This window comes from Agrobacterium sp., from assembly GCF_032092815.1.
Taxonomy (GTDB): Bacteria; Pseudomonadota; Alphaproteobacteria; order Rhizobiales; family Rhizobiaceae; genus Agrobacterium.
Genome location: NZ_DAMDBP010000001.1, coordinates 18,662 through 64,684 on the forward strand (window position 1 = coordinate 18,662; position 46,023 = coordinate 64,684).

Annotated in this window: 33 protein-coding genes and 1 tRNA gene; 21 read left to right on the forward strand and 13 right to left on the reverse strand. The window is 55.7% G+C overall.

Annotated elements, in window-relative coordinates; genetic code table 11:
- Positions 1 to 560, reverse strand: a 560-nt coding sequence (locus tag RT613_RS00105; protein ID WP_313611995.1) for an SIS domain-containing protein, incomplete at its 3' end; no start/stop codon positions are given.
- Between the two features lie 151 nt (positions 561 to 711).
- Between RT613_RS00105 and RT613_RS00110 the strand changes: the two genes are divergently transcribed.
- Positions 712 to 2,220, forward strand: a complete 1,509-nt coding sequence (locus tag RT613_RS00110) for an outer membrane beta-barrel protein (protein WP_313611997.1) — start codon at positions 712 to 714, stop codon at positions 2,218 to 2,220.
- A gap of 88 nt (positions 2,221 to 2,308) precedes the next feature.
- On the opposite strand, the gene galU is transcribed toward RT613_RS00110, so the two are convergent.
- On the reverse strand, positions 2,309 to 3,196 hold the full coding sequence (galU, locus tag RT613_RS00115) for a UTP--glucose-1-phosphate uridylyltransferase GalU (RefSeq protein WP_313611999.1): 888 nt from the start codon (positions 3,194 to 3,196) through the stop codon (positions 2,309 to 2,311).
- A 194-nt stretch (positions 3,197 to 3,390) separates the two neighbouring features.
- Between galU and RT613_RS00120 the strand changes: the two genes are divergently transcribed.
- Both RT613_RS00120 and RT613_RS00125 read left to right on the forward strand, forming a co-directional pair.
- On the forward strand, positions 3,391 to 4,614 hold the full coding sequence (locus RT613_RS00120; protein ID WP_313612001.1) for a lytic murein transglycosylase: 1,224 nt from the start codon (positions 3,391 to 3,393) through the stop codon (positions 4,612 to 4,614).
- A 66-nt stretch (positions 4,615 to 4,680) separates the two neighbouring features.
- The gene (locus RT613_RS00125) at positions 4,681 to 5,904 is read left to right on the forward strand and encodes a DUF459 domain-containing protein (RefSeq protein WP_313612003.1); all 1,224 of its coding nucleotides are present in this window, start codon (positions 4,681 to 4,683) and stop codon (positions 5,902 to 5,904) included.
- A 277-nt stretch (positions 5,905 to 6,181) separates the two neighbouring features.
- Here the strand turns inward: RT613_RS00125 and RT613_RS00130 are convergent, their stop codons facing one another.
- From RT613_RS00130 to gltB, 3 genes are read right to left on the reverse strand one after another with little or no spacing between them, the layout of a single operon-like run.
- Positions 6,182 to 7,639 (reverse strand): glutamate synthase subunit beta, encoded by a 1,458-nt coding sequence (locus RT613_RS00130; RefSeq protein ID WP_313612004.1) that lies wholly within the window; start codon positions 7,637 to 7,639, stop codon positions 6,182 to 6,184.
- Positions 7,640 to 7,653: 14 nt separating this feature from the next.
- Positions 7,654 to 7,812: a hypothetical protein gene (locus tag RT613_RS00135; RefSeq protein ID WP_313612006.1), complete on the reverse strand. Its 159-nt coding sequence runs from the start codon at positions 7,810 to 7,812 to the stop codon at positions 7,654 to 7,656.
- A gap of 8 nt (positions 7,813 to 7,820) precedes the next feature.
- Positions 7,821 to 12,566, reverse strand: coding sequence for a glutamate synthase large subunit (gene gltB, locus RT613_RS00140; protein WP_313612008.1), 4,746 nt, complete (start codon positions 12,564 to 12,566; stop codon positions 7,821 to 7,823).
- A 360-nt stretch (positions 12,567 to 12,926) separates the two neighbouring features.
- On the opposite strand from gltB, the gene RT613_RS00145 reads away from it, so the two are divergent.
- Positions 12,927 to 13,982, forward strand: coding sequence for a low specificity L-threonine aldolase (locus RT613_RS00145; RefSeq protein ID WP_313612010.1), 1,056 nt, complete (start codon positions 12,927 to 12,929; stop codon positions 13,980 to 13,982).
- Positions 13,983 to 14,017: 35 nt separating this feature from the next.
- Here the strand turns inward: RT613_RS00145 and RT613_RS00150 are convergent, their stop codons facing one another.
- Complete coding sequence (locus tag RT613_RS00150) at positions 14,018 to 14,878, reverse strand: LysR family transcriptional regulator (protein ID WP_313612011.1); 861 nt, start codon at positions 14,876 to 14,878, stop codon at positions 14,018 to 14,020.
- 89 nt (positions 14,879 to 14,967) lie between these two features.
- On the opposite strand from RT613_RS00150, the gene RT613_RS00155 reads away from it, so the two are divergent.
- Positions 14,968 to 15,972, forward strand: coding sequence for a bile acid:sodium symporter family protein (locus RT613_RS00155; protein WP_313612013.1), 1,005 nt, complete (start codon positions 14,968 to 14,970; stop codon positions 15,970 to 15,972).
- Between the two features lie 35 nt (positions 15,973 to 16,007).
- Here the strand turns inward: RT613_RS00155 and RT613_RS00160 are convergent, their stop codons facing one another.
- Complete coding sequence (locus RT613_RS00160; protein WP_313612014.1) at positions 16,008 to 16,490, reverse strand: Hsp20 family protein; 483 nt, start codon at positions 16,488 to 16,490, stop codon at positions 16,008 to 16,010.
- 375 nt (positions 16,491 to 16,865) lie between these two features.
- Here RT613_RS00160 and RT613_RS00165 point away from each other — a divergent pair, with 375 nt between their 5' ends.
- Positions 16,866 to 17,807 (forward strand): alpha/beta hydrolase, encoded by a 942-nt coding sequence (locus RT613_RS00165; RefSeq protein ID WP_313612015.1) that lies wholly within the window; start codon positions 16,866 to 16,868, stop codon positions 17,805 to 17,807.
- Positions 17,808 to 17,827: 20 nt separating this feature from the next.
- Here RT613_RS00165 and hisN read toward each other — a convergent pair whose 3' ends face one another.
- Positions 17,828 to 18,604: a histidinol-phosphatase gene (gene hisN / locus RT613_RS00170; protein WP_313612016.1), complete on the reverse strand. Its 777-nt coding sequence runs from the start codon at positions 18,602 to 18,604 to the stop codon at positions 17,828 to 17,830.
- A gap of 408 nt (positions 18,605 to 19,012) precedes the next feature.
- Positions 19,013 to 19,897, reverse strand: a complete 885-nt coding sequence (locus RT613_RS00175; protein WP_313612018.1) for an N-formylglutamate amidohydrolase — start codon at positions 19,895 to 19,897, stop codon at positions 19,013 to 19,015.
- Between the two features lie 184 nt (positions 19,898 to 20,081).
- On the opposite strand from RT613_RS00175, the gene cpdR reads away from it, so the two are divergent.
- Both cpdR and RT613_RS00185 read left to right on the forward strand, forming a co-directional pair.
- Complete coding sequence (cpdR, locus tag RT613_RS00180; RefSeq protein ID WP_192488083.1) at positions 20,082 to 20,444, forward strand: cell cycle two-component system response regulator CpdR; 363 nt, start codon at positions 20,082 to 20,084, stop codon at positions 20,442 to 20,444.
- Positions 20,445 to 20,526: 82 nt separating this feature from the next.
- Positions 20,527 to 20,601: transfer RNA gene (locus tag RT613_RS00185), tRNA-Val, on the forward strand.
- Positions 20,602 to 20,783: 182 nt separating this feature from the next.
- Here the strand turns inward: RT613_RS00185 and RT613_RS00190 are convergent.
- On the reverse strand, positions 20,784 to 21,188 hold the full coding sequence (locus RT613_RS00190; RefSeq protein ID WP_313612019.1) for an acyl-CoA thioesterase: 405 nt from the start codon (positions 21,186 to 21,188) through the stop codon (positions 20,784 to 20,786).
- A gap of 212 nt (positions 21,189 to 21,400) precedes the next feature.
- Here RT613_RS00190 and RT613_RS00195 point away from each other — a divergent pair, with 212 nt between their 5' ends.
- A complete protein-coding gene (locus RT613_RS00195) occupies positions 21,401 to 21,586 on the forward strand; it encodes a hypothetical protein (RefSeq protein ID WP_313612020.1) in 186 nt (61 codons plus the stop codon).
- A gap of 13 nt (positions 21,587 to 21,599) precedes the next feature.
- On the opposite strand, the gene RT613_RS00200 is transcribed toward RT613_RS00195, so the two are convergent.
- Complete coding sequence (locus RT613_RS00200) at positions 21,600 to 23,387, reverse strand: ABC transporter ATP-binding protein/permease (protein ID WP_313612022.1); 1,788 nt, start codon at positions 23,385 to 23,387, stop codon at positions 21,600 to 21,602.
- Between the two features lie 246 nt (positions 23,388 to 23,633).
- Between RT613_RS00200 and RT613_RS00205 the strand changes: the two genes are divergently transcribed.
- From RT613_RS00205 to RT613_RS00260, 12 genes are all read left to right on the forward strand, one after another.
- Positions 23,634 to 26,960 carry a transglutaminase family protein gene (locus tag RT613_RS00205; RefSeq protein WP_313612023.1) on the forward strand — a complete coding sequence of 1,109 codons (3,327 nt, stop codon included), beginning with the start codon at positions 23,634 to 23,636 and terminating at the stop codon, positions 26,958 to 26,960.
- 1 nt (position 26,961) lies between these two features.
- Positions 26,962 to 29,367, forward strand: coding sequence for a circularly permuted type 2 ATP-grasp protein (locus tag RT613_RS00210; protein ID WP_313612025.1), 2,406 nt, complete (start codon positions 26,962 to 26,964; stop codon positions 29,365 to 29,367).
- Between the two features lie 6 nt (positions 29,368 to 29,373).
- On the forward strand, positions 29,374 to 30,258 hold the full coding sequence (locus RT613_RS00215; protein WP_313612027.1) for a transglutaminase family protein: 885 nt from the start codon (positions 29,374 to 29,376) through the stop codon (positions 30,256 to 30,258).
- Between the two features lie 179 nt (positions 30,259 to 30,437).
- Entirely contained in the window at positions 30,438 to 31,667 is a 1,230-nt protein-coding gene (locus RT613_RS00220; protein WP_313612028.1) for a TadE/TadG family type IV pilus assembly protein, read from the forward strand.
- Positions 31,668 to 31,929: 262 nt separating this feature from the next.
- Complete coding sequence (locus RT613_RS00225) at positions 31,930 to 34,392, forward strand: glycogen/starch/alpha-glucan phosphorylase (protein ID WP_313612029.1); 2,463 nt, start codon at positions 31,930 to 31,932, stop codon at positions 34,390 to 34,392.
- The gene (glgB, locus tag RT613_RS00230) at positions 34,392 to 36,599 is read left to right on the forward strand and encodes a 1,4-alpha-glucan branching protein GlgB (protein ID WP_313612030.1); all 2,208 of its coding nucleotides are present in this window, start codon (positions 34,392 to 34,394) and stop codon (positions 36,597 to 36,599) included. The genes RT613_RS00225 and glgB overlap by 1 nt, the downstream gene beginning before the upstream one ends.
- Before the next feature lie 36 nt (positions 36,600 to 36,635).
- On the forward strand, positions 36,636 to 37,898 hold the full coding sequence (gene glgC / locus RT613_RS00235) for a glucose-1-phosphate adenylyltransferase (protein ID WP_313612031.1): 1,263 nt from the start codon (positions 36,636 to 36,638) through the stop codon (positions 37,896 to 37,898).
- Positions 37,899 to 37,903: 5 nt separating this feature from the next.
- On the forward strand, positions 37,904 to 39,343 hold the full coding sequence (gene glgA / locus RT613_RS00240) for a glycogen synthase GlgA (RefSeq protein ID WP_313612032.1): 1,440 nt from the start codon (positions 37,904 to 37,906) through the stop codon (positions 39,341 to 39,343).
- Between the two features lie 3 nt (positions 39,344 to 39,346).
- Entirely contained in the window at positions 39,347 to 40,975 is a 1,629-nt protein-coding gene (locus RT613_RS00245) for an alpha-D-glucose phosphate-specific phosphoglucomutase (protein ID WP_313612033.1), read from the forward strand.
- A gap of 109 nt (positions 40,976 to 41,084) precedes the next feature.
- A complete protein-coding gene (gene glgX / locus RT613_RS00250) occupies positions 41,085 to 43,067 on the forward strand; it encodes a glycogen debranching protein GlgX (protein WP_313612034.1) in 1,983 nt (660 codons plus the stop codon).
- 73 nt (positions 43,068 to 43,140) lie between these two features.
- Complete coding sequence (locus RT613_RS00255; RefSeq protein ID WP_313612036.1) at positions 43,141 to 43,629, forward strand: MaoC family dehydratase; 489 nt, start codon at positions 43,141 to 43,143, stop codon at positions 43,627 to 43,629.
- A gap of 4 nt (positions 43,630 to 43,633) precedes the next feature.
- Entirely contained in the window at positions 43,634 to 44,686 is a 1,053-nt protein-coding gene (locus RT613_RS00260; RefSeq protein ID WP_313612038.1) for a DUF2332 family protein, read from the forward strand.
- 50 nt (positions 44,687 to 44,736) lie between these two features.
- On the opposite strand, the gene RT613_RS00265 is transcribed toward RT613_RS00260, so the two are convergent.
- Both RT613_RS00265 and RT613_RS00270 read right to left on the reverse strand, forming a co-directional pair.
- On the reverse strand, positions 44,737 to 45,291 hold the full coding sequence (locus RT613_RS00265) for a sarcosine oxidase subunit gamma (RefSeq protein ID WP_409558728.1): 555 nt from the start codon (positions 45,289 to 45,291) through the stop codon (positions 44,737 to 44,739).
- A partial coding sequence (locus tag RT613_RS00270) for a glycine cleavage T C-terminal barrel domain-containing protein (RefSeq protein WP_313612040.1) occupies positions 45,284 to 46,023 on the reverse strand: 740 nt, incomplete at its 5' end. The genes RT613_RS00265 and RT613_RS00270, both read right to left, overlap by 8 nt.

Here is a 46,023-nt window from a genome sequence, read left to right on the forward strand (position 1 = left end):
CGAGCCTCAAGCAGCGCAACCGCAAGCGCGTCACCCAGCGCCAGTTGCATCAGCGTCGACGTGGTTGGCGCAAGACCGTGCGGGCAGGCCTCCTGCTCATTCGGCACCAGCAGCACTATGTCAGCGGCTTTGGCGAGAGATGAATTTTCCGAGCAGGTCAGCGCGATCAACGGAATGGAAAAACGTCGCGTATAATCAATGGTGCTGCGAAGCTCTGCGCTCTCGCCACCCTTGGAAATCGCCAGCACCACATCATTGCCAGCAATCATGCCAAGATCGCCGTGGTTGGCTTCGGCCGCATGCACGAAGAAAGCCGGCGTGCCGGTTGAGGCAAATGTTGCGGCCAGCTTGCTGCCGATATGCCCGCTTTTGCCAACGCCTGTGATGATCACACGCCCGTCAATCGAACCAATGGTCTCGATGGCAGCGTTAAAAGGCTCGGCAAGACCGTTTTGCAGCGCCAGTTCCAGTGCCTCCAGGCCCTTTCGCTCGATATTGATCGTGCGCAGAGCCGAGTCGATGGCGAGATTATCGGTGAGTTTCACAGATCTTTTAATCATGCCGGACTGTTACTCCTTTCGAAAAAAACTGTCCAGCATTCAAAGCCGCCTCCGTTGCCCATTATATAAGGGCTATCGGTAGCGGCTGAAACCAGATGTTAACCACATGGCTTTACCTTTGGGTAATATTTGGAATTTTGCCGGAAAAGCCATGCCGAAACCCACAGACAGCGCCGCCAGACGCCATAACGCGTGGCGCAATGCAGCCGCCGTGCTGGTGGCCTGCACGTGTCTGTATGAGCCGGCCATTGCCTTTGCCCAGAGCACCGCAACAACGCCCGTTCTGCAGCGCCGCACCGATAGTCGCGTTGCTACTGCCCTTCGTCAGAACCAGGCCGAGACGGAAGCCGTTGCTGGAACGGATGATGCCGCCACGACAGATCAGGACGGCGTGACCACGCAAACGGTAACGCCACCGGTGTTTAATGCCGGTGACGCAATCACCGATGAGCCGGATGAGGCAAGCTCACCCTACGAACAGCAGCTGAACCCGTACGAACCAACCATTGATGGTGGTGATGTTGATCCGAGCGCTGCCACAAATCTGACACCTGGTATTCGTCTGGGCACAATGGTTCTGCGCCCGACCATCAGCCAGACCCTCAACACCGAAAAGCAGAACTCGTCCGGCAACTCCGATCGTCGCAACTACATGACAACGGGCATTCGTGGCACGCTGAACAGCGACTGGTCGCGGCATTCGCTGACCGTCACGGGTGATGGTGCCTGGGAGCGCAATTTCGGTGGAGATAAAAGCGGCGAAGAGCCTCGCGCCTCCATCGATGCCGACCTGCAGCTTGATCTGGCAAAAGACACCACGGTCAACATTACAGGCGGCTATAATTTCAGCCGCGAAGACACTGACGATCCAAACGCATTGAATGATGCCTCGGTCCAATCGGGCGTGCATGAATTTTCCGGCGGCGTTGCCGTTGCCCGTGACCTCGGCCGTATCCGCGGACTGGCGGCCATCGAACTGCAGCGCAATGTCTATTCCGCCGCCAAGGCGGTTGATGGCAGCTCGATTGATCTGAGCGCCCGCGACCGGACAGGCGGCGATGTTCGCCTGCGCGCAGGATATGAGCTTTCCCCTGCTCTCATTCCGTTTCTTGAGGTCTCATCCGGGCTGACCCGTTACGACCAGAAATTTGATGATACCGGTTATCAGCGCTCGTCCAGAACCTACGGAGCCAAGATCGGCACTGAGCTTGATCTGGGTGAGAAGATGCGTGGTGAACTGGCCCTTGGTTATTTGCGCAAGAGTTATGACGATCAACGGCTGGATGCCATCAACGGCCTTAGCGTTGATGGTGATCTGTCATGGTCGCCGCAGCGCGGCACCGATGTCAGCCTCGGATTGCGGACAACGATTGAAGATTTCGCTGGCGGTTCACAAGGTGGCTGGGTTTCCCACCGCCTGACTGCCGGCCTGACACATCAGTTGCGCAACAATCTCGTTGCACGTCTGACCGGGCAGATTACCCGTCGCAACTTCCCATCGGGCGACACGCGGGATGTGACGGAATATTTCACTGCCGCAGGGCTGACATGGAGCCTCAACCGTTATCTCGATGTGACCGGCGATATCAGCTACCAGACCACACCTGTCTACGATACCGGCACATGGCGGATCGGCGCAGGCATCGCCTTCAAGCGATAACTGTCCTTCAAGCACCAATCTGCTTCAATTCAGGACATAAAAAATCCCGGCTCTCACCGGGATTTCTGTTTTCTGACTGTGCCGTTGCTTACTTAAGCTTGGCAACCAGCTGCTTCAATGGACCTTCGATGGACGGACGAATGTCGCCACGCTCCAGCGCGAATGCCAGGTTAGCCAGAATGAAGCCGTCCTTTGCGCCGCAGTCATAGGTGTCGCCCTGGAAATGGTAACCGAAGAAATCCTGGTTCTTGGCAAGCGTCAGCATGCCGTCGGTCAGCTGGATTTCATTGCCGGCACCACGTTCCTGCGTTTCCAGAATGTTGAAAACTTCCGGCTGCAGAATGTAACGACCGTTGATGTAGAAGTTGGACGGTGCAGTGCCCTTGGCTGGCTTTTCGACCATTTCGGTGATCTTGAAACCGTCACCTGCCTTGTCGCCAACGCCGACGATGCCGTATTTATGCGCCTGATCCGGGTCGCATTCCTGAACGGCGATCACGTTACCGCCGGTCTGGTTGTAGACGTCGACCATGCCCTTGAGGCAGCCCTTTTCGGAATGCATGATCATGTCAGGCAGAAGCACGGCAAATGGTTCGTCACCGACGATGTCACGTGCGCACCATACCGCATGGCCAAGACCGAGCGGTGCCTGCTGGCGCGTAAAGCTTGCGGTACCGGCCTTTGGAAGAAGATCTTCCAGCAGCGTCAGTTCAGCCTTCTTGTTGCGCTCGCGCAGCAGCTGTTCGAGTTCGAATTGAATGTCGAAATAGTCTTCAATAACGGCCTTACCGCGGCCGGTAACAAATACAAAATGTTCAATGCCAGCTTCAATGGCCTCATCGACCACGTACTGAATGACAGGCTTATCAACTACAGTAAGCATTTCTTTCGGAACTGCCTTTGTTGCTGGCAAGAAACGAGTTCCCATACCTGCGACCGGAAAAACGGCCTTCCGAATTTTTGTCTTTTCTACCACGCATCCCTCCTGAGAGACTAACTGGATAATATTCCCCGCGCAGCGTTATATTCCAAATCTTTTTAAGATTTGCAAAGGGTGACGCTACGAACGGTTAATGGTAAAGAATTTGTTGACATTAATTTGTTATCCCATCGTGAAGCCCGATGCGTATCTCGCCATCGAAATGAAATTCGAGAGACGAAAGACTGACGATGAAAAAGATGATCCTTTCAGATGTCCGTAAATTTGGCTGCATGGTTTTTGCAGGCTTGGCAATAACTTTGACACCAGTTTCCGCCAGCGCGGATGCTGGCTTTAGAAAATGGATCAACGACTTTTATACCACTGCTGCTAAAAGTGGTATTACAAAGGCAACGTATCAAAAGGCTTTTTCAGGCGTTTCTGAACCAGACCCGGAAGCGCTACGTAAAGCAAACTTCCAGCCGGAGTTCAGCAGCCAAATCTGGGATTATCTCGACTCGCGCGTCAATCCCTATACGGTTCGTATTGGTCGAGAAATGAAGGCGAAACACGCCTCGACCCTCAATGCCATTGAGCGCCACTTCAACGTCGACAAACATATTCTGCTCGCCATCTGGTCGATGGAATCGAATTACGGTGCGGTTCTCGAAAAACCGGAACGCCTGCACCACATTCCAACCACGCTGGCCACACTGGCCTATGCCGATCCGAAGCGCGCAAAATTCGCCAGAACGCAGCTGATTGCAGCGCTGAAAATTTTGCAGAACGGTGATGTTTCGCCGAAGAACCTCACCGGTTCATGGGCTGGTGCCATGGGTCACACGCAGTTCATTCCAACCAGCTACCTGCTTTATGCGGTTGACGCTGATGGAAACGGCAAGCGCGACATCTGGCACTCCATTCCCGATGCGCTGGCAACCGCTGCCAATCTTCTGGCCAAGAACGGCTGGCAGCCGGGCAAGACCTGGGGTTATGAAGCCGCTGTTCCGGCCGGTGCCGCGCGTTACGAAGGCCAGACCAAAACACTGGCTGAATGGGCAAAACTTGGTTTTGTCCGCCCGAATGGCAAAGCCTTCCCGCGTGGTTCTGACCGGGCACAGCTTGTCATGCAGGGCGGCAAGTCCGGCCCTGGCTTCCTGATGATGAAAAACTTCTTCACCATCAAGAAATACAATGCGTCCAACAGCTATGCCCTTGCCGTTGGCCTTCTGGCCGATGAGATCGCCGGTTACGGCGGCATGCAACAGCGTTGGCCGCGCCCAGATGGAACGCTCGACATTCGTGAAAAGTTCGAGTTGCAAACCCGCATGAAAGAGCTTGGCTATTATGATGGCGAGATCGATGGCAATTTTGGTTCCGGCTCAAAAGCTGCCATCAGCGCCATTCAACAGCGGCTGGGCATGAACAATGACGGCGAGCCATCGCAGCGGCTTCTGCGTGCGCTGAGAAACTGACAATCCTGGAGCAGGCTTCCGGTTATAGGCACGCCTGTGATAGGATTTGTCACGTGAGGATGCATAATGATCAAGCAGGCAAGAAATAGCAGGCCAGCCCGTGTTCGCGCAGGTGCGAGCGCTCTTTGTCTGCTTGTCATTTTGCCGCTTGTGCCAGCGCCTGTTCTGGCGCAGGAAACCGGCCGCCCTCGCACCTTGATGGACATGCTGTTTGGCGGACCGCGTGAACGGGAAATCCGCGATCGCCGCCGTATGCAGGATGAACAGCAGCGTGTAAGACGTCCGCCTCAGCGCGAACGGTCCGTTTCCCAGCCACGGGCACCACGCCGCACACCATCCGTTACCCAGATGCGCACCACGGCACCGCCAGCACCGGTTACCAAGCTCGAAAATGCCCGCCGTGTACTTGTGGTGGGTGACTTTCTGGCCAGCGGCATGGGTGACGAACTTGTCAAGACCTTTGCCACCTCACCGGCCATCGCCGTTGATGTCCGATCGAATGGTTCGTCAGGCCTTGTGCGCACTGATTATTACGACTGGCTGTCCAACCTGCCGAATTTCATTCAGGAGGTTAAACCGGCTGCCGTCGTCATCATGATCGGTTCCAACGACCGCCAGTTGATGATGATCGGTGATCTCAGGGAAAAATACGGCACCGACCTCTGGTTCAAGGAATATGAGCGGCGCATCGATGCCTTGGCAACGATTGTCTCACGGCAGAAAATACCGCTGTTGTGGGTCGGCCTTCCCGCGTTCCAGTCGCCGTCGCTGACCACCGATTTTGTTGGTTTCAATCGTCTGTATCGTAGCCACACCGAAAAACACGGCGGCGAGTTTGTTGATGTCTGGGATGGATTTGTCGATGAAGGCGGCAAGTTCATCATCACCGGTTATGACGTCAACGGGCAGCAGGCCCGCCTGCGTGAAGCCGATGGCATTGGCATGACGCAGGCGGGAAAACGCAAGCTCGCCTTTTATGTCGAAAAATTCCTGCGTCGCCACGTCGATACAGCAGCGCCAGAACAGGATTTGAACGCCGGCAATCTCCCGGCCCTCACCTCGCTGCCAGCGCTTGGCATTGACGCGGGGCAGGTCAGAACCCAACCGATCAGCCTGACGGACCCCGAGCTTGATGGTGGCAAGGTATTGTTGGGTGACAAACCACCTGCCGTGACCATCCGCGAAACACCGCGCGAATTGTTGATCAAACGGGGCGAGATGGCTGATGCACCTCAGGGACGTGTGGATGATTATCGCATGCCTGCAGCCGACACAGCATCCACCGAATAGTTGCTGAAATCGACGCCTTGGGCAGGCCATCGCAATACATTAAAGCTGCAACGATCCTCAGACGCCATGGTTCAGCTTCCGTAGAGCAGCAGTCGCTCTGCCAATATGATGGGATATGAGCAAACATAATGGCCCACAAAGGTGGCATCCACGAACAGCATATCAAGTCTGGTCAGCAGAACGCTAAAAACAAGCACTGTCACAGATATAGGATAATCCCCGCGTGATGCGGGGATCATTTATGAAAAAAGGCGACCAACTGGTCGCCTTTTGGTTATCAGCGCGGCAGAACCGTTGCGCCCATCAGTTCCTCGTCGATGGCGCGCGCCGCCTGACGGCCCTCACGGATTGCCCAGACAACAAGCGACTGACCACGACGCACGTCGCCGGCCGCCCACAGCTTGTCCACCGAGGTCTTGTAGTCGGTTTCATTGGCAACAACGTTTGTCGAGCCACGACGGTCCGTATTGAGCGTCAGCTTACCGTCCATTTCCTTCAAAACGCTGTCGGTGAACGGGCCAGAAAATCCGATCGCAATAAAGGCCAGGTCAGCCTTGATGATGAACTCCGTGCCGGCAATCGGCTTACGTCTGTCATCGACCTGGCAGCACTTCACCCCGGTCAGAACGCCATCTTCGTCGCCAACAAATTCAAGTGTTGCCACCTGGAATTCGCGGACAGCCCCCTCGGCCTGCGACGACGACGTGCGCATTTTTGTTGCCCAATAAGGCCATACGGCGAGCTTGTCTTCCTTTTCAGGCGGCATCGGGCGGATGTCGAGCTGCGTTACCTTCACAGCACCCTGACGGAACGCAGTACCGACGCAGTCAGACGCCGTGTCACCACCGCCAACAACAACGACATGTTTGCCGCCGGCCAGGATCGGATCAGAAGGCCAACCGACACTGTCGATGTTTTCACGGCCGACGCGACGGTTCTGCTGCACCAGATATGGCATGGCATCATAAACGCCGTGGAAATCCGTCCCGCCAATGCCGGCTGGACGTGGTGTTTCAGAACCACCGCAGTAGAGAACGGCATCGTGATCGGCGATCAATTTTTCAACGGTCAGGTCAACACCAATATTGACACCGTAATGGAAGGTAACGCCTTCACCCTTGATCTGCTCAACGCGGCGATCGATGAAGTTCTTCTCCATCTTGAAGTCAGGAATACCGTACCGCAGCAGACCACCTGCCTTGGACTCGCGCTCATAGACGTGAACCTCATGACCGGCACGGCCAAGCTGCTGGGCAGCGGCCAGACCGGAAGGACCGGAACCGATGATCGCAACCTTCTTGCCAGTGTGGATTGTTGCCGGCTTCGGCACAATGAAACCAAGCTCGTAGGCCTTGTCGGCAATTGCCTGCTCAACGGTCTTGATGGCAACCGGTGTGTCTTCAAGGTTCAGCGTGCACGCCTCCTCACAAGGCGCGGGACAGACGCGACCGGTGAATTCCGGGAAGTTGTTGGTGGAGTGAAGATTGCGGATCGCCTCTTCCCAACCGCCATTATACACCAGATCGTTCCAGTCTGGGATCTGGTTGTGCACGGGACAGCCTGTCGGCCCATGACAGTACGGAATGCCACAGTCCATGCAACGCGCAGCTTGCTTTTGTACTTCGGCATCCGACATCGGGATCGTAAATTCACGAAAATGGCGAATACGATCAGATGCAGGCTGATACTTGCCTACCTGACGGTCGATTTCCAGAAAGCCTGTAACCTTACCCACTTTATATCCTCACATCAAAGCAGGGTGCCTCTTGGGCCCCAATACCAGTAAGCGAAACCCATGCCCGCTCCCAGTATGATAAACTCAATCCTGATTTCACCACTTGCGAGATAGGTTGCCGCAGCTGCGGCAACCGCAATGATCAGCGAAATCAGCCGGTGTAGTACCTTCATGCGGCGGATTATTCCGCCGCGACGCCCATCCGCATCCGTTCCATGTCCTCAAGCGCACGCCGGTATTCAACCGGCATGACCTTGCGGAACTTCGGACGGAACTCTGTCCAGCGATCAAGGATATCCTTGGCGCGGGTGGAGTTGGTGTAATGGAAGTGATTGGAGATCAGCTGGTAAAGGCGCTCCTCATCGTGGCGCGTCATGTCCTCGGAAACGTCTACACGTCCCTTGTGCATGAGGTCGCCGCCGTGATGGTGCAGCTTTTCCAGCATGTCGTCTTCTTCCGGCACCGGCTCAAGCTCAACCATGGCCATGTTGCAGCGGGTCGCAAAGTCACCTTTTTCATCCAGCACGTAAGCAACACCGCCCGACATGCCGGCAGCAAAGTTGCGACCGGTCTCACCCAGCACGACAACGATACCACCTGTCATGTATTCGCAGCCATGGTCACCCACGCCTTCGACAACGGCAACCGCACCGGAGTTGCGAACGGCAAAACGTTCACCGGCCACGCCGCGGAAATAGCACTCGCCGGTGATCGCACCGTAAAGAACGGTGTTGCCGACGATGATGGAGTTTTCCGCAACGATGCGGGCATTTTCCGGCGGACGAACGATGATGCGTCCACCCGACAGGCCCTTGCCGACATAGTCGTTACCGTCACCAACCAGATCGAAGGTGATGCCACGTGCCAGGAATGCGCCGAAGGACTGACCCGCCGTACCCTTGAGGGTAACGTGGATGGTGTCGTCCTTGAGACCCTTGTGACCCCAGCGCTTGGCAAGCGCGCCCGACAGCATGGCGCCTGCAGAACGGTCAACGTTCTTGATCGGCACTTCAAAGACAACCGGCTCGCGGTTTTCCAGCGAAGGTGCAGACTTCTCAATCAGCTTGCGGTCGAGAATGTCGTCAATCGGGTGGTGCTGGCGCGACGTCCAGAATGTCTCTGCCTTCGGTGCATCGACCTTGTGGAAGATACGGCTGAAGTCAAGACCCTTGGCTTTCCAGTGTGCCAGCATCTCATCCTTCTCGAGCAATTCGGAAGCGCCGATGATCTCATCCAGCTTGGCAACGCCGAGCGAAGCGAGAATTTCGCGCACTTCTTCGGCCACGAAGAAGAAGTAGTTGATGACGTGCTCAGGCGTACCCTTGAAACGCTTGCGCAGCACCGGATCCTGCGTCGCAACGCCGACCGGGCAGGTGTTGAGATGGCATTTGCGCATCATGATGCACCCAGCGGCAATCAACGGTGCCGTCGCAAAACCGAATTCGTCAGCACCAAGCATCGCACCGATGATGACGTCACGGCCAGTCTTCAGGCCACCATCGACCTGCAGGGCGATGCGCGAACGAAGGCCGTTCAGCACCAGCGTCTGCTGGGTTTCGGCAAGGCCGATTTCCCATGGCGAACCGGCATGCTTGAGCGATGTCAGCGGCGATGCACCGGTACCACCGTCAAAACCGGAAACGGTAATATGGTCAGCACGCGCCTTGGCAACACCGGCAGCAACCGTACCAACGCCGACTTCTGACACCAGCTTGACGGAAACATCGGCTTCCGGGTTGACGTTCTTCAGGTCGTAGATCAGCTGTGCCAGATCTTCGATCGAATAGATGTCATGGTGTGGCGGCGGCGAAATCAGACCAACGCCTGGCGTGGAATGACGGGTCTTGGCAACCGTTGCATCTACCTTGTGACCAGGCAGCTGACCACCTTCACCGGGCTTGGCACCCTGTGCGACCTTGATCTGCAGCATGTCGGCATTGACGAGATATTCCGTCGTCACGCCAAAGCGGCCAGAGGCGATCTGCTTGATGGCAGAACGTTCCGGGTTCGGCTGGCCGTTGAGCAGCGGCGTGTAACGATCCGCCTCTTCACCACCTTCACCGGTGTTCGACTTACCGCCGATCTTGTTCATGGCAATGGCAAGTGTGGTATGTGCTTCACGGCTGATCGAGCCGAAGGACATCGCGCCTGTCGAGAAACGCTTGACGATTTCGACGGCAGGCTCAACCTCGTCAACCGAGATCGGCTTGCGGCCCAGCGCTTCGGCCGTCTTGACCTTGAACAGACCACGAATGGTGTTCATGCGCAGCGCCGTGTCATTCACCATCTCGGCAAATTCACGGTAACGGTCCTGGCTGTTGCCACGAACGGCGTGCTGCAGAGTTGCAACCGCATCCGGGCTCCAGGCATGGCTTTCACCACGCATACGGAAGGCATATTCACCGCCGATGTCGAGCGTGTTGGCGAGGATCGGGTCCTTGCCGAACGCCGCTGCGTGACGCGAAACGGTTTCCTGTGCAATTTCCGTAAGGCCAACACCTTCGATGGTGGTTGCCGTACCGAAGAAATATTGCTCGACAAATTCCGAGGACAGACCGATGGCGTCAAAGATCTGCGCGCCGCAATAGGACTGGTAAGTGGAAATGCCCATCTTGGACATGACCTTGAGAATGCCCTTACCAACCGCCTTGATGTAGCGATAAACCACTTCATCTTCCGACACTTCCTTCGGAAACGCGCCATGCTTGTGCATGTCGAGCAGCGTATCGAAAGCGAGATATGGATTGATGGCTTCTGCGCCGTAACCGGCCAGAAGGCAGAAGTGGTGGATTTCACGTGGCTCACCGGTCTCAACAACGAGACCCACCGAAGTACGCAGCCCCTTGCGGATCAGGTGATGGTGAACGGCAGCCGTTGCCAGAAGCGCCGGGATCGCAACACGGTCCGGTCCAAGCTGACGGTCGGACAGAACGATGATGTTGTAACCACCACGCACGGCAGATTCTGCACGCTCGCACAGGCGATCAAGCATCTCCGGCATGCCTTCGGCACCGCGCTCCACATCATAGGTGAAGTCGAGTGTCTTGGTGTCGAAACGATCTTCCGTGTGACCGATCGAGCGGATCTTTTCCAGATCGCCATTGGTCAGGATCGGTTGGCGCACTTCCAGGCGCTTGGCGCGGGCAGCGCCGGCGTGGTCGAGAATGTTCGGGCGCGGGCCGATGAAGGACACCAGGCTCATCACCAGCTCTTCGCGGATCGGGTCGATCGGCGGGTTGGTAACCTGCGCAAAGTTCTGCTTGAAATAGGTGTAAAGCAGCTTTGCCTTTTCCGACATGGCCGAGATCGGCGTATCGGTGCCCATGGAGCCGACTGCTTCCTGACCAGTTGTCGCCATGGGCGACATCAACAGCTTGGTGTCTTCAGTCGTGTAACCAAAGGCCTGCTGGCGATCGAGCAGCGACACGTCACGACGCAGCGCGCGTGGCTCAACCGGCTTCAAATCTTCAAGGATCAGCTGCGTGCGATCCAGCCATGTGCGGTAAGGATGCTTGGCGGCTAGCTCGTGCTTCACTTCCTCGTCGGAAATGATGCGACCCTTTTCCATGTCGATCAGTAGCATCTTGCCGGGCTGCAAACGCCACTTCTTGACGATGCGCTCTTCCGGAACCGGCAGTGTACCAGCTTCCGATGCCATGATGATACGGTCGTCATCGGTGACGAGATAACGGGCCGGACGCAAACCGTTACGGTCAAGCGTTGCACCGATCTGCTTGCCATCGGTAAAGGCAACGGCAGCCGGACCATCCCATGGCTCCATCAGGGCAGCGTGATATTCGTAAAATGCCTTGCGCTCCGGCGACATCGACTGGTTGCCAGCCCAGGCTTCGGGGATCAGCATCATCACGGCATGCGCCATGGAGTAACCACCGCGCACCAAGAATTCCAGCGCATTGTCAAAGCAAGCGGTGTCCGACTGGCCTTCATAGGAAATCGGCCACAGCTTGGAGATGTGCTCACCAAACAGTTCGGACGAAACCGAAGCCTGACGCGCTGCCATCCAGTTGACGTTGCCACGCAGCGTGTTGATTTCACCGTTATGTGCCACCATGCGATATGGGTGCGCCAGCTTCCAGGATGGGAAGGTGTTGGTCGAGAAGCGCTGGTGAACCAGCGCAACAGCCGATTCAAACCGCGGGTCGGATAGATCCTTGTAATAGGCGCCAACCTGATAGGCCAGGAACATTCCCTTGTAGACAATGGTCGAGGACGACAGTGACACCGGATAGAAATCCTGCGCTTCCTTGCCGCCGCGCTCATCATAGATGCGGTTGGAAATAACCTTACGGATCAGGAAAAGCTGGCGTTCAAACTCGGCATTGGTCGCGGCGTCGCGCCCTGCACCGATGAAAACCTGCACATGGTAAGGTTCGGTCGCAGCAATATCCGGCGCCTTGGACAGCGAGGAATTATCAACCGGCACGTCGCGGAAACCAAGGAACTGCTGCCCCTCTTCCCCGATAACATCGATGATCACCTGCTTGTAGTGCTCGATGCGTTCAGCATCGGATGGCATGAAGATGTGACCCACGGCATATTCGCCAGCCTTTGGCAGCGTAACGCCCTGCTTTGCCATCTCCTCACGGAAGAAACGGTCCGGGATCTGTACGAGAATGCCAGCACCATCGCCCATCAGCGGGTCGGCACCAACGGCACCACGGTGCGTCAGGTTTTCGAGAATGAACAGACCATCCTTGACGATCTGGTGAGACTTCTGCCCCTTCATATGCGCCACAAAGCCGACGCCGCAGGCATCATGCTCATTGCGAGGATCATAGAGACCCTGACGCTCGGGAATACCACGCACAAAGCTCTTCTGAGCGACGACGGACGCGGCCCCGGCCGCGGTGGGACAGTCTGTCGTCAGATTTGCGGCAGCAAATTCGCTTTCCGGCTTGTTGGTCATTTTGGTCCCTCCTGCAAAATATTGCATAACACGGCAGCAAAAGCCGGATTGACGAAATCCCTTTTGACTGGAACTTCACAAACCGGCTCATTCAATTTAGGACAGCAAGACTGTCTCAATTCTTGCTAATTTTGACAGAAAGCCCCGCCTTTCGCAAGTGCGTGCTAACAAAATATAAACATGAGTTTGGCAGTGAAATTACGACAACATGCGAGACCGAGAAATTTTCTTACGCCACACACCGCTTGTCCGTTGCTTTCATTGCCCGATTTGCCAACGCGGTTCTGACGCCATAAAAGATTCACACAGATCATTTCTTCTGGCCCCAATCCGCATCATCTCATCTGAAAGCGTAGACACATGTTTTTTGCTTCCGATAACTGGGCTGGCGCTCACCCCGCCATCAATGAACGCCTCATGAAAGAATCGACCCGCTTTGCGGCCGCTTACGGCACCAGCGAGCTCGACAAAGCCATTGAGCAAAAGTTCAACGAAATCTTCGAACGGGAAGTTGCCGTATTTTTTGTCGGCACCGGCACGGCCGCCAATTCTCTGGCGCTGGCCAGCGTCGCCCGTCCTGGAGGCATTGCCTTCTGTCATTCCGAAGCGCACGTCATTGAAGACGAATGTGGCGCGCCGGTCTATTTCTCCAACGCTTCGCGTTTGATGCCGGTTGCTGGCCCCAATGGCAAAATGCTGCCGGAAAACTTGAGCGCTGCCATTCGTCGTTTTCCGCCCGGCTCCATCCATCAGGGCCAGCCGATGGCCGTCACCGTGACCCAGGCAACCGAAGTCGGTACGGTCTATTCGCTCGATGAAATTGATGCGATTTCGGCAATTGCCAAACAGCATAACCTGCCGCTGCACATGGATGGCGCGCGTTTTGCCAATGCGCTGATGACACTTGGCACCAATCCGGCTGAGATGACCTGGAAACGCGGCGTTGATATTCTGTCGTTCGGCGCCACCAAAAATGGCTGCTGGTGTGCGGAAGCCATCGTTTATATGGACCCGAAAATGGCAAAGGATTTGCCATTCATGCGCAAACGTTCCGCGCAGCTGTTTTCGAAAACCCGCTTCATTGCCGCACAATTCGAGGCCTATTTCCATGACGGCCTTTGGCTGGCTCTGGCTGGCCACGCCAATGCGATGGCAAGCCGTCTGCGTGCCGGGGTCGAGACTTCCAACAGTGCCCGCCTCGCCTGGCCAACCCAGTCCAACGAACTCTTCGTGGTCTTGCAAAAGGAAACCGCCATTGCTGCAAAACAGCAGGGCGCGCATTTCTATGACTGGGTTGCACCGCATGACATGGCAGAGCCGCTACAGGAGAATGAAACGCTGGTTCGACTTGTTACCAGCTTTGCCACCAGCGAAGCCGACGTCGACAGCTTCCTGGCGATTTGCGGCGCCGCCTGATTATCCCAGGCTTCGATAAACATCACCCCATGCGCTTAGGCCGCATGGGGTGCGATCGCCACCTTTGCAACAACACGTGCGGCCAGCGCCTCGACCAATTCTGGTGACGCACCTTTTCTCGGCACCAGCACAAACTCCACATCTTCCAGCGCCGGCAAACTGCCCTGCGTGATTTCCCGCAAGGCGGCCGGCGTCATGCTGCGCGGCTGCACCAGCACGCCCATTCCAGCTTGCGCCGCCGCAACCAACCCACTCAAGCTGCCGCAGGTGCAGACAATGCGCCAAGCAATGCCGTTACGGTCCAACGCCTCTTGCGCGACCTTGCGGGTGATACTGGGTTGCGGGAACGCAATCAGCGGCACAACACCGTCATGAGCTTTCAAAATTTCCGGGTCACGTGCCAGCCACACCAGCGGTTCACGATAGAGGAACCGGCCAAGACGATCGCCGAGCCGACGCTTGGCCAAAACCACATCCAGGTCGCCATTATCCTGCATCTGATAGAGCACACCACTCAAGGCGACCGTCAATTCAAGGTCAACCAGCGGGTAAAGCCGGATGAAGTCCTCCAGAATGACGGTCAGGCGATTGGCGACAAAATCCTCGGAGACACCAAGCCGCAACCGTCCACGCAGTCGGTTCGCGGTAAAAAGCGACGACACCTTGCCATTGATATCCAGCATGGAGCGCGCATAACCAAGCAGCGCCTCGCCTTCTGCCGTCAATCGGACCTGATGGGTATTCCGCTCAATCAGTCTTTGACCGAGAAAGGTCTCAAGCCTTTGAATATGCTGGCTGACTGTTGATTGCCCAATGCCGAGCTGTTCGCCGGCCAGCGTGAAACTGCCGGTTTGTTCAAGAGTTACAAAACTTGTGAGATGATGAAGATTGAGCATTGTTATCACAGATCATAATAACTGTTAGTCTTTGCATCCTGCTTCACAATAAGCGATATGTAAACGGAATTTCCAAAGAGACAAAGACCATGAGCCGTTTTCTGCCCGACCGTTTCACCCTGATGCTGATCTGCACGGTCATTCTGGCAAGTGTGCTGCCGATCAGTGGTGAGCCAGCCGAATATTTTGGCCTGGCGACTAAGCTGGCTATTGCATTGCTGTTTTTCCTGCATGGCGCACGTTTGGCCCGTGATGTGGTGATTGCCGGCATCCTGCACTGGCGCCTGCATCTGGCCATCCTTCTGGTCACCTTCGGGCTTTTCCCGCTGATTGGCGTCTCACTCGGCTACATCCCTGAAAGCATTCTACCGGCACCGCTTTATATGGGCGTGCTGTTCCTTTGCGTTCTGCCCTCCACCGTGCAATCATCCATAGCCTTCACATCCATGGCTGGCGGCAATGTTCCCGCAGCAATCTGCTCAGCATCCGCCTCCAACATATTCGGCATGTTCTTGACGCCACTGCTGGTCGGATTGCTGTTTACGGTTGGCGGTCACGGCGGTGGATTTTCGCTTGATGCTTTCGGGCAGATTTTCCTGCAATTGCTTTTGCCCTTCATTGCAGGTCAGGCCCTGCAGCCATGGATCGGCGACTGGATCCGTTCGCGCAAGAAGCTGCTGGCACCTGTCGATCGCGGTTCAATCCTGATGGTTGTCTATCTCGCCTTCAGTGAGGCGGTCATCGAGGGCATCTGGCAGCAGTTTACCCTGCGCGACATCGGCGTCGTGGTTGCCATCAACATCGTTCTGCTGGCCGTGGTCCTGTGCGTCACAATGTTTGGCAGCCGTCTTCTCGGCTTCAACAAACAGGATGAGATCACCATCACTTTCTGCGGGTCGAAAAAGAGCCTGGCAAGCGGTGTGCCAATGGCAGGCGCAATTTTTGCAGGCCAGAGCATTGGCGCCATCGTGCTGCCAATCATGTTGTTCCACCAGATCCAGCTGATGGCCTGTGCGGTGATTGCCCAGCGTTACGCAAGAGCGGCAAAGGCAAAAGAACTGGAAACAGCCAATATAAAAACGGCCCTCACGTGAGGGCCGTCCATCATTCTTAATCCGACTGCTTGGCCTTAGTTGACCTGCGCTGGCGTAATCTGCGCCTCGATGGTCTTTGCACCTTCAGCAGCATCAGAGACAATCGCGATACGACGCGGTTTCATTGTTTCTGGAAGGTTACGCAGGAGGTCGATGTGGAGCAAACCGTTCTTCAAGGACGCAGACTGGACTTCCACATAATCGGCCAACTGGAAGCGGCGCTCAAAAGCGCGCTTGGCAATGCCACGATAGAGGAACTCACCTTCGTTCGCCTTGTCCTGCTCCGACTTTTCAGCCTTGATGGTCAGCACATGGGCACGCGCCTCAATGCTCAACTCGTCTTCATCAAAGCCGGCAACAGCCATCGTTATACGATAGGTGTTATCACCGGTCCGTTCGATGTTGTATGGCGGATAACTCTGCGCCTGTTCCGGCTGCCCGACATTATCAAGCAGGTTGAAAAGGCGGTCAAAACCGACAGTGGAGCGGTAGAGTGGCGAAAAATCCAAATGACGCATGGTGTCCTCCTTGAGAAGCGACTGTTTGCGGTTAAGGCTTTCATCCCGTATTGGCGATGAGGAAGCCGGGTCACGGCCCCGTTCTGGCGACCGTGCAGTTGAGATGGGAATGCCAAACCCACTCGTCAAGGGCAGGCCGAAAACTGAACTTCAAATGAACAGCCAGTTCCAAACCCGTTCATCTTCTGCCGGTTAGTAAACTGCCATCGGAGACAAACTCCGCTGACTGAAGAGTACAACGTCCCTTCTTCTTCAGTCCTGTTGGCCGGGACCGTGACTGCGCACAACCGACGGTTCCGGCATTTTTTTCTTTGACCTGCAAACGCACTCGACCTATCCCATTCTTATCCACCAAGGAATCGGCCGGAAAAGGTAATGGACGACGTTATTCTGCACGCCACCCCCGGCAATCCGCTGCCCGAGAACTTTACGGCCGGATACTTTACCGGACATCGCAACAAGAAACTGCGCTACGCTGTTTTCCGCAGCCCCCATTCCGTGGCCAAAGGTACGATCGTTCTTCTGCAGGGCAGAAATGAATGTATCGAGAAATACTACGAAACCATCATCAACCTGACTGCCATGGGTTTCTGGGTTGCAACATTCGATCTGCGCGGTCAGGGCGGCTCGGACCGGCTCGTGAAAAACCCGGAAGCTGGCCACGTTCAGCGGTTCAGGGATTATGAGCATGACGTATCGCTGTTCATGGAACAGATCGTTCTGCCGGATACGAGGTTGCCATTTTACCTGGTCGCGCATTCAACCGGCGCGCTGGTTGCCCTGTCCATGGCACCCAATCTCGCCAACCGTATCGAGCGCATGGCGCTGTGCTCACCCTTTATCCAGCTTGCTGGGCAAGCACTGCCCCGGCCGGCAGTTTTTGCCATTGCCGCAACGCTCAGCCTCATAGGCCTTGGCCGTATGCGATTGGGGAAGGATCAGCGGGAACGCAGCTTCATCGGCAATCCGCTGACCTCAGATGAAATCCGTTTTGCCCGCAATCTCGCACTCATGCAGACACGGCCAGAGCTCTTTATCGGCTCACCGACCGCCAGATGGCTTTATGAAACCCTGAAAACGGCAAGCCGCGTTACCAAGCAGGAACACCTCACCAATATTCATGTGCCGACCCTGCTGCTGGCACCGGTGCTGGACCCGATCACGCCCTTTGGCGCGCAGGAAGAACTGTCGCGCAATTTCCGTGCAGCGCAGCTTATTCCGGTCACCGGCGCGCGCCATGAACTGTTGCATGAGCGCGATATTTTCAGAAGTCAGGCGCTTGCCGCCATTGAGGCATTTTTCGCGCCCGAGGAATAAACGCTGAGGACGATCCGGCCTTAACGGCCGGACAGGATTTCCAGTGCCTGCGCGTGAACCGCCTTGCTGCCGGCTGCAATAATGCGTCCAGCCGCTTCCGGTCTGCCACCATCCCACGTGGTGATCACGCCGCCAGCCTGCTCGATGATTGGAATAAGCGCACCAACATCATAGGGCTTCAGCGAGCTTTCGACCACCAGATCGATATGGCCAGCAGCCAGCAATGCATAGGCGTAGCAATCAACGCCGTAGCGGAATAATCGCACCTTGTCCTGTACCTGCTTGTAACGCGGCGCTTCCTCAGCATCGAAAATATGCGGCGAGGTCGTGAACAGTGTCGCTGCGGAAATATCCTTGCAGTCGCGGGTCTTGATCTGGCGGCTGCCATCCGGTCCGCTGTACCAGGAAGCCTTGCCATCGGCAAAATAACGCTCGCCGGTAAATGGCTGATCCATGACGCCCATGACGGAGCGGCCATTGGTCTGCAGGCCAATCAGCGTGCCCCAGACAGGAACTCCTGATATGAACGCGCGAGTGCCATCGATCGGATCGATCACCCAGACATGTTCCCGGTCCAGACCGACGCTGCCATGCTCTTCCCCCAGAATGCCGTGGTCCGGATAGGTCTTGCCGATCAGCGCACGGATGGCCTGCTCTGCTGCCTGATCGCCCTCGGTCACCGGGTCATATCCACCGGCCTCCTTGTTTGCCACATCAATGCCGGTGCGAAACCGCGGCAAAGTCTCTGCTTTGGCAGCATCCGCGAGAGAAAAGAAAAAATCCCGGTCCGGCAGCATGGCATCTCCACTTGGCAAAACAAAAACTTCAGGCGTTGTAAAAGCACTGCTGCCAAAGAGGAACTGCTTTTGCAACTTTTTTGGGAAAAATCATGCGCCTGACCGTCATCATCGCGGATAGCGGTGACCAACCCCTGCAATGCTCTCAAGGCATGAGATTGGTGTGAGGTGCTGCATTTTACGCCAGCAATCACGCCACACTGCCCACGGCAAAGCAATGAGCACATTTATTAAGCAAAAATAAAATTGATTGACATTTGTGCATTCTGGCGTATGTTTCTTATACAGTCTTTGACTGTAAATACCCTCCTTGGGTGTTTCCTCCCTAGACTTAACCGCGCCACGAGCGCGGTTTTTTTTGCCCGCACGCAGGCAAACACCACGCAAACATCAGCAATAAATAGAGAATTATTCGGCGGCCAAAGCCAGGTCACTGCAATAGTCGGTCACGAATTCGCCCATCTGGCGCATGAACACCGACAAAACGGCAGACAGCGCTGCAAAGTCACTTCTTTTGAGAAGCGTCTTCTCATCGACATAGAGCGCGCGGTTGATTTCAATCTGCAAGGCATGCAGTGAACGCACGGGCCGCCCGTAATGCTCGGTGATGAAACCACCCGCATACGGCTTGTTGCAAACCGCAACGAACCCCAATTCCTCCAGGAAATGCAAGGCAGCGCGCGATATCTCAGGTGAAGCGCTTGTGCCGTAGCGATCACCGATAATCACATCCGGCCTGACATTGGAGCCAGTCACACGGATATTGCCCGGCATCGAATGGCAATCAATCAGCACCGCCATACCAAATTGCGAATGGGTGCGGGAAATAAGCCGACGCAAACAGGTATGATACGGTTTGTAGATGGCCTCTACGCGCTGCAAACCTTCTTCGACGGGAATACGGTGATTATAAATCTCCATATTCTCCGCCACGATCCGCGGCACGGTCCCCAAACCACCGGACACACGCATCGAACCGATATTGGCATAGGGCGGCAAAGGCCCCTCGAACATGCGCGGATCCAGCTCGTAAGGCTCCCGGTTGACATCGAGATAGGCGCGCGGAAAGTTGGCGATCAGGAATGGCGCACCCAATTCTGGTGCTGCAGCAAACAACTCATCGACGAAATGGTCTTCAGATCGCCTGATTTCTGACGAATCAAGGCGAGACAATTCGAGAAACGAAACAGGATAACAACGGCCACTATGGGGTGAATTGAAGACGAACGGGATTCTGTGCGTGTCCGGCTCGCGGACTTCGAACAGCTCATATTCACCCGTTATCCAGTCCATCCGATGATATTTACCATGTCACAAATATGCCGATGAACATATGTTGCCAGTTGCATGGCCACAAGTCCATACTGGCACCACCATTACCGGATTCCCTCAAACGCCATTCACGGGATATTTACCCGAGGAAGCTTATAATTGGGGTACGGTATTCTCAATTTTACAGGCAGTTACGGTCACCTAAATGAGTCAGAAAATTCTTCTCGCAGAAGACGACAACGATATGCGCCGCTTTCTGGTAAAAGCGCTTGAGAAAGCCGGTTACCAGGTTTCTTCTTTTGACAACGGCGCAAGCGCATATGACCGGCTTCGTGAAGAGCCTTTCTCGCTGCTGCTGACCGATATTGTCATGCCGGAAATGGACGGCATCGAGTTAGCGCGCCGCGCCACCGAACTCGACCCGGACCTCAAGGTCATGTTCATCACCGGCTTTGCAGCTGTCGCACTCAACGCCGATTCGAAGGCTCCGAAGGATGCAAAGGTACTTTCCAAGCCTTTCCACCTGCGTGACCTTGTGGATGAAGTCAACAAACTCCTTGTGGCGTAAGGCTTTCAAAAAACCTTTCACAAAACCGAAAAAAAGCAGTTGACGCATCAATCGGTTTTGTGGTCTATGCGCCTCATCGGATGGGCGTGTAGCTCAGCGGGAGAGCACTACGTTGACATCGTAGGGGTCACAGGTTCAATCCCTGTCACGCCCACCATCCAAATTCCTTAAATATCAAGGCCTTGCAGAACGCTGCGAGGCCTTTTTATTTAGTGCCCTTTGGGTTCATTGAACCTGGAAACACACCTTTCAACAGTCCCCAATACAGCGCCATTTCAATGCACATACACCCGCCACAAAATGCAGCGGGCGCCAGTTCGATTTCCTGTCACAATTTCATCAGGCCGAGGCTTCAGTCGCACGCGGTGGCACAGGGCGCGGATTGCCATCATCATCGACGGACACCATTACGAAAACCGCCTCAGTGACCTTCTCGCGCGAGTCCTGATAATGCCTGCGCGTCCAGGCCTCGATCTTGAGTGTGATGGAAGTACGACCCACCTTGACGATATCGGTGTAGACACAGAGCGTGTCACCAATCTTGACCGGCTTCTTGAAGACAATCTCATGAACCGCGACCGTCACGGTTCGCCCACCAGCCACATCATTGGCGCGAACAAAGGCAGCAAGGTCCATTTGCGACATCACCCAGCCACCGAAAATATCGCCGGCCGGATTGGCATCGGCCGGCATGGCAAGAGTGCGCAATGTCATTTCCATATTGTGAGGAGGATTACCGTCCATTGATGCATACCTTCATTCAAGAGCCTCCCGCCCCATGCTTAACAAAAGCAAAGTGCCGCCGCCAAGGGCCAGTTACCCCACAGCTGTGCAACCCTGTTATGCACGGAAACAGAATGCCCAAATTTTGGTATAATCCCCCCGGATTTCAGCATGCACCATAGACGGATCATTAACCATGATCAGCCAGTATCCGCTCACATATGAGGTGCTAAATGACGTACGACTGGACTGGCAATAACGTCATGCAAAAGCGTGACGACAGGTTTCTTGCAGCATGCATCGTTTCTGCATTGTTTTTAACCGCGATCAGCGTCGCTGCGCTTCTGGCGGAAACAGCGCCTCCGAAACATGACAATCCCTACATGCTGACCACCGACAAGTGGCAGTTGCGCCTGTAACCTTTACCGGCCTTTATTGGTTGTTTACCGCGTTCGGCAGCGCTTCCAGATGCACCACCGTCGGCGCGAATTTGCTCAGGAAGGTTTCGGAGCGTCCGAAATACACAACAGCGCTGTCTTTCAGTCCAAGCAGGGCATCAGCCAGCCGGTTCTGAGTGCTCGGCTCCAACCCCTCCAGAATATCGTCCAGAATAAGCCAGCGAGGCTGGAGCAGAATGGCATTCGCTACCCGCAGGCACATTTGGGTATCGGTATCGAGCTGCTTGTCCCAGCGGGCATTTTCATCCAGCCGCGACACCAGATCGTCCAGCCCGCACAAAGCCAAAACCTCGGCATATTCCTCGTCGTTGAACACAACAGGCGAATGTGGATATGACAGGATTTCGCGCAGTGGTGCGATTGGAATATAACCCCGCTGCGGCATCAACAGCGCCTCTTCAAGCGGCGGCACGACAATGCGCCCCTGCCCCCACATCCACAGCCCGCCCATCGCCGCAAACAGCAATCTGCGGTTCACGCCCTGATCACCATTGACCAGCAAGTGTTCACCTGCCTGCAGCTCGACAAATTCCTCTTTGAGACGAAAACCGCGCGTTACTTGCTTGGCTCCAGCTTCTGCACAGACCATCACATTGGACATGACAATCGACTTGGCGGCAGGGTCAATCTCGAAATCGATTGTCGCGCCCTGCTTTTCGACACTATCCATTTGCAGCAGGGCATGCCGGAACGCCGAAACACGCAGCAACGTCGCTTTCCAGCTGGCAATGGCGCCAAAATTATCGATGTACCAACGCAGGGCATTGTTGACCTGGTTGAACGCACCAACCGCCATCATCAATCCGCCAAAAGTCAGATTACCGGAGAAATAGACCGGTGCAGCAATCAGGATTGGCGCAACAATGGCAAGCCAGCCGTAGCCTGAGGATACCCAGGTCAGATGTGTCAAACCCATGGCAAGGCCACGAATAACCCTGAGCACCGAATTGATGTCCGCACCAATCCTGGCCCTTTCATTGCGCTCGCCACGCGCCAGCGTGATCGCCGTCATGTTCTCATTGGCACGCATCAGAGAAAAGCGCAGTTCTGCCTCTTTTGAATAACGCTCGGCATTCAACCCAACCAGACGGTGACCGACCAGATTGCTGAGAAGCGAAGCCGACCCGGCATAGAACATGGCGGCCCACACCATATAGCCCGGAATAGCAACCTGCGAGCCACCAATAGTGAGGTAGAACCCGGTCGACAGCCCCCACAAAACGCCGATGAAACTGAACAGCAGGATGGTGGAGTTAACCAGCCCAATGGCCAGACCTGTGGTGCTTTCGGCCAGATTGCGGGAATCTTCGTGCAGTCGCTGATCGGGGTTGATCGCAATGGCACCGAAGCCGGCAAGTTTCGCCGCACGTCCCGGTTTGAGCCACTGATTGACCATATCCTTGCTCAAGCCTTCGCGCATATAGAGCGCCGTTGTCTGGTTCAGCCAGGTCTGGAAAACATTCAGCGCCAGCAGGGTGCCGGCAATGATCATGAATATCTTGAGTTGGTGGACGAATTCCCCCATGTCGCGCCGCTCAAGCGAATTGTAAAACGGCGCATACCACTCATTCAGGCGGACCTGCCCGTAAGCGGTCACCAGAATGATGAACAGAAGCGCAAAGATCAGGGCCAGAAGTCTGTTTCGGACCGGCGAAATCCAGAACGCATTTCCCATCATTCTCAACTGGTCCATAAAACCAAGTTCAAAATTCAAAGGCGCTGCTGGATCAGGTTTCAAATCAACCTGGCGGGTATTTTCCATGCGGTTCGTCCAAACAGTAAAGCGCAGCAGCAGCCAAATCGTCGAGACTCGGGAACGCAAGCTGCCCAACCTGTTTACCGCAAGCCCAAAGCATAAGGAACTGCCTCCTCTGCAACATAGGGCAAAATCCCTGATAAACCCTGTATAATCCGCCTTGCTTTATTTGCGTGCATTGCACAAAATCCCTTCAATAACAGAGGGGGCGGCAAAGTCCGCAGTAACCGGCGTGGCCGGAAAAAGGATAATATGTCTATAAAGGCAAGTATTTATCATCTCACCCATTACACCTATGACAAACCGGTCCGGCTCGGACCCCAGATTATCCGGCTAAAACCGGCAGCACATTCTCGAACCAAGGTCATCAGCCACGCATTGAAGGTGACGCCGGCAAATCACTTCGTGAATTTGCAGCAGGACCCCTATGGAAATTACCTTGCCCGGTTCGTGTTTCCTGAGCCCGTGAGCGAATTCAAGATCGAGGTCGATCTAGTCGCAGACATGACCGTCTACAATCCCTTCGACTTCTTCGTTGAGGAAGAATCCACCGAGTGGCCGTTTGATTATCCGGAAACGCTGCGTGACGACCTGTCAATTTACATGAAGCCGGAACCGGCAGGGCCATACCTCTCGGCCTTCATGCAAACCGTGGATCAGTCGCCCGGTCAGCCCTCGGTTGATATGGTCGTGGGCCTCAACGCCCGTCTGCAGCAAGAAACCGGCTACGTCATTCGCATGGAACCGGGTGTTCAGACACCGGAAGAGACCCTGGCAAGCAAGATGGGGTCCTGCCGCGACACAAGCTGGCTGCTGGTGCAGATATTGCGTCATCTCGGCTTTGCCGCCCGCTTTGTGTCGGGTTATCTCATTCAGTTGACACCGGATCTCAAGGCACTGGATGGTCCCTCCGGCACTGAGGTCGATTTTACCGACCTTCACGCCTGGGCCGAGGTTTATCTGCCGGGCGCTGGCTGGGTGGGTCTGGATCCCACATCCGGACTGTTGACCGGCGAAAGCCACATACCGCTGGCAGCGACACCGCACTATCGCAACGCGGCTCCAATTTCCGGCGGCTATTACGGTCAGGCCAACACGGAATTCGCCTTTGACATGCAGGTGCGTCGCGTTGCTGAGCACCCACGCATTACCAAACCCTTTTCCGATGAAAGCTGGGACCGGCTGAACGCGGTTGGAGAAGAGGTTGACCGGCTCTTGAAAGCACAGGACGTGCGCCTGACGATGGGCGGCGAACCGACCTTTGTTTCCATCGACGATTTCGAATCGGAAGAATGGAACACCGGAGCGGTTGGGCCGACCAAACGCGAAAAAGCAGATATCCTGATCCGCAAATTGCGAGAGCGTTTTGCGCCCGGCGGCTTTCTGCATTATGGCCAGGGCAAATGGTATCCCGGTGAAAGCCTGCCACGCTGGACATTTTCGCTCTACTGGCGACGGGACGGCAAACCCATCTGGCAGAATCCAGCGCTGGTTGCGCAAGAAGGCGCCGATACCGGCGTTACCACAGCAGATGCCGAACATCTCTTGAGCAGCATCGCCACCAATCTTGGCATTGCCAATGACATGGTTTTGCCAGCCTATGAGGACCCGGCCGAATGGCTCGTCAAGGAAGGCAATCTGCCCGACAATGTCGATCCATCAAATTCAAAGCTGAAGGATCCGGAAGAGCGCAATCGTATCGCCCGCGTATTCGAGCGTGGACTGACAACCCCAACCGGCTACATTCTGCCAGTACAGGCATGGAACGCCAAGGCATCCGGCAAACGCTGGGTCAGTGAAAAATGGAAAACGCGGCGCGGTCGCATCTTCCTTGTGCCCGGTGACAGCCCGGTTGGTTATCGTCTGCCGCTCGGCACCCTGCCCTATGTGCCTCCAGCCGCCTACCCCTATATTCACGAAGCAGATCCTTCTATCGAAAGAGGACCGCTGCCGGATATTGCCGCAACTGCTGGTCGCGTCATGCCTGAAGCATCTTTCAATGCGGATGAAACCACCGCACAGGAACGGGTCGAACAAACCATTGGTGAGCTGGGTGGCGCAGTGCGCACCGCAATGTCCGTCGAACCGCGTGATGGCCGTCTTTGCATCTTCATGCCGCCGGTTGAACGCATCGAAGACTATCTGGAACTGATTACAGCGGCTGAAAATGCCGCAGCCGAACTCAAGCTGCCGGTCCATATTGAAGGGTATGCCCCGCCGCATGATGAGCGCATCAACGTTATTCGCGTGGCACCCGACCCCGGCGTGATCGAAGTCAACATTCATCCCGCGTCAAGCTGGCAAGAATGCGTCGACATTACCTCGGCCATTTATGAGGATGCACGCCAGTCGCGTCTGGGTGCGGACAAGTTCATGATCGACGGCCGTCATACCGGCACCGGTGGTGGAAACCATGTGGTCGTTGGTGGCGCAAACCCCAATGACAGCCCGTTCCTGCGTCGCCCGGACCTTTTGAAAAGCCTCGTTCTGCACTGGCAGCGTCACCCGTCGCTATCCTATCTGTTTTCCGGTCTGTTCATTGGCCCGACAAGTCAGGCGCCGCGTATTGATGAAGCGCGGCATGACAGCCTCTACGAGCTGGAAATTGCGCTGGCGCAGGTTCCTGCACCCGGCGAAGGGGTGCCACCGCTGCCATGGCTGGTTGACAGGCTTTTCCGCAATCTGCTTACCGACGTGACGGGCAACACCCACCGCGCTGAAATTTGTATCGACAAGCTGTTTTCACCGGATGGGCCAACTGGACGCCTTGGACTTGTGGAATTCCGTGGTTTCGAAATGCCGCCGAATTCCCGCATGTCGCTGGCACAGCAACTTCTTGTAAGGGCACTCATTGCCCGTTTCTGGAAATATCCGGCCAGTGGCAAGTTCGTGCGCTGGGGTACGGCGCTTGCCGACCGTTTCATGCTGCCGCACTTCATCTGGCAGGATTTCATGGATGTTCTGGCCGATCTCAAGGCCAATGGTTTTGACATCGAGCCAGACTGGTTCAAGGCACAATTGGAGTTTCGTTTTCCCTTCTTTGGGGAAGTGGAATATGAGGGCGCCAAGCTGGAACTGCGCCAGGCGCTGGAACCCTGGCATGTCATGGGTGAACAGGGCGCAATCGGCGGCACCGTGCGTTACGTTGATTCTTCTGTGGAACGTCTGCAGGTCCGTCTGGAAACAGCAAACCCTGAACGTTACACCGTTGCCTGCAATGGCCGGGCCGTTCCGTTGAGGCAAACCGAAACATCCGGCGTTGCCGTGGCGGGTGTTCGCTTCAAGGCGTGGCAACCGGCGTCAGGCCTGCATCCGGTCTTGCCCGTCAACGCACCGTTGACCTTTGACATTTATGATACATGGTCTGGCAGATCGGTTGGTGGTTGCATCTATCATGTTGCCCATCCCGGTGGCCGAAACTATGACACATTTCCTGTCAATGGCAACGAAGCGGAAGCACGCAGGCTTGCACGTTTTGAGCCATGGGGACATACCGCCGGAAATTATCCGCTGCGACCGGAAACGGTTTCACCGGAATTTCCGCTAACACTCGATCTACGTCGCCCTCTGGGAGTTTGAATTGGCTAGAACGCCGGCATCGCAACGCAAAAAACAGACAGACAAGCGTTCCTTGTTTGCCTATAGCGCCTTGCCCGGCATTGCCGATGAAATGCTGGACACCAATGGCCAGATCCGCCCGGTCTGGCAAAACATGGTGGCTGCCCTTTCCCGCATGCCAGACAGGGAATTGCACGACCGTTTTGCCAGGACCGACCGATATCTGCGCGATGCTGGCGTGTTTTATCGTGACTATGGGTCTGGTGCCAATATCGAGCGCAGCTGGCCGATCTCCCATATTCCAGTCCTCATTGACGGTCAGGAATGGGAAAACGTGTCACGCGGCCTTATCCAGCGCGCCAATCTGTTGGAAGCCATCGTTGCCGATATTTACGGTGAGAACCGGCTGGTACAGGAAGGTTATATCCCGCCTGCCCTGATTGCCGCCAATCCTGAATTCCTGCGGCCTTTGGTTGGCACGAAACCGGAAGGCGGTCATTACCTGCATTTCTGTTCCTTCGAGATCGGCCGCGGACCGGATGGCAACTGGTGGGTGCTGGCAGACCGTACACAGGCCCCATCAGGTGCAGGTTTTGCACTGGAAAACCGCGTGGCAACGACCCGCGCCTTTTCGGACATCTATGCCGAAACCCATGTACACCGGCTTGCCTCTTTCTTCGGTGCGTTCCGCGATACGTTGCAGGCACGCCGCAAACATCCGGAAGAACGTATTGCAGTTCTGACCCCGGGCCCCGCCAATGAAACCTATTTCGAGCACGCCTATATCGCGCGCTATCTCGGCTTCATGCTGCTGGAAGGTGAAGACCTGACCGTTGTCAATGGCCGGGTCATGGTGCGCACTGTGGCTGGCCTCAAACCGATCGGTGTACTGTGGCGCCGTCTGGATGCCTCCTATTCCGACCCGTTGGAACTGGATCACAATTCCCGCATCGGCACGCCGGGTCTTGTGCAGGCGTTGCGCGACGGATCGGTCACCATCGTCAATGCACTGGGTTCAGGCATTCTCGAAACCCGCGCACTTTTGTCTTTCCTGCCAACCATCAGCCGACACATGCTTGGCGAAGACCTGCTGTTGCCCTCGATTGCCACATGGTGGTGCGGCCAGAAGCAGGAACGCGAACACGTAGCGCGCAACATCGAAAAAATGGTCATTGGTCCGGCCTATTCGCGCATGCCGTTCTTTGACGATAACGGCCAGTCGGTGCTGGGCGCCACCTTACGCGAAACGGCAAAGGAATCGATCGGCGAATGGCTTGCCAGCGATGGCAACAAATTGGTCGGCCAGGAAGTTGTGACCTTGTCCACCACACCAGCTTATGTCGACGGCAAGCTGGTACCGCGTCCAATGAGCTTGCGTGTTTTTGCCGCGCGCACCCAAAATGGGTGGCAGATCATGCCGGGTGGCTTTGCGCGTATCGGCAGCAGCCATGATGTAACAGCCATCGCCATGCAAAATGGCGGGACAGCGGCCGATGTGTGGATCGTTAGTGACAAGCCGGTAGAGCGCACCACGCTCTTGCCCGCCGAGGAGACATTCAGCCGAAACATGCCCGGCAGCCTGCCAAGCCGCGCGGCCGACAACCTGTTCTGGCTCGGCCGTTACATTGAAAGGGCCGAAGGTGCACTGCGCATTTTGCGTGCCTGGAATGCCCGCTACGCTGAATCGGCCGATCCGCGCCAGCCGCTTCTCGCCCATGTCACCAAATACCTTGCCACCATCGATATCGAAATGAACGAGGCGGTACCTGCAAGTCTGATAGCCAACATCAACAGCGCGATCTATTCGGCGAGCAACATTCGCGACCGGTTTTCACCGGATGGATGGCTGGCACTGAACGACCTTGCCAAGACGGCACGCCGCTTCCACGACAATATTTCGGCCGGTGATGACGCCACCCACGCCATGACCATTCTTCTGCGCAAACTGGCAGGGTTCGCCGGTCTTGTGCATGAAAACATGTATCGGTTTACTGGCTGGCGTTTCCTGACCATTGGCCGTTACCTTGAACGCGGCCTGCACATGACCCGGCTACTCGGCCACATGACCGGCCCGGATGCACCTGATGGCAGTTTCGACATGTTGCTTGAAATCGGCGACAGCGTCATGACCCACCGTCGCCGTTACAATGTCAACACGGCAGGCCTGACCGTGACCGATCTTCTGGCGCTGGACCCGCTCAACCCACGTTCGATCCTGTTCCAGTTGAACGAAATCCGCACAGAGGTCGAGCAATTGCCGAATGCTCTCGTCAACAGCCAGATGTCGCCATTCTACCGTGAAGCCATGCGCATCCATTCCGGCCTTGCGGTCATGACGCCGGAAAAGCTCGACGTGGCGCTTTACCGGCAGCTTGAAAAAGATCTTGAGCGCCTGTCTGACCTTCTTGCTCAAACCTACCTTGGTTGATGCGCCATGCTTTATGACCTCTCCATGCATATGGGCTATGTCTACGATGCACCGGCAAGCGGTGCACGCCACATCATTCGCGTCATGCCGCTGTCGCTTCCCAATCGCCAACGGCTGATTGCCGGTTCGCTTGCGGTCAGCCCGACACCGGATGAAAGAACCTCTTTCACCGACTTTTTTCAGCAGACGGCCACATCGGTGTTTCTGCGCGCTGCCCACGAAAAATTCGACATTCGCATGCAGGCCCGGGTGCAAGTGGATACACAACCGCAACAGGCTGACTTGTCGCCTGTGCTGTCTCGCCTGCCGGAAGAAATTGCCAATCACTGGTCTCTCGATGCAGGCTCGCCGCACCACCTCATCGGCACCAGCCCGCGCATTCCCCAGGACGAAGCAATCCATGCCTATGCGCTTGACACAATCATGGCCGACATGACGGTGCAAGAGATCGCCCGGGCACTCTGCAAACGCATCCACACCGACTTTACCTATGACCCGAAGGCAACAACGGTCGACACCACGCCAAGCGAAGCATTCAAACTGAAGCGTGGTGTGTGCCAGGACTTCTCTCACGTCTTCATCATGGCGCTGCGCAGTCTCGGCATTCCGGCCGGTTACGTCAGCGGTTTCCTCAGAACCATTCCGCCACCCGGCAAGGAGCGGCTTGAGGGCGCTGATGCCATGCATGCCTGGGTGCGTGTCTGGTGCGGGCAAATTACCGGTTATGTCGAGCTAGACCCGACCAACAATATTTACGCTGGCAATGACCATATCGTGGTTGGATACGGGCGCGATTACTCTGACGTATCACCCGTTATTGGTGTACTCAAAAGCTACGGCAATCAACAGACTGTACAAGCTGTTGACGTTATTCCGATCGCATCGGTTTAAGTGTGCATTTGCAGGTCACACCTGCATAATTTTATGTCGGTCACACAGTATTTCTGCACCAAAATGAGTATCGCTAAAATTTGAGCGAAGAGTTTAAGCCTTCAAGAAGACAGTCTGGATTATTTGTGGCTCACTAATTAAGGGGCTGAGCCATGACGGTGTTCTCGAAGAAAATGCGGATGCTAACCAACCTTGTTGCCAACAAAGACGGCAACTTCGGTATTTTGACGGCCATTCTCATTCCGGTGACGATTGCAACGGCCGGCGTAGCCCTTGAAATGACCAACGCCATGCAGGCCAAGGCGAATTTGCAAAACGCGCTGGACGCGGCGACCTTGTCTTCGGCCACCGCCTTCATGCATGAGAACGAAAACGTCTCGGCAGACCAGGCGGCACGTCAGGCACAGGCCTTCATCGTTGAAGAAACGTCCAAGAGAATGGGCGACAGTGCCGGATACACCGAAGAGCAGAAGAAAAAGCTCCAAGAAGACATGATGAAGAATACCAATGTCACGGCGTCGATTGACGACAACGTGGCTGGCAAAAACTACAAGATCACGGCAGACTTGAACTACAACATGCAGCTTAACCCGCTGATTTCGCTAATCACTTCGCGCACTGTGACGATCGGCGTGACCAGCACGGCAGTAAGCAGCATCAGCAAGGGTTCACCACTGTCCATGTATCTGGTGCTCGACCGTTCCGGTTCCATGTCGTTCAAGACGGACACGATCGATACGACAAAGTCGTCTTGCGCCAATTATACCGAAAGCAACTGGGGACAGAGCCAGTCGAAGGTGACCTCAAGCCCATGCTACATCAACAAGAGCGCGTCGCTGAAAACCGCCGTCAACTATCTCGTCGACACGCTGAACAAGGCCGACTACAGCTACGTCAAGAAGGGCAATCCTGAATCGAAACTGATCCGCACTGGCGCCATCGGTTATAGCGATGTCACCTACAGCGCGCAGGCAACGAACTGGGGCACCACAAAGGTCAATGATTACGTCAAGGCAATCCCGGCCTATCCGGAAGGCGGCACCAACGCTTACACGGCCCTGAATAACGCCTATGCCGCCTTGAGAAAGTCGAACACGACAGAGGCCACAGCCCATAAGGGTAATGGCAGCTCGTCCTACGAACGTTACATCGTCTTCATGACCGATGGCGAAATGTCCAGCACATCGATCGACACCAATGTGCGGACCATGTGCCAGACCATAAAGAATGACGGCATCAAGATCTTCTCGGTCGCCTTCATGGCGCCGACCAATGGCAAGTCGCTTCTACAATATTGCGCATCAAGTGCGGAAAACTACTATGCACCTGAAAACATGTCAGAAATTGTTGAGGCATTCGGTGAAATCGCTCGCAAGATGAACGACGAGACCAGCCGCCTCACCAACTGATAAAACAAAATCCATGACAGCATTTTGACGGCAGCGTAACCACGCTGCCGTTTTTCATTTTGCCTATTTGTCAAAACGCAAAAGACAGAGCGCGACAATGCGACTGATAATTTTCGATAGAATAAAATAATCATCGGGAACATCATTCTTGCAAAAACGATTATTGCAACGTCTCCGTATCGGTGCATAAATTGGACGGACTAAGTGCAAGCCAGATCGACAGAATCAGACCCTCCCTCCCTCTCAAGGTGCTGACCAGACAATGATCAATAACCTCTCTCCGGCCGATCTTCCTCTCCCCACTCCGCGCAGTTCCGATCCGGAAATTCTCGCCTCGGAAATCATCGAACGCCTGACATACAGAATCGGCAAGGACGTCAAGGTTGCAAAGCCCCATGATTGGCTGACCGCAACCATCCTTGTTATCCGCGACCGTGTTATCGACAAGTGGATGGATTCCACCCGCAAGGTTTATCAGACCGGGGCCAAGCGCGTTTATTATCTGTCCCTCGAGTTCTTGATTGGGCGCCTCATGCGTGATGCCGTCTCGAACCTGGGCCTGATGCATGAAATTCGCGATGCATTGACATCGCTTGGCGTCGAAATGGACGTCATTGCCGGACTTGAGCCGGATGCCGCCCTTGGCAATGGTGGCCTTGGTCGTCTTGCCGCCTGTTTCATGGAATCCATGGCAACGGTTGATATCCCGGCCTATGGTTACGGCATCCGCTACGTGCACGGCCTGTTCCGCCAGCAGATGGCCGATGGCTGGCAGGTTGAACTGCCCGAGACATGGCTTGCGCACGGTAACCCCTGGGAATTCGAACGCCGCGAAAGCTCCTATGAAATCGGCTTTGGCGGTTCGGTTGAAACGATCGGCGGTTATGAGGACGCGCAACGCTTCGTCTGGAAACCGGCTGAACGTGTTATCGCCATGGCTTATGACACACCGGTGGTTGGCTGGCGCGGCAAACGCGTCAACACGCTGCGCCTGTGGTCTGCCCAGCCGATTGACCCCATTCTTCTTGATGCCTTTAATGCCGGCGATCATATCGGTGCTCTGCGTGAAAGCAACAAGGCAGAAAGCCTGACGCGCGTCCTTTATCCTGCCGATGCCAACCCGGCCGGTCAGGAGCTTCGCCTGCGACAGGAGTTCTTCTTCTCGTCGGCATCTTTGCAGGACATTCTGCGTCGCCATCTCCAGCAGTATCCGGATTTTACCAGCCTGCCGGACAAGGTTTCCATTCAACTCAATGATACGCACCCAGCCATTTCGATTGCCGAAATGATGCGTCTTCTGACCGATATCCACGGTCTAGAGTTTGATGAAGCGTGGGAACTGACCCGCAAAACCTTCTCCTACACCAACCACACGCTGTTGCCGGAAGCGCTCGAAAGCTGGCCCGTTCCTCTGCTGGAACGTCTGCTGCCACGCCATATGCAGATCGTCTATGCGATCAATGCCAAAATCCTGTTTGCCGCACGCAAGGAAAAGAAGGTCGAAGACCAGCAGATCCGTTCGATTTCGCTGATCGACGAAAATGGCGAGCGGCGTGTGCGCATGGGCAATCTTGCCTTTATCGGTTCGCATTCGGTGAACGGCGTTTCGGCCCTGCATACCGACCTGATGAAGGAAACGGTGTTTGCCGATCTGCACAAGCTTTACCCTGATCGCATCAACAACAAGACCAACGGCATCACACCACGCCGCTGGCTGATGCAGTGCAATCCCGGTCTGACCGGCCTGCTGCGCGAAACCATTGGCGACGAGTTCCTGGATGATGCGGAAAAGCTGAAGGCACTGGATGGCTTTGCACAGGACAGCGCCTTCCGTGACAAGTTTGCCGAGGTCAAACGCCTGAACAAGATACGGCTTGCCAATCTTGTTGCGCAGCGCATGGGCATTCGTGTCGATCCGTCGGCAATGTTCGACATCCAGATCAAACGTATTCACGAATACAAGCGCCAGCTTCTCAACCTGATTGAGGCGGTGGCCCTCTATGATCAGATACGCTCCCACCCTGAGCTGGACTGGGCCCCTCGCGTCAAGTTTTTCGCGGGCAAGGCAGCACCGAGCTATCACAATGCCAAGCTCATCATCAAACTGGCCAATGACATTGCCCGCGTCATCAACAATGACCCATCGGTACGCGGCCTGTTGAAGGTTGTTTTCATTCCGAATTACAACGTTTCGCTGGCCGAAATCATGGTGCCAGCCGCTGACCTGTCGGAACAGATTTCAACCGCTGGCATGGAAGCCTCCGGTACCGGCAACATGAAATTTGCTCTCAACGGCGCTCTCACCATCGGCACGCTCGATGGCGCGAATGTCGAAATGCTCGAACATGTCGGTGAAGACAACATCATCATCTTTGGCAAGACGGCGGAAGAAGTGGCGCAGGCTCGCACCGATGGACACAATCCACGTGCCATCATCGAAAGCTCACGCGAGTTGTCGCAGGCGCTTTCGGCCATTGCATCCGGTGTGTTCTCGCCCGATGACCGTTCGCGGTTTGCAGGGCTGATGGATGGCATCTACAACAATGACTGGTTCATGGTGGCGGCGGACTTCGATTCCTACGCCAAGGCCCAGCGTGATGTGGATGCAATCTGGAGCGATCCATCCTCCTGGTATTCCAAAACAATCTACAACACTGCGCGTATGGGCTGGTTCTCTTCCGACAGAACCATACGGCAATATGCATCTGAAATCTGGAGGGCTTGATGAAAAAACCGCTCGATACGCCTGATCAAAAACAGACGAGTGAAATATCTCAAGCAGAAATCGAGGCGATAACGGGCGGTCTGCATTCCAACCCATTTGCGGTACTTGGTGTGCATGAGACCCCGAATGGTTTTGTGGCGCGCTGCTTCATTCCCGGCGCGGAAGAGGTCACCGCGCTGACGATTGACGGCACCGTGGTCGGTGAATTGACGTGCCGTGATACGGCCGGGTTCTTTGAAGGCCCAATCACCGTCACCGCCCGCAAGGCGCTGAGATACCGCGCCCAGCGTGGTGATGCCGAATGGGCCGTGACCGATCCTTACAGCTTCGGGCCGGTGCTCGGCCCGATGGACGATTATTTCGTGCGGGAAGGATCGCATCTTCGCCTTTTCGACCGAATGGGCGCACATCCCCTCAAACTCGAAGGCGTCGAAGGTTTCCACTTTGCCGTCTGGGCACCCAATGCCAAACGTGTCTCCGTCGTCGGCGATTTCAACAATTGGGATGGCCGCCGCCATGTCATGCGCAACCGCGCCGATACCGGCATCTGGGAAATCTTCGCGCCGGATGTTTATGCCGGCTGTATCTACAAGTTCGAAATCATTGGTGTTGACGGCAACCGTCTGCCCCTGAAGGCAGACCCCTATGCCCGCCGCGCCGAACTTCGCCCCAAGAACGGTTCGATGACCACACCTGAACTGATCCAGAAATGGGAAGATCAGGAACATATGGAACATTGGGCCAAGGTCGACCAGCGCCGCCAGCCCATCAGCATTTATGAAGTGCATGCAGGCTCATGGCGCCGCCACAAAGACGGCGGCATGTTGAGCTGGGACGAACTGGCCGCAGAGCTCATTCCATACTGTATCGACATGGGTTTTACCCATATCGAATTCCTGCCGATTACCGAACACCCCTATGACCCGTCCTGGGGTTACCAGACGACCGGCCTGTTTGCGCCGTCGGCCCGCTTCGGTGAACCGGAAGGTTTTGCCCGCTTCGTGAATGGCGCGCACAAGGTTGGCCTTGGCGTCATTCTGGACTGGGTTCCCGCCCATTTTCCGACCGACGAACATGGCCTTCGCCAGTTCGATGGCACAGCCCTTTACGAACATGCCGACCCGCGTCAGGGCATGCATCCGGACTGGAACACCGCCATCTACAATTTTGGCCGCGTTGAGGTGATGTCCTACCTCATCAACAACGCTCTCTACTGGGCGGAAAAATTCCATCTGGATGGTTTGCGTGTCGATGCCGTTGCTTCGATGCTGTACCTCGACTACTCGCGCAAGGAAGGCGAGTGGATCCCCAACGAATATGGCGGGCGTGAAAACCTCGATTCCGTGCGCTTCCTGCAAAAGATGAACGAGCTGACCTATGGTGCCAATCCGGGCATCATGACCATTGCCGAAGAATCCACGTCCTGGCCCAAGGTCTCGCATCCGGTACATGAAGGTGGCCTTGGTTTCGGTTTCAAGTGGAACATGGGCTTCATGCACGACACGCTAAGCTATTTCTCGCGTGAACCGGTGCACCGCAAATTCCACCATCAGGAACTGACCTTCGGCCTGCTCTACGCGTTTACAGAAAACTTCGTGCTGCCGCTGTCTCACGACGAAGTGGTACATGGCAAAGGGTCGCTGATTGCCAAGATGTCCGGCGATGACTGGCAGAAATTTGCCAATCTGCGCGCCTATTACGCCTTCATGTGGGGTTACCCCGGCAAGAAGCTGCTGTTCATGGGTCAGGAATTTGCCCAGTGGAGCGAGTGGAGCGAAAGCAAGTCTCTCGACTGGAACCTGTTGCAATACCACATGCATGAGGGCATCCGCCGGTTGGTCCGTGACCTCAACCTGACCTATCGCTCAAAGGCTGCGCTGCACGCCCGCGATTGCGAGCCGGAAGGGTTCCGCTGGCTGGTTGTCGAAGATCAGGAAAATTCGGTTTTTGCCTGGCTTCGCTCGGCACCGGGTGAAAAACCTGTCGCGGTCATCTGTAATCTCACGCCCGTTTACCGGGAAAATTACTACGTGCCCCTGCCAAGCGCTGGCCGCTGGCGCGAAATACTCAATACCGATGCCGAGATTTACGGCGGCAGCGGCAAAGGAAATGGCGGCAAGGTACAAGCCGTGGATGCGGGAGGGGCCATCGGTGCGGTGCTGACATTGCCGCCCTTGGCAACAATCATGCTGGAACCAGAAAACTGACAGCACATACATAAAGGCCCATGAGGGAGGACGAACATGAGCGAGAAAAGAATACAGCCTCTGGCGCGTGATGCCATGGCCTATGTGCTTGCCGGTGGACGTGGCAGCCGTTTGAAGGAACTGACAGACCGGCGCGCCAAACCCGCCGTCTATTTCGGCGGCAAGGCCCGTATCATCGATTTTGCGCTTTCCAATGCGCTGAATTCCGGTATCCGCCGTATCGGCGTTGCCACCCAATACAAGGCGCATTCACTCATCCGCCACCTGCAGCGTGGTTGGGACTTCCTGCGTCCGGAGCGAAATGAAAGTTTCGATATTCTGCCCGCCAGCCAGCGCGTGTCGGAAACGCAGTGGTATGAAGGCACGGCCGACGCCGTTTTCCAGAACATCGACATTATCGAACCCTACGCGCCTGAATATATGGTCATCCTGGCCGGCGACCATATCTACAAGATGGACTATGAATTGATGTTGCAGCAGCACGTCGATTCAGGTGCAGATGTCACCATCGGCTGCATGGAAGTGCCACGCATGGAAGCGACCGGCTTTGGTGTCATGCATGTCAACGACAAGGACGAAATCAGCGCCTTCATCGAAAAACCGGCTGATCCGCCTGGCATTCCAGGCAATGAGGATTTTGCGCTGGCCTCGATGGGCATCTATGTCTTCCATACGAAGTTCCTGATGGAATGCCTGCGTCGCGATGCCGAAGACCCCAATTCCAGCCGCGATTTCGGTAAGGATATCATTCCCTACATCGTGGAAAACGGCAAAGCCGTTGCCCACCGTTTTGCCCAGTCCTGCGTGCGCTCCGATTTCGAGCGCACACCATACTGGCGTGATGTCGGCACCATCGATGCCTATTGGCAGGCCAATATCGACCTGACCGATATCGAACCGGAACTGGATATTTACGACAAGTCATGGCCGATCTGGACCTATGCGGAGATCAATCCGCCAGCCAAATTCGTGCATGATGATGAGGGTCGTCGTGGCTCGGCGATTTCCTCGCTGGTCTCGGGTGACTGCATCATCTCCGGCTCGTCACTCTACCGCAGCCTTTTGTTCACCGGTGTTCGCGCCAACTCCTATTCCCGTCTGGAAGGCGCAATCATCCTGCCCAAGGTCACGATTGGCCGTCACGCACGGCTGACCAACGTGGTGATCGACCACGGCGTGACAATTCCCGAAGGGCTGATTGTCGGTGAAGACCCGGAAATGGATGCAAAACGTTTCCGCCGCTCTGAAAATGGCATCTGCCTCATCACCCAATCCATGATCGACAAGCTGGACGTGTAAAACCCATGAAAGTTCTTTCGGTTTCATCCGAAGTCTACCCGCTCATCAAGACCGGCGGCCTCGCGGATGTTGCAGGCGCCCTACCCCTTGCGATCGAAGCGCAAGGGGTGGAAACCAAGACCCTCATTCCGGGTTATCCGCCCGTCATGTCGGCCATCAAGGATGCGCGCAAGATTGCGACCTTCGACAATCTGCTTGGTGAAACAGGCGATCTGCTCGAGGTGAAGCATGAGGGGCTGGACCTGCTGGTTCTGGATGCGCCAAGCCTTTTTGCGCGGTCGGGTGGGCCGTACCTCGATGCAACCGGCAAGGACTATCAGGATAACTGGAAGCGTTTTGCCGCCCTGTCGCTGGCGGCGGCGCAAATCGCCACCGGAAAACTGCCCGGCTGGCAACCGGACATTCTGCACGCCCATGACTGGCAGGCAGCTATGGCGCCGATCTACATGCGGTATGCTGAGGCACCGGAAATTCCAAGCCTTCTGACCATCCATAACATCGCGTTCCAGGGCCAGTTTGACGCCACTATTTTCAGTCAGCTGGGTCTGCCAGCCCATGCCTTCATGGAGGCCGTCGAATATTATGGTTCTGTCAGTTTCCTGAAGGGTGGTCTGCAAACCGCAACTGCGCTCAGCACTGTCAGCCCGTCCTATGCCGAGGAAATTCTGACGCCGGAATTTGGCATGGGCCTTGAAGGGGTCATTGCCAGCCGCGCCGACGCACTGTTCGGCATCGTCAATGGCATTGACACAGCGGTCTGGAACCCGGCCAAGGATACGTTGATTGCCGATAATTTCAGCCAGGCCAACATCAAGCCACGTGCGGCCAACAAGGCTGCCGTTGCATCGCACTTCCGCATTGATGAAGACGACACCCCGCTTTTGTGCATCATTTCCCGCCTGACATGGCAAAAAGGCATCGACCTGATGGCCGAAGTGGCCGATGAGATTGTCGGCATGGGTGCGCGCCTCGTGGTGCTTGGCGCTGGTGATATCGCGCTTGAAGGCGCATTGCTTGCGGCATCTTCCCGCCACAATGGCCGCCTAGGCGTCGCCATAGGCTACAATGAACCACTTTCACATCTCATGCAGGCAGGTTGCGACAGTATCATCATCCCTTCCCGTTTTGAGCCTTGTGGCCTCACCCAACTTTATGCCCTGCGTTACGGTTGCGTGCCCGTTGTCGCCCGCACCGGTGGCCTGAATGACACGGTTATCGATGCCAATCCGGCAGCCCTTGCCGCCAAGGCAGCAACCGGTATTCAGTTCTCTCCGGTCTCAGCCAACGGTCTTCGCCAGGCATTGCGCAAGACATTGCGTTTTTACAATGAACCCAAACTCTGGACGCAAATCCAGAAACAGGGCATGAAATCAGACGTATCGTGGGAGAAAAGTGCTGGCCTTTATGCCGACCTTTATTCCCGTCTTGCTTCGAAAGGCAATTGAACAATGATCAAGACCGTCTCAACGACGCCATTTCAGGATCAGAAACCCGGCACGTCCGGTCTGCGCAAGAAGGTGAAAGTCTTCGCGCAACCCAATTATGCAGAAAACTTTATTCAGTCCATTTTTGACTCACTTGAAAACTTCCAAGGCAAGACACTGGTGATTGGCGGCGACGGCCGTTACTACAACCGCGAAGTCATCCAGAAGGCCATCAAGATGGCCGCAGCCGCCGGTTTTGGCAAGGTTCTGGTTGGCCAGGGTGGCATTCTGTCCACGCCAGCCGCGTCCAACATCATTCGCAAATATGGTGCCTTCGGTGGCATCGTGCTGTCCGCCAGCCATAATCCCGGCGGCCCGGATGAAGATTTTGGCATCAAGTACAATGTCGACAATGGCGGCCCGGCACCGGAAAAAATCACCGATGCCATCTTTGCCCGCACGAAGGTTATCGACAGCTACAAGATTGCCGATATTGCCGATATCGATCTTGATGCCGTTGGCTCGGTCGATGCAGGCGGCATGACCGTCGACGTGATTGATCCGGTTGCCGATTATGCCGAACTGATGGAAAGCCTGTTTGATTTTGGCGCCATCAAGGCGCTGATCTCAGGTGGTTTCGGTGTGGTTATCGACAGTATGAGCGCCGTGACCGGCCCCTATGCCGTTGAAATTCTGGAAAAGCGCCTCGGCGCGCCAAAGGGTTCGGTGCGCAATGCCGTGCCTCTGCCAGATTTCGGTGGTCATCACCCTGACCCGAACCTCGTGCACGCCAAGGAACTTTATGTCGATGTGATGAGTGCGGAAGGCCCGGATTTCGGTGCTGCATCCGATGGTGACGGCGACCGCAACATGGTTGTCGGCAAGGGCATGTTCGTGACCCCGTCCGACAGCCTTGCCATCATTGCCGCCAATGCCAAACTGGCGCCCGGTTATGCAGCTGGCATCTCAGGCATTGCCCGCTCCATGCCAACCAGTGCCGCAGCAGACCGTGTTGCCGAAAAGCTTGGCCTTGGCATGTATGAAACACCAACCGGCTGGAAGTTCTTCGGCAACCTGCTGGATGCCGGCAAAGTGACCGTCTGCGGTGAAGAAAGCTTCGGCACCGGTTCCAACCACGTGCGTGAAAAGGATGGCCTTTGGGCCGTGCTGTTCTGGCTCAACATCATCGCGGCCCGCAAGGAAAGCGTCAAAGACATCGTGACGAAACACTGGGCCGAATATGGCCGCAATTACTATTCACGTCACGACTATGAAGAGGTTGATGCAACGGCCGCCAACACCCTTGTTGCAACGCTGCGCGAAAAGCTCGCAACCCTTCCCGGCACCACCTACGGCAACCTCAAGGTCGCCTCTGCCGATGATTTTGCCTACCACGATCCAATCGATCAGTCGGTGCGCAAAAATCAGGGCATCCGCATCCTGTTTGAAGGCGGCTCGCGCATTGTGCTGCGCCTGTCGGGCACCGGCACGGCAGGTGCAACGCTTCGTCTCTATGTCGAACGTTACGAGCCGGATTCGGCCCGTCACGCCATCGACACGCAGGAAGCCCTGGCTGACCTGATTTCCGTGGCCGACACCATTGCCGGCATCAAGTCGCATACCGGCCGTTCCGAGCCAACCGTTATTACCTGATAATATCAACGGTGCCGCACATCGAGTGGTGTGCGGCACCGTAACCATGCGCGCCGGTCGAAACCTTCCTGTCGAACCCGCACAGGAAAAGCTCTGGAAGTCCCCTCCAATGGCCAATGACACCGCATTGACAGATACCGGCGGTACTTTACACGGCGGTGTACAGCTTTTTCAGGATAGCGCAGAATTTGCCGTCCGTTCGCAATATGCCTCGAAACTCGAGCTTTGCCTGTTTGACGATACCGGCAACAAGGAAATCGCCCGCCTGCCAATGGAGCGTGGCGACGATCATGTGCATCACCTGTTCGTAGACGGCGTCAAACCCGGTGCGCGTTATGGCTACAGGGCACATGGTGTCTATGCCCCCGATCATGGCCTTTGGTTTGACCCGACAAAGCTGCTCGTCGACCCCTATGCGACCATACTCGACCGCCCATTTGCCAACCATCCAAGCCTGTTCACCTTTGGTCTGGACACTGGTGCAGTCACCCCCAAATCGGTTGTGACACGGCACAAGCCCGTCACGCTGGAAAAACCGCGGTTCAATACGGGCGGTTTCATCTACGAAGTAGCCGTCAAACCCTTCACCATGTTGCATCCTGATGTGCCTGAACATCAGCGTGGTACGATTGCAGCGCTTGCCCACCCTTCCGTGATCGACCACCTTAAACATATCGGCGTTGATGCCATCGAACTGATGCCGATTACCGCATGGATCGATGAACGCCATCTGCCGCCTCTCGGCCTGACCAATGGCTGGGGCTACAACCCCGTTGCCTTCATGGCGCTTGATCCGAGGCTTGCGCCCGGTGGCGTCAACGAGCTGCGCGACACCGTCGCCGCACTCCATGCACAGGATATCGGCATCATCCTCGATCTGGTGTTCAACCACACCGGTGAAAGTGATCGATACGGAACAACACTGTCACTGCGCGGGCTCGACAATCTCAATTATTATCGCCACGCGGCAGACAATCCCGGTGTTCTCGTCAATGACACCGGCACCGGCAACACCGTTGCCTGCGACAGCGAGCCAGTGCGTCGACTTATTGTCGATAGCCTGCGTCACTTCGTTCAATATGCTGGCATCGACGGATTTCGTTTTGATCTGGCCCCTATCCTGGGCCGAACGGCGCGTGGTTTTGACCGCCAGTCACAGACACTGGCGGCCATTCACAACGACCCTCTGCTGAAAGATCGCATCCTGATTGCCGAACCATGGGACATCGGCCCGGACGGTTACCAGCTCGGCAATTTCCCGGATAGATATCTGGAATGGAATGACCGGGCGCGTGATGATCTGCGCCGATACTGGCGTGGTGATCCATGGACAACCGGCGCGCTCGCCGATGCATTGGCCGGTTCCTCGGGCATTTTTTCTCGACATGGCGGCACCAGCACCCGCAGCGTCAACTTTCTGGCCGCCCATGATGGTCTCACCCTGATGGACATCGTCTCCTATGCCGGCAAGCACAATGAACGCAACGGCGAAGAAAATCGCGACGGACATAACGAAAACCATTCGTGGAACAATGGTGCCGAAGGCGCCAGCGGCGATCCTGAGATCGTTTCAAGACGCATCGCTGATATCAAAGCCATGCTGTCGACGCTGTTTGTCACCCATGGTGCCATCATGCTGACGGCAGGTGACGAAGGTGGACGCACCCAACAGGGTAACAACAATGCCTATGCGCAGGATAACGAGCTTACTTGGCTCGATTGGGACAAACTGAACAGCGAACTGGTGGACCACACCGCGTTCCTGTCTTCCTTGCGCAAACGTTTCGCTGTTTTTTCCTCAACGGAATTTTTCACCGGCAATGACCAGGATGTTGAATGGTTGAACCCCGATGGCGCACCGATGAGCGTTGCAGATTGGGAAAGGCCTGATGGAACGCCCTTGGCGATGTTGTTGAAAACCAAGGACCTGAAAACTCGTAAGAACGCGCGTTTTGCTGTCCTCTTCAACCGCAGATACGAAGCTCAAACCTTTGTCTTGCCTGGCGGCGGCTGGAAAGCTGTTGGGGAAGACGAAAGCAACGGCATCACGCCCGTCGCGGCGCGCAGTGTCGGTTTTTATTATCAGCCATGAGAAATCTTGTTGTTGCCACATCTGGCGAACATCTAAGAAGAATACGACGACACATTCCCCGGTAACAAATATCATGACCAGTGAAATTTCATTAAAAGACGTAAAAAACCTGATCGGCAGCGAAATCGGCGTATCGGACTGGATCCTCGTCGACCAGGCCATGATCGATGCCTTTGCCAAGGCCACTCTGGACGAGCAGTTCATTCATACCGATCCGGAGCGCGCCAAAGCCGAAAGCCCGTTTGGCGGCACCATTGCGCATGGGTTTCTCACGCTCTCCCTGCTGTCTGCCATCAATTACAGTGCTCTGCCGAAGATCCGTGAACAGACCATGGGCATCAACTACGGCTTTGAAAATATTCGTTTTGTAAGCCCGGTGAAAAGTGGTGCCCGCATTCGCGGCCATTTCACGCTGGTCGAAGCACGCCTGCGTGGTGGTTCGATGATGATGACCAGCTACGATGTGTCGGTAGAGATCGAAAACGAAAAGAAACCTGCCCTGACGGCTCGCTGGACCACCATTGTGCAGTTCGACCCCAAGGACAGACCAGACGAGGATTGAGATCATGAGCGAAGCGGATGTACGACAGGCCTTTGAAAAGCAGGCTGTCGCTTGCGATACGCTTGGCTCTCCCTTCACCGCCCGCCTGTGTCGCCTAGTTGCCAAACATCTGGATAGGCAGACAATCGTTGGCCAGACCATTCTCGACTGGCCAGGCGATGCCAGTCATGCCGCTGATTCAGTGCCTTTGCGATTGGCTGGCGCCCTGCATGCCCTTGTGGTTCTTGGCGTGGGCTCAAGCCTGCAGCACGTCTATCCGCCGCACAAATCATCCGATGAAGAGTTGTGGCCAGCAGTTGCCGATGCACTCAGGCAGCGCACCGATTTCATTCTTGAGCGGTTGAAGTCTGCTCCACAAACCAATGAGGTCCGGCGTTCGGCAGCACTGCTGCCGGGTTTCATGACCATTGCCGCACTCACCGGAAAACCGTTGATGTTGTCGGAAGTGGGCGCAAGTGCCGGCCTTAACCTGCAATGGGATTTCTACCAGTATCAGCTGGGTGACGTGGCCTGGGGTGATACATCCCCAGTGTTCCTGAAGCCGGAATGGCGCGGAAAACAGCCTTTGTCCGTTCCGATCGACATATTGCAAAGAGCCGGGTGCGATCTCAATCCGTTGGATCCTTCATCGGCCGAAGACCGCCAGCGTCTGATATCCTACCTCTGGGCAGATCAGGCCGAGCGGATCGAACGTACCGCCAACGCACTGGAAATTGCCCATCAGCATCACCTCACCGTCACCCGTGCCGATGCAGTGGATTGGCTGAAGACACGATTGTCAGAGGTGCATAACGGCGCCTGCCACGTCATCTACCATTCCATCGCCTGGCAATACCTGCCTGCCGCCTTGCAACAGCAGGGGCTCGAACTGATTGAACATGCCGGACACAATGCATCTGAGAATGCGCCGCTGGCACATCTGCAAATGGAAGCCGATGACACACCGGGCAGTGCCAGCTTGACGTTGCAGCTGTGGCCGACGGGCGAAAAACACCAGATCGGCCGTGCTGATTTTCACGGCCGCTGGGTCGAATGGTTTGGCTGGCTCGGTCTTTGACCTGATCAAACCGACTGCGTTGCTCGTGACCGCGCAAAGCAGTCACAGTGTCAGAAGATCACTTCACTCGCCGCTTCACGCAGAAGTCCACCAACATATTCGGCAAATGAGCGCCAGCATTCCACCCGGAACGTATCATCCGTGACCCGGTAAAGAACAACCTCGGCCTTGCCGAACAGCGTGCGTGATACAGCTCCGACCGGAAAAGCTGCAAGCGACAGATCCTGCGGGCAACCGGCATTCAGCACATCGGCTGCATCTTCACCCGACACGATAAAGGCCGTGTTGCGATGAGAGATATCGACAGCCGAATGCATGGCGTCAGCCGTGGCGCATACGGCCATCAAATCTCCGCCGGACATGTCAATCACCAGCCATTCATCCGGTCCGAGCCAAAGGGCTGAACGCAGACCTGAGACACTGGATGTTTTCGGTTTGACCGGTAGAACAAGACCCAGTGCAGTGGAAAGTGCTGCAACCGCATCACTTTTGGCACGCAGGGAAATGCGTGTAGCGAATGCCGCCTGTTCGATCGACACACTGCCGTGAATACGCCGGAAGCTGGCATTTGGCTGCGTTCTTGTTGCTTCAACCATATCAGCCATGGATACGGCCTCCTTCCTTGTCGAAGAACACCATATCGGTCACTTCGACGGCAATCGTTCTATCCACCAGCGGAATATAAAGCGTTTCGCCCACACGTTTGTGACCATCCACCACCAATCCGAAAGCAATGGAACGGCCGAGATTTTCTGACCAGTAGGACGATGTGACATGGCCAAGCATGGTCATCGGTTTTGGCTGGTTCGGATCAGCCACGATCTGCCCGCCTTCCTCCGGCACGATGGAAGGCTCCTTGCTCAACAAGCCGACCAGCTGCTTGCGACCGGTCTTGACCAGATCAGGGCGCTTCAAGCCGCGAATACCGACAAAATCGGTTTTCTTCTTGGATACGGCCCAGGAAAGGCCGGCGTCGTCAGGCGTCACTGTGCCGTCAGTATCCTGACCGACAATGATGTACCCTTTTTCGGCGCGCAGAACATGCATGGTTTCCGTGCCATAGAGGCAACCGCCAACCGCTTCTGCCCGTTTGCGAATGGCATCCCATACAGCTGGTCCAAAATCAGCAGGCACATTCACTTCAAAACCAAGTTCGCCGGTAAAGGATACACGGAACAACCTTGTCGGCACGCCACAGAATGTCCCCTCCGCAACACTCATATGCGGGAAGGCTTCGTTGGAAATATCAATTCCCTCGACAAAGGGTTCGATGATCTCACGCGCCTTTGGTCCCTGTACCGCAATCACCGCCCATTGTTCGGTGGCCGAGGTCAACC

Excerpts from the sequence above, each read along its gene's own strand:
- RT613_RS00155 (WP_313612013.1), top strand. The coding sequence starts at position 14,968 with ATGAGCCGTTTTCTGCCCGACCGTTTCACCCTGATGCTGATCTGCACG.
- RT613_RS00260 (WP_313612038.1), top strand. The coding sequence starts at position 43,634 with ATGAGCGAAGCGGATGTACGACAGGCCTTTGAAAAGCAGGCTGTCGCT.
- RT613_RS00125 (WP_313612003.1), top strand. The coding sequence starts at position 4,681 with ATGATCAAGCAGGCAAGAAATAGCAGGCCAGCCCGTGTTCGCGCAGGT.
- gltB (WP_313612008.1), bottom strand. The coding sequence starts at position 12,566 with ATGACCAACAAGCCGGAAAGCGAATTTGCTGCCGCAAATCTGACGACA.
- RT613_RS00190 (WP_313612019.1), bottom strand. The coding sequence starts at position 21,188 with ATGGACGGTAATCCTCCTCACAATATGGAAATGACATTGCGCACTCTT.
- RT613_RS00225 (WP_313612029.1), top strand. The coding sequence starts at position 31,930 with ATGATCAATAACCTCTCTCCGGCCGATCTTCCTCTCCCCACTCCGCGC.
- RT613_RS00200 (WP_313612022.1), bottom strand. The coding sequence starts at position 23,387 with ATGGAAAATACCCGCCAGGTTGATTTGAAACCTGATCCAGCAGCGCCT.
- RT613_RS00175 (WP_313612018.1), bottom strand. The coding sequence starts at position 19,897 with ATGGACTGGATAACGGGTGAATATGAGCTGTTCGAAGTCCGCGAGCCG.
- RT613_RS00160 (WP_313612014.1), bottom strand. The coding sequence starts at position 16,490 with ATGCGTCATTTGGATTTTTCGCCACTCTACCGCTCCACTGTCGGTTTT.
- cpdR (WP_192488083.1), top strand. The coding sequence starts at position 20,082 with ATGAGTCAGAAAATTCTTCTCGCAGAAGACGACAACGATATGCGCCGC.
- RT613_RS00205 (WP_313612023.1), top strand. The coding sequence starts at position 23,634 with ATGTCTATAAAGGCAAGTATTTATCATCTCACCCATTACACCTATGAC.
- hisN (WP_313612016.1), bottom strand. The coding sequence starts at position 18,604 with ATGCTGCCGGACCGGGATTTTTTCTTTTCTCTCGCGGATGCTGCCAAA.
- RT613_RS00255 (WP_313612036.1), top strand. The coding sequence starts at position 43,141 with ATGACCAGTGAAATTTCATTAAAAGACGTAAAAAACCTGATCGGCAGC.
- glgA (WP_313612032.1), top strand. The coding sequence starts at position 37,904 with ATGAAAGTTCTTTCGGTTTCATCCGAAGTCTACCCGCTCATCAAGACC.
- RT613_RS00220 (WP_313612028.1), top strand. The coding sequence starts at position 30,438 with ATGCTAACCAACCTTGTTGCCAACAAAGACGGCAACTTCGGTATTTTG.
- RT613_RS00165 (WP_313612015.1), top strand. The coding sequence starts at position 16,866 with ATGGACGACGTTATTCTGCACGCCACCCCCGGCAATCCGCTGCCCGAG.
- glgX (WP_313612034.1), top strand. The coding sequence starts at position 41,085 with ATGGCCAATGACACCGCATTGACAGATACCGGCGGTACTTTACACGGC.
- glgC (WP_313612031.1), top strand. The coding sequence starts at position 36,636 with ATGAGCGAGAAAAGAATACAGCCTCTGGCGCGTGATGCCATGGCCTAT.
- glgB (WP_313612030.1), top strand. The coding sequence starts at position 34,392 with ATGAAAAAACCGCTCGATACGCCTGATCAAAAACAGACGAGTGAAATA.
- RT613_RS00145 (WP_313612010.1), top strand. The coding sequence starts at position 12,927 with ATGTTTTTTGCTTCCGATAACTGGGCTGGCGCTCACCCCGCCATCAAT.
- RT613_RS00245 (WP_313612033.1), top strand. The coding sequence starts at position 39,347 with ATGATCAAGACCGTCTCAACGACGCCATTTCAGGATCAGAAACCCGGC.
- RT613_RS00195 (WP_313612020.1), top strand. The coding sequence starts at position 21,401 with ATGACGTACGACTGGACTGGCAATAACGTCATGCAAAAGCGTGACGAC.
- RT613_RS00135 (WP_313612006.1), bottom strand. The coding sequence starts at position 7,812 with ATGAAGGTACTACACCGGCTGATTTCGCTGATCATTGCGGTTGCCGCA.
- RT613_RS00120 (WP_313612001.1), top strand. The coding sequence starts at position 3,391 with ATGAAAAAGATGATCCTTTCAGATGTCCGTAAATTTGGCTGCATGGTT.
- RT613_RS00265 (WP_409558728.1), bottom strand. The coding sequence starts at position 45,291 with ATGGCTGATATGGTTGAAGCAACAAGAACGCAGCCAAATGCCAGCTTC.
- RT613_RS00110 (WP_313611997.1), top strand. The coding sequence starts at position 712 with ATGCCGAAACCCACAGACAGCGCCGCCAGACGCCATAACGCGTGGCGC.
- RT613_RS00215 (WP_313612027.1), top strand. The coding sequence starts at position 29,374 with ATGCTTTATGACCTCTCCATGCATATGGGCTATGTCTACGATGCACCG.
- RT613_RS00150 (WP_313612011.1), bottom strand. The coding sequence starts at position 14,878 with ATGCTCAATCTTCATCATCTCACAAGTTTTGTAACTCTTGAACAAACC.